General features: G+C 73.1%; 45 protein-coding genes and 1 riboswitch (2 of these 46 only partly in view). Of the genes, 24 read left to right on the top strand and 21 right to left on the bottom strand.

The window, feature by feature from the left end:
• Positions 1–604: the 3' portion of a hypothetical protein gene (locus IF651_RS18140; RefSeq protein ID WP_338403765.1), read on the top strand. Its footprint begins 200 nt before the window's first position; only the last 604 of its 804 coding nucleotides appear in the window; the start codon falls outside the window, past its left edge; the stop codon is at positions 602–604.
• Positions 605–739: 135 nt separating this feature from the next.
• Here IF651_RS18140 and IF651_RS04420 read toward each other — a convergent pair whose 3' ends face one another.
• On the bottom strand, positions 740–1,090 hold the full coding sequence (locus tag IF651_RS04420; protein WP_191827851.1) for a hypothetical protein: 351 nt from the start codon (positions 1,088–1,090) through the stop codon (positions 740–742).
• On the bottom strand, positions 1,090–2,538 hold the full coding sequence (locus IF651_RS04415; RefSeq protein WP_191827850.1) for a PspC domain-containing protein: 1,449 nt from the start codon (positions 2,536–2,538) through the stop codon (positions 1,090–1,092). The genes IF651_RS04420 and IF651_RS04415 overlap by 1 nt, the downstream gene beginning before the upstream one ends.
• A 135-nt stretch (positions 2,539–2,673) precedes the next feature.
• Here IF651_RS04415 and IF651_RS04410 point away from each other — a divergent pair, with 135 nt between their 5' ends.
• On the top strand, positions 2,674–4,173 hold the full coding sequence (locus tag IF651_RS04410; RefSeq protein WP_422110445.1) for a PspC domain-containing protein: 1,500 nt from the start codon (positions 2,674–2,676) through the stop codon (positions 4,171–4,173).
• Positions 4,174–4,256: 83 nt separating this feature from the next.
• The gene (locus IF651_RS04405) at positions 4,257–4,874 is read left to right on the top strand and encodes a LuxR C-terminal-related transcriptional regulator (RefSeq protein ID WP_191827928.1); all 618 of its coding nucleotides are present in this window, start codon (positions 4,257–4,259) and stop codon (positions 4,872–4,874) included.
• A 51-nt stretch (positions 4,875–4,925) separates the two neighbouring features.
• Here the strand turns inward: IF651_RS04405 and IF651_RS17380 are convergent, their stop codons facing one another.
• From IF651_RS17380 to IF651_RS04375, 7 genes are all read right to left on the bottom strand, one after another.
• Entirely contained in the window at positions 4,926–5,240 is a 315-nt protein-coding gene (locus IF651_RS17380) for a type II toxin-antitoxin system PemK/MazF family toxin (protein WP_206715132.1), read from the bottom strand.
• 47 nt (positions 5,241–5,287) lie between these two features.
• Positions 5,288–5,530 (bottom strand): ribbon-helix-helix protein, CopG family, encoded by a 243-nt coding sequence (locus IF651_RS17375; protein ID WP_206715130.1) that lies wholly within the window; start codon positions 5,528–5,530, stop codon positions 5,288–5,290.
• A 29-nt stretch (positions 5,531–5,559) separates the two neighbouring features.
• Positions 5,560–6,981, bottom strand: coding sequence for a uroporphyrinogen-III C-methyltransferase (gene cobA, locus IF651_RS04395; RefSeq protein WP_191827848.1), 1,422 nt, complete (start codon positions 6,979–6,981; stop codon positions 5,560–5,562).
• 7 nt (positions 6,982–6,988) lie between these two features.
• Positions 6,989–8,395, bottom strand: a complete 1,407-nt coding sequence (locus IF651_RS04390; protein ID WP_191827847.1) for a sulfate adenylyltransferase subunit 1 — start codon at positions 8,393–8,395, stop codon at positions 6,989–6,991.
• Positions 8,395–9,411: a sulfate adenylyltransferase subunit CysD gene (gene cysD / locus IF651_RS04385; RefSeq protein ID WP_191827846.1), complete on the bottom strand. Its 1,017-nt coding sequence runs from the start codon at positions 9,409–9,411 to the stop codon at positions 8,395–8,397. The genes IF651_RS04390 and cysD overlap by 1 nt, the downstream gene beginning before the upstream one ends.
• An 8-nt stretch (positions 9,412–9,419) precedes the next feature.
• Positions 9,420–10,127 carry a phosphoadenylyl-sulfate reductase gene (locus IF651_RS04380; RefSeq protein ID WP_338403772.1) on the bottom strand — a complete coding sequence of 236 codons (708 nt, stop codon included), beginning with the start codon at positions 10,125–10,127 and terminating at the stop codon, positions 9,420–9,422.
• Between the two features lie 164 nt (positions 10,128–10,291).
• Positions 10,292–12,052 carry a nitrite/sulfite reductase gene (locus tag IF651_RS04375; RefSeq protein WP_191827845.1) on the bottom strand — a complete coding sequence of 587 codons (1,761 nt, stop codon included), beginning with the start codon at positions 12,050–12,052 and terminating at the stop codon, positions 10,292–10,294.
• A gap of 384 nt (positions 12,053–12,436) precedes the next feature.
• On the opposite strand from IF651_RS04375, the gene IF651_RS04370 reads away from it, so the two are divergent.
• The 4 genes from IF651_RS04370 to IF651_RS04355 all read left to right on the top strand — a co-directional run bounded on the left by IF651_RS04370 (position 12,437) and on the right by IF651_RS04355 (position 18,083).
• Positions 12,437–12,802, top strand: coding sequence for a hypothetical protein (locus tag IF651_RS04370; protein WP_191827844.1), 366 nt, complete (start codon positions 12,437–12,439; stop codon positions 12,800–12,802).
• A 53-nt stretch (positions 12,803–12,855) separates the two neighbouring features.
• Complete coding sequence (locus IF651_RS04365) at positions 12,856–13,338, top strand: DUF456 family protein (protein WP_191827843.1); 483 nt, start codon at positions 12,856–12,858, stop codon at positions 13,336–13,338.
• Between the two features lie 38 nt (positions 13,339–13,376).
• A complete protein-coding gene (pcrA, locus tag IF651_RS04360) occupies positions 13,377–16,010 on the top strand; it encodes a DNA helicase PcrA (RefSeq protein ID WP_191827842.1) in 2,634 nt (877 codons plus the stop codon).
• Positions 16,011–16,151: 141 nt separating this feature from the next.
• Positions 16,152–18,083, top strand: a complete 1,932-nt coding sequence (locus IF651_RS04355; RefSeq protein ID WP_191827841.1) for an acyltransferase family protein — start codon at positions 16,152–16,154, stop codon at positions 18,081–18,083.
• Positions 18,084–18,126: 43 nt separating this feature from the next.
• Here IF651_RS04355 and IF651_RS04350 read toward each other — a convergent pair whose 3' ends face one another.
• Together IF651_RS04350 and IF651_RS04345 are read right to left on the bottom strand one after the other, a co-directional pair.
• Positions 18,127–18,687: a Clp protease N-terminal domain-containing protein gene (locus tag IF651_RS04350; protein ID WP_191827840.1), complete on the bottom strand. Its 561-nt coding sequence runs from the start codon at positions 18,685–18,687 to the stop codon at positions 18,127–18,129.
• Complete coding sequence (locus tag IF651_RS04345; protein ID WP_191827839.1) at positions 18,684–18,905, bottom strand: helix-turn-helix domain-containing protein; 222 nt, start codon at positions 18,903–18,905, stop codon at positions 18,684–18,686. The genes IF651_RS04350 and IF651_RS04345 overlap by 4 nt, the downstream gene beginning before the upstream one ends.
• Before the next feature lie 149 nt (positions 18,906–19,054).
• Here IF651_RS04345 and IF651_RS04340 point away from each other — a divergent pair, with 149 nt between their 5' ends.
• The 3 genes from IF651_RS04340 to sucD all read left to right on the top strand — a co-directional run bounded on the left by IF651_RS04340 (position 19,055) and on the right by sucD (position 22,950).
• Positions 19,055–20,641: an OmpA family protein gene (locus IF651_RS04340; RefSeq protein ID WP_191827838.1), complete on the top strand. Its 1,587-nt coding sequence runs from the start codon at positions 19,055–19,057 to the stop codon at positions 20,639–20,641.
• Positions 20,642–20,826: 185 nt separating this feature from the next.
• Positions 20,827–22,020, top strand: a complete 1,194-nt coding sequence (sucC, locus tag IF651_RS04335; RefSeq protein WP_191827837.1) for an ADP-forming succinate--CoA ligase subunit beta — start codon at positions 20,827–20,829, stop codon at positions 22,018–22,020.
• Positions 22,021–22,056: 36 nt separating this feature from the next.
• Positions 22,057–22,950 (top strand): succinate--CoA ligase subunit alpha, encoded by an 894-nt coding sequence (gene sucD / locus IF651_RS04330; protein ID WP_191827836.1) that lies wholly within the window; start codon positions 22,057–22,059, stop codon positions 22,948–22,950.
• Here sucD and IF651_RS04325 read toward each other — a convergent pair whose 3' ends face one another.
• The gene (locus IF651_RS04325) at positions 22,951–24,051 is read right to left on the bottom strand and encodes a 1-acyl-sn-glycerol-3-phosphate acyltransferase (RefSeq protein ID WP_191827835.1); all 1,101 of its coding nucleotides are present in this window, start codon (positions 24,049–24,051) and stop codon (positions 22,951–22,953) included. It lies immediately after the preceding gene.
• Complete coding sequence (locus IF651_RS04320) at positions 24,048–24,902, bottom strand: patatin-like phospholipase family protein (protein WP_191827834.1); 855 nt, start codon at positions 24,900–24,902, stop codon at positions 24,048–24,050. The genes IF651_RS04325 and IF651_RS04320 overlap by 4 nt, the downstream gene beginning before the upstream one ends.
• A 108-nt stretch (positions 24,903–25,010) precedes the next feature.
• Between IF651_RS04320 and IF651_RS04315 the strand changes: the two genes are divergently transcribed.
• The gene (locus IF651_RS04315; protein ID WP_191827833.1) at positions 25,011–26,300 is read left to right on the top strand and encodes a cell division protein PerM; all 1,290 of its coding nucleotides are present in this window, start codon (positions 25,011–25,013) and stop codon (positions 26,298–26,300) included.
• 41 nt (positions 26,301–26,341) lie between these two features.
• Here the strand turns inward: IF651_RS04315 and IF651_RS04310 are convergent, their stop codons facing one another.
• Positions 26,342–26,779, bottom strand: a complete 438-nt coding sequence (locus tag IF651_RS04310; protein ID WP_191827832.1) for a hypothetical protein — start codon at positions 26,777–26,779, stop codon at positions 26,342–26,344.
• Positions 26,780–26,974: 195 nt separating this feature from the next.
• Between IF651_RS04310 and purN the strand changes: the two genes are divergently transcribed.
• The gene (purN, locus tag IF651_RS04305; protein ID WP_191827831.1) at positions 26,975–27,622 is read left to right on the top strand and encodes a phosphoribosylglycinamide formyltransferase; all 648 of its coding nucleotides are present in this window, start codon (positions 26,975–26,977) and stop codon (positions 27,620–27,622) included.
• A 43-nt stretch (positions 27,623–27,665) separates the two neighbouring features.
• On the opposite strand, the gene IF651_RS04300 is transcribed toward purN, so the two are convergent.
• Positions 27,666–28,103, bottom strand: a complete 438-nt coding sequence (locus IF651_RS04300; protein WP_191827830.1) for a glutaredoxin domain-containing protein — start codon at positions 28,101–28,103, stop codon at positions 27,666–27,668.
• A 54-nt stretch (positions 28,104–28,157) separates the two neighbouring features.
• Positions 28,158–28,246, top strand: a riboswitch (ZMP/ZTP riboswitch).
• Positions 28,247–28,307: 61 nt separating this feature from the next.
• On the opposite strand from IF651_RS04300, the gene purH reads away from it, so the two are divergent.
• The gene (gene purH, locus IF651_RS04295) at positions 28,308–29,963 is read left to right on the top strand and encodes a bifunctional phosphoribosylaminoimidazolecarboxamide formyltransferase/IMP cyclohydrolase (protein ID WP_191827829.1); all 1,656 of its coding nucleotides are present in this window, start codon (positions 28,308–28,310) and stop codon (positions 29,961–29,963) included.
• Here purH and IF651_RS17370 read toward each other — a convergent pair.
• A complete protein-coding gene (locus tag IF651_RS17370; protein WP_206715127.1) occupies positions 29,935–30,549 on the bottom strand; it encodes a TetR/AcrR family transcriptional regulator in 615 nt (204 codons plus the stop codon). The genes purH and IF651_RS17370 overlap by 29 nt on opposite strands.
• 108 nt (positions 30,550–30,657) lie before the next feature.
• Between IF651_RS17370 and IF651_RS04285 the strand changes: the two genes are divergently transcribed.
• Both IF651_RS04285 and IF651_RS04280 read left to right on the top strand, forming a co-directional pair.
• The gene (locus IF651_RS04285; protein WP_191827828.1) at positions 30,658–31,575 is read left to right on the top strand and encodes an ABC transporter ATP-binding protein; all 918 of its coding nucleotides are present in this window, start codon (positions 30,658–30,660) and stop codon (positions 31,573–31,575) included.
• A 32-nt stretch (positions 31,576–31,607) separates the two neighbouring features.
• The gene (locus IF651_RS04280) at positions 31,608–33,182 is read left to right on the top strand and encodes an ABC transporter permease (protein ID WP_191827827.1); all 1,575 of its coding nucleotides are present in this window, start codon (positions 31,608–31,610) and stop codon (positions 33,180–33,182) included.
• 7 nt (positions 33,183–33,189) lie between these two features.
• Here IF651_RS04280 and IF651_RS04275 read toward each other — a convergent pair whose 3' ends face one another.
• Entirely contained in the window at positions 33,190–34,509 is a 1,320-nt protein-coding gene (locus IF651_RS04275; RefSeq protein ID WP_191827826.1) for an FAD-dependent oxidoreductase, read from the bottom strand.
• 72 nt (positions 34,510–34,581) lie between these two features.
• On the opposite strand from IF651_RS04275, the gene IF651_RS04270 reads away from it, so the two are divergent.
• Complete coding sequence (locus IF651_RS04270) at positions 34,582–35,004, top strand: DUF3017 domain-containing protein (RefSeq protein WP_191827825.1); 423 nt, start codon at positions 34,582–34,584, stop codon at positions 35,002–35,004.
• 111 nt (positions 35,005–35,115) lie between these two features.
• Here IF651_RS04270 and IF651_RS04265 read toward each other — a convergent pair whose 3' ends face one another.
• Complete coding sequence (locus IF651_RS04265) at positions 35,116–36,168, bottom strand: MIP/aquaporin family protein (protein ID WP_241744083.1); 1,053 nt, start codon at positions 36,166–36,168, stop codon at positions 35,116–35,118.
• Positions 36,169–36,418: 250 nt separating this feature from the next.
• Between IF651_RS04265 and IF651_RS04260 the strand changes: the two genes are divergently transcribed.
• Positions 36,419–37,636 carry an NADP-dependent isocitrate dehydrogenase gene (locus IF651_RS04260; RefSeq protein WP_191827824.1) on the top strand — a complete coding sequence of 406 codons (1,218 nt, stop codon included), beginning with the start codon at positions 36,419–36,421 and terminating at the stop codon, positions 37,634–37,636.
• Between the two features lie 86 nt (positions 37,637–37,722).
• Positions 37,723–38,709, top strand: coding sequence for a malate dehydrogenase (locus tag IF651_RS04255; RefSeq protein WP_191827823.1), 987 nt, complete (start codon positions 37,723–37,725; stop codon positions 38,707–38,709).
• 8 nt (positions 38,710–38,717) lie between these two features.
• Here the strand turns inward: IF651_RS04255 and IF651_RS04250 are convergent, their stop codons facing one another.
• Both IF651_RS04250 and IF651_RS04245 read right to left on the bottom strand, forming a co-directional pair.
• Entirely contained in the window at positions 38,718–40,022 is a 1,305-nt protein-coding gene (locus IF651_RS04250) for a DUF2254 family protein (RefSeq protein WP_191827822.1), read from the bottom strand.
• Entirely contained in the window at positions 40,019–40,744 is a 726-nt protein-coding gene (locus IF651_RS04245) for a DUF4396 domain-containing protein (RefSeq protein WP_191827821.1), read from the bottom strand. The genes IF651_RS04250 and IF651_RS04245 overlap by 4 nt, the downstream gene beginning before the upstream one ends.
• A gap of 141 nt (positions 40,745–40,885) precedes the next feature.
• Between IF651_RS04245 and IF651_RS04240 the strand changes: the two genes are divergently transcribed.
• The 6 genes from IF651_RS04240 to IF651_RS04215 all read left to right on the top strand — a co-directional run bounded on the left by IF651_RS04240 (position 40,886) and on the right by IF651_RS04215 (position 56,818).
• Positions 40,886–44,413 (top strand): ATP-binding cassette domain-containing protein, encoded by a 3,528-nt coding sequence (locus IF651_RS04240; RefSeq protein WP_191827820.1) that lies wholly within the window; start codon positions 40,886–40,888, stop codon positions 44,411–44,413.
• Positions 44,414–44,569: 156 nt separating this feature from the next.
• Positions 44,570–46,006 (top strand): glycoside hydrolase family 76 protein, encoded by a 1,437-nt coding sequence (locus IF651_RS04235; RefSeq protein ID WP_191827819.1) that lies wholly within the window; start codon positions 44,570–44,572, stop codon positions 46,004–46,006.
• Between the two features lie 271 nt (positions 46,007–46,277).
• On the top strand, positions 46,278–52,457 hold the full coding sequence (gene pulA, locus IF651_RS04230; RefSeq protein ID WP_422110444.1) for a pullulanase-type alpha-1,6-glucosidase: 6,180 nt from the start codon (positions 46,278–46,280) through the stop codon (positions 52,455–52,457).
• Between the two features lie 297 nt (positions 52,458–52,754).
• Positions 52,755–54,290: a multiple monosaccharide ABC transporter ATP-binding protein gene (mmsA, locus tag IF651_RS04225; RefSeq protein ID WP_191827818.1), complete on the top strand. Its 1,536-nt coding sequence runs from the start codon at positions 52,755–52,757 to the stop codon at positions 54,288–54,290.
• Positions 54,291–54,337: 47 nt separating this feature from the next.
• On the top strand, positions 54,338–55,627 hold the full coding sequence (gene mmsB / locus IF651_RS04220; protein WP_191827817.1) for a multiple monosaccharide ABC transporter permease: 1,290 nt from the start codon (positions 54,338–54,340) through the stop codon (positions 55,625–55,627).
• A gap of 78 nt (positions 55,628–55,705) precedes the next feature.
• Complete coding sequence (locus IF651_RS04215; protein ID WP_191827816.1) at positions 55,706–56,818, top strand: substrate-binding domain-containing protein; 1,113 nt, start codon at positions 55,706–55,708, stop codon at positions 56,816–56,818.
• 91 nt (positions 56,819–56,909) lie between these two features.
• On the opposite strand, the gene purU is transcribed toward IF651_RS04215, so the two are convergent.
• Positions 56,910–57,671, bottom strand: the 3' portion of a protein-coding gene (purU, locus tag IF651_RS04210; protein ID WP_191827815.1) for a formyltetrahydrofolate deformylase. The gene runs 132 nt beyond the window's last position; only the last 762 of its 894 coding nucleotides appear in the window; its start codon lies beyond the right edge, outside the window; its stop codon occupies positions 56,910–56,912.

The raw sequence follows: 57,671 nt of genomic DNA, 5'->3' as shown, positions 1-57,671 counted from the left end.
GTACGCACAGGCCGAGGTCATCAACACGCACGCGCTCGAGGCGTCCGGCGGTGACACCTACGCCGAGCTCGACCAGGACGATCCGACCCGCCAGACCGTGATGACGGCGTCGTTCCTGCGGGCCTCGCTGTTCACGTCGGTCGTCGCGTTCGGGGTCGCCGCGCTCGTCGTCGGGCTGGGCGTCATGTTCCTGCTCGTCGGCGGAGCGCTCCGCCGGCTCGCGGGCGGGCCGAGCGTCTCGGTCGCGACCCCCGAAGCGTACTCGTCGTCGGGCGAGCTGTCGGACGTCGGGCGCCACGCGTCGCCGCCGGCCGAGACGCCGCAGGCGCCGGCGAGGCCCACGGCACCCCCGGTCCGCCCCGCACCGAACGACCCGCCTGCTCGTACCTCTGCCCTGTCCACCCCCGCCGCCGAAGCACGCGCCGCGGCCGCGGGCACGCCGGCGAACGAACCTGCTGCGCCCGGGGCCGAACCCGGGACGGCCGGCACGACGCCGGAGACCGTGCCGCCGACCAGCTCGCCCTCGGCCCCGCCCGCCGCCGGCACACCGGAGACCCGTGGCGAGGCGACGCCGCCCGAGCGGGGTACGGGCCCGACCACCTGAGCCGTCCGTCCGGACGCCGGGGACCCGCTCCCGCCGGGTTCGCAGCCGGGGAGAGTGCGCGGACCGCGCGTCGCTCGGACGAGCGCAGGGGCCGTGACGAGCAGTCGTCACGGCCCCTTCGTGCGTCGTCGGTCGTCAGTCGTGCGTACGGCGCCTCGCACCGGACACGACGGACCCGAGGACGAGCGTGACGCCGGCGACGGCGAGGACGACGATCGCCGCGAGCCCCATGTCGACATCGGCGCCGAGAGCCGAGGCCACCACGGCTCCGCCCAGCGCGACGACGACGAAGCCCCACACGATCGTCCCCACGCGCGGGCCACGAGAGCGACCTGACGTGGCTGCCGGGGCAGGACGTCCTGGTTCCGTCGCGGGCGGCTGCGGTCCCTGCGTACCTGTGCCCGGGAGGTCGTCCGAGGCACCCGAGGCCGCGCCGAGGTCGAGCGTCTCGTCGCCACCGCGTCCGGGGCGGTCGTCGTGGTTCATCAGTTCTCCTCGATCAGTGCTTGCCCGGCGCCGACGTCGACCGTGAGGAGCAGCAGGGGCTCCTCGCCGGCGTCGACCTCCTCGTTGGTGAAGGTCAGGGGTCGTGAGCTGATGCCGCCCGTCTCCTGACGGCTGCCGTCCACGGTCCACAGCACGCTGCCCGCGTACACCTGGACGTCCGCACGGACCGGCACGCCGTCCGGGACGACGATCGTCACGTCTCCCGCGCCGAGCTGGACCGGGACCTCGACGGGGTCGGCCGCGGTCGCGTCCGACAGGTCGAGGCCGGACAGGTCGATCGTCGGGTCTCCCCAGCGGACCCCGAAGCCGTCCTTCGCGATCTCCGCGTCGCTCACGCGGTGGGTCCCGTCGGACACGGTGCGGGTCGAGTCGTCGAGCAGCATCCCTGCCGGGTCGTCCTGCCACGCCGCGGTGGGGACCGCGACGACCAGGGCGAGCACGGCGAGCCAGCCCAGCCCGCCGCTCGTCCGGCCGCGCAGCCCGCTGACCACGATCGCCAGCCCGGTGATCACGACGGACGTGCCCGCCCAGGTCAGGAAGACCGGCCAGGGCAGGTCGCCCGCCCGGTCCACGACGAGGAGGAAGGCACCGACGAGCAGGCTCAGCCCGACCACGATCCCCGTCGTCGCGGCGCCCGGGCCCCGCGTGCGCGGGGGCTTGGGCGGCTTCGGCGGGTGGACGGATGCCGGTGGCATCGGAGCGCCCGGCACGGTCGGGCCGTCGGCGGGGCTCCATGGCGCGTCCTGCGTCCCACCCGGGACCGGCGCCTGGTTCGTGGCCGAGCCCCAGGGCGCGTCCTGCACGGGCGCCTCCTGCCAGGTGGCCTCCGCGCCGGACGGCGTCCGACCCTGCGCGTCCCGCTGGTCGCACGCCCCGCGGCGGTTGACCACCGACACACCGACGACAGCGGCGGTCACGATCGCGGCGATCCAGAACAGCCCGTTCAGCCACCCCAGGTGCACCGCGTCCCACCAGGAACCCCAGCCGCCGCCCCAGCTGACGCCGACGACGACCGCGGCGATCGCCCCGAGCATCGCGACGTCGAAGTTGCCGCGGAACATCTCCTGCGCGTGGATGCGGCCGTCGCGTCGCTCCGGGAGCAGCGCCCACGCCGCCCCGTACAGGACCAGCCCGGCCCCCGAGAGGAAGAACGTCACGAACAGGATCCCGCGCACGACGAGGGGGTCGATGCGGAATCGTTCGGCGACGCCGGCCGCGACGCCACCGACCCAGCGGTCGTCCGAACGCGCGATGCCTGCACGGCGCAGCGCGTCGAAGAACCCGTCGGCGCCCGTACCCGGCTGCGTCCCGGGGTCGTGCCCGGGACCGTCGCCGGGTCCGGCCGACCGTCGTGGCTCGCCCGGAGCGGTGTCGTCGGTGCTCGCCGGTCCCGCGGGGGACTCGGGAGGAGGGTGCGGTGTGCTCATGTCCTCATCCTGGCGCCGGCGCGGGCGCCGGGGTATCGGGTGTCTCCCTGAGCCGACCCTGAAGTGTCGGTGCCACGACCCTGGTTCCTCGCCCAGGAGCCCCTCGGGGAGTGCCGGACGTGTGACGATCGGGGGGTGACATCGCTCGACGGCACGGCGGACGGACCCGACGCGGACGGGGCGTCGACGCGTGCGCACCTGCCGGGACCCGGGCAGGCGCCGGCAGGACACCGCCCGGCCGGACGAAGCACCGCCGGTCGTCGCCCTGCCGGACGTCGCGCTGCCGGTCTGCCGCTGCGACGACCGGAGCGGGGCCGGTGGATCGGTGGGGTGTGCGCAGGCCTCGCCGTGCACCTCGGCGTCCCGCTCGGTGCGGTGCGCCTGTTCATGGGTCTCCTCGCCCTGGCCGGCGGGGCGGGGATCGCGCTGTACGTGTTCTGGTGGGTCACCGTGCCTCCCGGCGACCCCGCGGCGGCACGCGAGGCCGAGCGACCGGCGTCGTTGTCGCGGCTCGCGCCACGACTGCAGGGCCGGGTGACGCGACTGCCCGTGCGCCACGTCGCGCTCGGGGTGGTTCTCCTCAGCGGCGCTGCGCTGCTCGTCGCCCTGCGCACGGGTGTCGACGTCCAGGTCTCGTGGGTCATCCCCGTGCTCATCGCCCTGGCAGGGACGGCGCTCGCGTGGAGCCAGCTCGACGCCGCGGAGCGCGGTCGCTGGCTCAGCCGCGCCGGCGGCCGCACGCGCGTGGGCGTGCTGCGGATCGCCGGCGGCATCGTCCTCGTGCTCGTGGGGGTCGTGCTGCTCGTGGGCCAGGATGCCCCGACGTCGGCCATGGTCCAGGCGACGGTCGCGTCGCTCGCGGTGCTGGCGGGCGCCGCGATCGTGCTCGCGCCGTGGTGGCTGCGCCTCGTCCGCGAGCTCGGCGACGAGCGGGCAGCCCGGGCGCGCGAGGCCGAGCGCGCGGACATCGCGGCGCACCTGCACGACTCGGTGCTCCAGACGCTCGCCCTGATCCGTGCCCGCGCCGCGGACGCCGACACCGTCGCCCGCCTGGCCCGCGCCCAGGAGCGCGAGCTGCGGGAGTGGTTGTACGACGACCGTCCGTCGCCGGGGACGTCGCTCGCGGCGGAGCTGCGCGCGGTCGTCGCCGAGGTGGAGGACGGTCGGGTCGGTCGCCGCCCGCAGGCGATCGGTGCCCCGGAGGGTGCGGAACCCGGCCCCGTGGTGATCGACGTCGTCGTCGTGGGGGACTGCGTGCCGACCGAGGCGACCGGCGCGCTGCTGCAGGCGACGCGTGAGGCGCTCGTGAATGCCGTCGCGCACGGCGCGCCGCCGTACTCGGTCTATCTCGAGGTGAGCACGGACGCGGTCGAGGTGTTCGTGCGGGACCGCGGCGACGGGTTCGCCATGGACGACGTCGCACCCGACCGGTTCGGGGTGCGCGAGTCGATCCTGGGCCGCGTCCAGCGCCGGGGCGGGACCGCCGAGATCGCGAGTCGACCGGGCTGGGGCACCGAAGTACGGTTGCGCGTGCAGCAGGAGCCGGCGGCGGCGACCGGTCCGGCCGCCGGGACGACCCGTGCGGCGACGTCCGCGGAGAGCTCCGCGGACGAGAGCATGGAGGAGACGACGTGACGACGATCCCGACGCCGGGTACGAGCGGGGCCGCGAAGCCATCGGGCGCGCCGGTCCCCGTGGTGCTCGTCGACGACCACCACATGTTCCGTGCGGGCGTCCGCGCGAGCCTCGACCCGGCCCTCGTCCAGATCGTCGGCGAGGCGGACACCGTGGACTCCGCGGTCGAGCGCGTGCACGCGCTGCGCCCGCCCGTCGTCCTGCTCGACGTGCACCTGCCCGGTGGCAACGGCGGGGGCGGCGCGGAGGTGCTCCAGCGCTGCGCGGACCTCACGGGCGACGTGCGGTTCCTCGCGCTGTCCGTGTCCGACGCCGCCGAGGACGTCGTCGCCGTCATCCGCGCAGGTGCGCGGGGCTACGTGACGAAGGCGATCTCCGGCCCCGACCTCTCGGCGGCGGTCGTGCAGGTCTCCGGCGGGGACGCGGTGTTCTCGCCGCGGCTCGCGGGGTTCGTGCTCGACGCGTTCGGGACGGGCGCGGCCGACGTCGCGGTGCACGACGACGAGCTCGACCGGCTCTCCGCCCGCGAGCAGGAGGTCATGCGACTCATCGCGAGAGGCTTCACGTACCGCGAGGTCGCGTCCGAGCTCTTCATCTCGATCAAGACGGTCGAGACCCACGTGTCCGCGGTGCTGCGCAAGCTGCAGCTCTCGTCCCGGCACGAGCTGACGCGGTGGGCGGCGCAGCGGCGCCTGCTCTGAGCATCGACCACCTGACGGCGCCGGGCGCGGTCCGAGCCGCTGGTGCGTCGGTCAGAGGGCGAGCAGGGCGCGCAGCCACTCGTCGACCTCCGCGAGGGACTCGGCGTCGACCCGACCGACAGAGGCCGCGAGGCGTTCCCGCGCGATAGTCCGGACCTGCTCGGTCATCGCCCACGAGGCGCGGTCGAGCCCGTGCTCTCCGCGCAGCCGTACGTGGTTCGACCATCCGCGATCCACGCTGGTGACCGGGAGGATCACGACGAGGGTCGTCACGGCGTGCAGGTAGCCACGGCTCGCCACGACGAGAGCGGGGCGCCGGCCGGTCTGCTCTCGCCCCCGGGTCGGCGAGAGGTCCGCCCACGCCACGTCTCCTCGGTCGAGCGCCGGCCGGCCTAGCGGGCCCTCGCCGGCGGTCACCGGGCGGAGAGCCCGTCGCCGGCCAGTGCGTCCCAGGCCGCGTCCTCGGCCTCCGCGGCGGCGGAGGCCTCGCGCGTCGTCGCCGCGACCTCGGACCGCAGCCGGTCGAACCGTTGCTCTCGGAGCCATGCCTCGAGTGCTTCCTCCACGAACGACCCGACCGGCACGCCGCGCTCCCGTGCCCTCGCGTTGAGGCGGTCCCGCAGCGCGGCGTCGACCTTGATCGTCGTCATCGTCATGCGGCGAGTATACGCCCGGTATACCGGGTCTAGCGGTGCGGGTCCGAGTCGCCGGGCCACGCGGGGGAGAGGCGCACGACGTCGCCCACGACGGTCACGGCCGGGGGCCGCACGCCCGCGTCGCGTGCGCGGTCGGCGATCGTCGCGAGCGTCCCGACGGTCGTGCGCTGGCGCGGTCCGTACCCGTCCTCGACGACCGCGACCGGAGTCTGGGGGGAGCGGCCCTGGGCCACGAGCGCCGCCGCTGTCTCGGTCAGCCGCGAGACGCCCATGAGCAGGACGAGCGTGTGGTCCGTCGCCGCGGGCACCGTGCCGACGTCCTCGTGCCCGGTGAGGACGGTGAATCCGCGCGAGACGCCCCGGTGGGTCACCGGGATGCCCGCGGCGGCCGGGACGGCGACGGCGCTCGTCACGCCGGGCACGACCTCGACGGCGATGCCGTGCTCGCGGCACGCCGCGAGCTCCTCGCCCCCGCGGCCGAACACGTACGGGTCACCACCCTTGAGGCGCACCACCCGACGCCCGACGAGCGCGTGGTGCACCAGGATCGCGTTGATCTCCGACTGCGGTACCGGGTGGTTGCCGGGAGTCTTGCCGACGTCGACGACGACCACGTCCTGGGCGAGCTCGGCGAGGAGCGCGCGGGGCGCGAGCCGGTCCACGACCACGACGTCCGCCTCTGCGAGCAGCCGCCGCCCGCGCACGGAGATGAGCCCGACGTCGCCCGGCCCGCCCCCGACCAGCGCGACCGACCCGACCGGGCGCACGAGCGGCGTCGTCACGGGGCCGGCACTGGTCAGGAGCGCCTCGTCGGCCGCCGATGCCCGGTCGGCGGGGACTGCGGCACCGCGTCCGCGGACCCCGCGCACGGGCAGCTCGCCAGCGTCGAGCCGGGCGGCGACGGCGTCGCGCACCCGCTGGGCGCGCCGAGGGTCGCGGCCCCCGTGCACGGCGATGCTCACCTCGTCGGCGGGCAGCACCGCACCGTCCCCGACGGCCGCGCCGCCCACGCGGGTCCGCGCGACCGCCGGGACCCACGCGGTACCCAGGTCGGCGTCTCCCGCGGTGACGCAGAAGACCCGGTCGGCCTCGGCGTCGGCGGCGACGAGCGCGTCGACCTCGCGGTCCCCGGTGGCCGTGTGCACGAGCCAGGCCCCGTCCAGGTCCCCGGCGAGGTAGTCGCGCCGGGTCCAGGTGAGGGCGAGGGTGCCGTCCCGCGGCCCCGCGAGAGCCAGCAGGTCCGTGAGGTCCTCGCACACGTCCGGCGCGACGACCAGCACGTGCGCACCCGCGTCGAGCAGACCGCGCACCCGGCGAGCGGCGACGGGCCCCCCGCCGACGACCACGACCGCCCGGCCTGCGACCCGCAGCCCGAGCGGGTACGACTCGTGCTGCTCCCTGCCGGGGAGGGGCCGGGCGCCGGTGCGGTCGGAGGCAGCGGTCGCGGTCATGTCATCCTCAGATCGTGTAGGCGCCGGGACGCTCGACCGGGTGGCGCACCGCGGCGAGCGCGTCGCCGACCATGCCGGCCGCGAGCGTCCCGCCGTCCTGGCCGTCGATCAGCAGGAACGCGCCCGTGCGGCGCGCCACGACGTACTCCTCGGCCGCGATCGGCGACGCGAGCCGCAGCGTCACGCGCCCGATGTCGTTGAGCTCGAGCCGCTCGGCGGGCTGGAGCTCGGCCGAGTCGAGGTCGAGCCGCCCGACGACGTCGCGCACCACGGCCTGCACGGTGCGGGTCGTGTGCTTGAGCAGCACACGAGACCCCGGCAGGAGCGGACGGTCGCCGAGCCACGCGACCGTGCCCTCGACGTCCTGCGTCACCTCGGGTGCCTCGTGCGCGGCGGCGATCAGGTCGCCGCGCGCGATGTCGACCTCGTGCGCGAGGCGCAGCGTGACCGACTGCGGTGCGAACGCCTCGGTGAGCTCGTCGCCGGTCGCGAGCGAGTCCGCCGTGTCGATCCCGGCGACCGTCGTCCGCGTGCCCGAGGGCAGCACGACGACCTCGTCACCGACGCGCACGACGCCGGACGCGACCTGGCCCGCGTAGCCGCGGTAGTCGCGGTAGCGGTCCGCGTCCTGGTGCCTCGAGCCCGCGGCCGACTGCGGCCGGATGACCACCTGCACGGGGAAGCGGAACGACTCGGCGTCCGGGTCGTCGCCCGTCGGCAGCTCCTCGAGCAGCTCGAGCAGGCTCGGGCCGTCGTACCAGGGCGTGCGGGGGCTGCCGCGGTCGACGACGTTGTCGCCGACGAGCGCGGACACCGGGAGGGTGTGCACGTCCGCGACGCCGAGCGACGCGGCGACGCCCCGGATGTCCGCCGCCAGCTCGTCGCACCGCTCCTGCGAGTAGTCGACCAGGTCGATCTTGTTCACCGCGACGATCACGTGCGGCACGCGCAGCAGGCTCGTGACGGCGAGGTGGCGCCGGGTCTGCTCGAGCAGGCCCTTGCGGGCGTCGATGAGCAGCACCACGACGTCGGCCGTCGAGGCACCCGTGACCGTGTTGCGCGTGTACTGCACGTGGCCCGGGCAGTCGGCGAGGATGAACGATCGGCGCGCGGTCGCGAAGTACCGGTACGCGACGTCGATCGTGATGCCCTGCTCGCGCTCGGCACGCAGCCCGTCGGTGAGCAGCGCGAGGTCGGCCGTCTCGAGCCCGCGGTCGCGCGAGACCCGCTCGACGGCGTCGAGCTGGTCCGCCAGGACGGACTTGGAGTCGAACAGCAGGCGGCCCACGAGGGTGGACTTCCCGTCGTCGACGGAACCGGCGGTCGCGAGCCGCAGGAGCGTGCCGCGGCGGGCGTCGTCGAGCGGGACCTGGGTCTCGGTCGTCGGGCCGGTGGTCGTGGTGGGCGTGCCCATCAGAAGTACCCCTCCTTCTTGCGGTCCTCCATGGCAGCCTCGGAGAGGCGGTCGTCGGCGCGGGTCGCGCCACGCTCGGTGATGCGCGTGATGCCGACCTCGGCGATGACGTCCTCGACGCCGGTCGCGTCGGAGCTCACGGCGCCGGTGCACGACATGTCGCCCACCGTGCGGTAGCGCACGGTCTCGGTGCGCACGGACTCGGCCTCCGCGTCGGTGCGCGGCTGCGAGTACGGCCCGACCGCGAGCAGCATCCCGTCACGGTCGAACACCTCGCGCTCGTGCGCGTAGTAGAGGCCGGGGAGCTCGATGCGCTCGCGGGCGATGTAGCGCCACACGTCGAGCTCGGTCCAGTTCGACAGGGGGAACACGCGCACGTGCTCGCCCGGACGGTGCCGGCCGTTGTACAGGTTCCACAGCTCGGGGCGCTGGTTGCGCGGGTCCCACTGGCCGAACTCGTCGCGCAGCGAGAAGACGCGCTCCTTGGCCCGCGCCTTCTCCTCGTCGCGGCGACCGCCGCCGAACACCGCGTCGAACCGGTGGCCCGTGATCGCGTCGAGCAGCGGCTGGGTCTGCAGCGGGTTGCGCGTGCCGTCGGCCCGCTCGCGCAGGCGACCGTCGTCGAGGTAGTCCTGCACGCTCGCGACCTCGAGCCGCAGGCGCAGGCGCTCGGCGGTCGCGTCGCGGAACGCGAGCACCTCGGGGAAGTTGTGCCCGGTGTCCACGTGCAGCACGGGGAACGGCACCGGGCCGGGTGCGAACGCCTTGATCGCGAGGTGCAGCATCACGACGGAGTCCTTGCCGCCGCTGAACAGCAGCACGGGGCGCTCGAACTCGGCCACCACCTCACGGATGATGTGGATGCCCTCGCTCTCGAGCGCCTCGAGCTGGGAGAGCCGGTGCTCCCCTGGCAGGGCGGCGTCGGGCAGCAAGGAGTCGGCTGTGCCAGCCGTGCCGGCTGTGCCGGCCGCTGCCGCGTCGCCCGTGGTCGTGTCGGTCAGGTCGATGGTCGTCATGCCCGTCCTCATACGTGGAGTCCGCACTCTGTCTTGTCGAGCCCGGCCCAGCGGCCGGCCCTCGGGTCCTCGCCCGGCGCGACGCGCCGGGTGCACGGCAGGCAGCCGATCGAGGGGTACCCGTCGTTCAGCAGGGGGTTGAGGATCACCTGGTGCCTCGCGGCGTAGGCGAGCAGGTCGTCGAACGACCAGGCCGCGAGCGGGTTGATCTTCACGAGCCCGTTCTTCTCGTCGAACGTGACGAGGGGGGTGGTCGTGCGGGTCGGTGCCTCGTCGCGGCGCACCCCCGTCACCCAGACCTCGTAGCCGGCGAGCGTGCGGTGCAGCGGCTCGACCTTGCGCATCTGGCAGCACAGCACCGGGTCGCGCCCGAACAGGTCCTTGCCGTGCGCGGCGTCCTGCTCGGCCACCGTGAGCTCGGGCTTCACGTCCACGATCGTCACGTCCATCTGCTGCTCGACGGCGTCACGCGTGCCCACGGTCTCGGCGAAGTGGTATCCGGTGTCGAGGAACAGCACGTCGACCCAGGGGATCTGCTGCGCCACGACGTGCGGCAGCACGGCGTCGGCCATCGAGCACGCGACGGCGACGGACGTGCCGAACTCGCGCGCCGCCCAGGCGACGACCTGCTCGGCCGTCGCCTCGGGCCGGTCGTCGTCGCCGTCGTGGCCGGGCGTCCCCGCACCGTGCAGCTCTTCGGCGCCACGGCGCGCGATCTCGCGCAGCTCGTCGAGCGCGCGCTTCTCGCGGCCGTGCCCTTCCGGCCCCGCCTGTCGCGCCCGCTCGGCGTGGTGCGCGGCCTTGGCGGCCTCGCGCTGCTCGGCCTTCGCGCGCGCCGCGGCACGCAGCGCGGCCAACGGGTCCTGCGTCGTCTGCTCGCTCACCTCAGCGCCTCCTCGTCGGACCGGTGCGCCCACTCGGCGAAGGTCTCGGTGCCGTCCTTGTCGGTCTCGTACCGGCGCACGAGCCGCTCGACGTAGTCGGGCAGGTCCGTCGCGGTGACCTTGAGCCCGCGCACGGTGCGGCCCATCCCGGCCTCCTCGCGGTCGTCCGAGGCCAGCCCGCCGCCCAGGTGCACCTGGAAGCCGGGCACCTGCTCGCCGGCGTCGTCCATGACGAGCTGGCCCTTGAGCCCGATGTCCGCGGTCTGGATGCGCGCGCACGAGTTGGGGCAGCCGTTGACGTGCAACGACAGCGGCTTCATGCCGGACAGGTCGCCGAGGCGCTTCTCGAGCTCGTCGATCGTCGCGGTCGCGGTGTCCTTGGTGTCGACGATCGCGAGCTTGCAGTACTCGATGCCGGTGCACGCGATGGTGCTGCGGCGGAACGGGCTGGGGTTCGCGTCGAGGCCGTTGGCCTCGAGGGTCGACACGACGTGCTCGACGTCCGCGTCCGGGACGTCGAGGACCAGGAGCTTCTGGTGCGGGGTGAGCCGCACGCGCCGCGAGCCGACGGACTCGGCCAGGTCGGCGACGTGTCCGAGGATCTGGCCGGACACGCGCCCGACGTACGGCGCCGCGCCGATGTAGTTGCGCCCGTCCTTCTGCTTGTGCACGCCGATGTGGTCGCCGGGCACGGATGGCTTGGGCGCGGGCGGACCGTCCGCGAGGCGGTAGCCGAGGTACTCGGTCTCGAGGACCTCACGGAATCTCTCCGGACCCCAGTCCGCGAGCAGGAACTTCAGGCGCGCCTTGTTGCGCAGTCGCCGGTACCCGTAGTCGCGGAAGATCTGGACGACCCCGTGCCAGACGTCGGGGACCTGCTCCTCGGTGCAGAACGCGCCCAGGCGCTCGCCGAGGCGCGGGTTGGCCGAGAGCCCGCCGCCGACCCACACGTCGAACCCGATCCCGAGCTCGGGGTGATCGTGCGCGACGAAGGCCACGTCGTTGATCTCGTGGACCACGTCCTGGCTCGGGTGCCCGGTCAGCGCGGTCTTGAACTTGCGCGGCAGGTTCGCGAGCTCGGGGACGCCGATGTACTTCTCGGTGATACCGGCGACGGCGGGCCCGATGTCGATGAGCTCGTCGGCGGCGATGCCGGCGACGGGGCTGCCGAGCACGACGCGCGGGACGTCGCCGCACGCCTCGGTGGTCTGCAGCCCGACGGACTCCAACCGGCGCCAGATCTCCGGGACGTTCTCGACCTCGATCCAGTGGAGCTGGATGTTCTGGCGGTCGGTGATGTCGGCGGAGTCGCGGCCGAAGTCCTTGGAGATGTCCGCGATCACGCGCAGCTGCTCGGTCGTGAGCGCACCGCCGTCGATGCGGACCCGGAGCATGAAGTACCGGTCCTCGAGCTCGTGCGGCTCGAGCGTCGCGGTCTTGCCGCCGTCGATCCCGGGCTTGCGCTGCGTGTACAACCCCCACCAGCGGAAGCGCCCGTGCAGGTCGTCGTCGGTGATCGAGTCGAAGCCCTCGCGGGCGTAGGTCGTCTCGATGCGCTCGCGGACGGACAGCCCGCCGTCCTCCTGCTTCCACTTCTCGTTGCCGTTGAGCGGCTCGGTGCCGTCGACCTTCCACTGCCCGTTCGGGCGGGGGGCCCGAGCGGGCCGGGCGGGACGCTCTCCGGCGCCCCGGGCAGGGGCTTCGGGCCGGGCCGTGGCGCTCGTGGCGCCGTCGGCCGCAGACGTGACCTGCGTCATCGGTGTTCCTCGTGTCCTCGTTCGGTGGCGGGGACGCGCGACGACGAGCGCTCAGCGGCGGTATGAGGAGCTGAGGGCCGACGGCGCGCGCCGGTTCTCAGGGGAGGCGAGCCGTGGGCTCGGGCTGAGTCGGGCGCGGTTCAGCGACAACAGCTGAGACACGTGTGCACACGCGCCGGCATCTCGTGACGCGGGGTCACGAGGGCGGGGCGGGCTGCCGTGGTCATGCCCAGAACGGTACACGCGGTTCCCGCGGCTCGGAAGGACGCGTCCGCATGCCGGACGAGCGTCTCGACGTGCGTCCGGGTGTCGGCCCACGTCGGCGGGCGAAGATCTCAGCGTCGCGGTTTACTGACGCGGACGTCAGCAAATACCATGGCGCCCATGGAATTCCTCTACAACGTCTTCGTCGCGCTGCACTTCATCGGCTGGGCCATCGTGCTCGGCGGCTATATCGCCTCGATCAAGGCCCCCGGTCTCTCCAAGGGCGTGTTCCATGGCGCGCTCACCGCGCTCGTCGCGGGCATCGTCATGGTGGGGATCGGCGAGGCGTCCCTCTGGGGCGACGGGGGACCGGACATGGCCAAGATCGGGGTCAAGCTCGTGATCGCCCTGATCATCGCCGTGCTCGCCCTCGTCGCGAAGCGCCAGGGCGACAAGGCGTCCGACGGCGCCGTCGCCCCGGGCGTCAAGCACGCCATCGGTGGGCTCACCGTCGTCAACATCCTGGTCGCGGTGTTCTGGGGCTGACCCCTCGGCCCACCGGCCTCGCGCTCCGCCGCTGACGTGCGAAGGTTGCGCTCGTGAGCGTGGGTGGAGAGGTCCTCGTCGGGCTGGCGATCCTGGTGGGGCTGGTCGGGATCGTCGTGCAGGTGCTGCCGGGGAACGTCCTGGTGCTCGGCGCGGTCCTCGTCTGGGCGATCGTCACGGGCGGCCCGACGGCGTGGGTGGCGTTCTCCGTCGCCGCACTGTTCGTCGTGGCCGCAGAGGTCGCGCAGTACGTCCTCGCCGGCCGGCACATGCGGCGCGCGGAGGTCCCCTGGTCGACGCTCGTGTGGGGCGGGATCGCGGGGGTCGTCGGTTTCTTCGTGATCCCCGTGATCGGGCTGTTCATCGGGTTCGTGCTCGCGGTCTTCGTCGCCGAGCTGGTCCGCCGCCGCGACCGCCGTGCCGCGTGGCGCGCGACCGTCGCGGCGATGCAGGCGACCGGGATCACGATCCTCGTCCAGCTCCTCGGGGGTCTTCTCGCGGCCGCGGCGTGGGGCCTCGGGCTCGCGCTGACCTGACGACCAGTGTCGGTCGCGAACCGTAGGCTGGGACGGTTATGGCATCGCTCTTCGAGAACCTCCCGCTCCCCGGCCTCGACACGCTGTTCGACGGCCCGCGCGTCGACCACGGCGGCGAGGCGCGCCTGCCCACGACGGCACCGCGCTGGACCGACGACCCTGCGGCGCCGTCGTCGGGCACGTCGGCCGCCCCTGCTGGTGAGCAGCGCCGCGGACGGTACGCGCACATCGACCCCGACGCGCTGCTCGACGGGCTCAACCCGCAGCAGCGCGAGGCGGTCGTGCACGCGGGCGGACCGCTGCTGATCGTCGCGGGCGCGGGGTCGGGCAAGACGCGCGTGCTCACGCACCGGATCGCGCACCTGCTCGCGACCGGCCGGGCGCGGTCCGGGCAGGTCCTCGCGATCACGTTCACCAACAAGGCCGCCGCGGAGATGCGCGAGCGCGTCGTCCAGCTCGTCGGCCCGGCCGGCCAGAGCATGTGGGTCTCGACCTTCCACTCGGCGTGCACCCGGATCCTGCGGCGCGAGGCCACGACGCTCGGGCTGCGGTCGAGCTTCTCCATCTACGACGCCGCGGACTCGCAGCGGCTGGTCACGCTCGTCACGCGCGAGCTCGACCTGGACCCCAAGAAGTACCCGGCGCGCTCGCTCGCGAACAAGATCTCCGACCTCAAGAACGAGCTGGTCGACCCCGAGACGTACGCGCGCGAGTCCGGTGCGCGCGCGACGGACGAGGGACTCGTGGCACGGGGGGCGACGGTCCCCGAGTTCGACCAGGTCCTCGCCGACGTCTACACGCGCTACCAGTCGCGGCTGGTCGCGGCGAGCGCGCTCGACTTCGACGACATCATCATGACGACGGTCAACCTGCTCCAGGCGTTCCCCGCCGTGGCCGAGCACTACCGCCGCCGGTTCCGCCACGTGCTCGTCGACGAGTACCAGGACACCAACCACGCGCAGTACGTGCTGGTGCGCGAGCTCGCCGGCGTCGGCACGGGCTCGGCGGCGACGCACGCCGAGACGAGCGGCACGGGCCAGGCGCAGGTCCCGGCGCTCGACCCCGCCGAGCTCACCGTCGTCGGCGACGCCGACCAGTCGATCTACGCGTTCCGCGGCGCCACGATCCGCAACATCCTCGAGTTCGAGGCCGACTACCCCGACGCGCGCACGATCATGCTCGAGCAGAACTACCGCTCGACCCAGAACATCCTCTCCGCCGCCAACGCCGTGATCTCGCGCAACCCCGAGCGCAAGCCGAAGCGGCTGTGGACCGACTCGGGCGAGGGCGCGAAGATCATCGGCTACGTCGCCGACAACGAGCACGAGGAGGCGCGGTTCGTCGCGCAGGAGATCGACCGCCTCGGCGACACCGCCGCCGTGCGCCCCGGCGACGTCGCGGTCTTCTACCGCACCAACGCCCAGTCCCGCGCGCTCGAGGAGGTGCTGATCCGCGTCGGCCTGCCCTACAAGGTCGTCGGGGGCACGCGCTTCTACGAGCGCCGCGAGGTCAAGGACGCCGTCGCGTACCTGCGCGCCCTCGACAACCTGGACGACGACGTCAACCTCCGCCGGGTCCTCAACGTGCCCAAGCGGGGGCTGGGGGACCGGGCCGAGGGCTCCGTCGCGGCGCTCGCCGACCGCGAACGGATCTCGTTCGGCGCCGCGCTCGACCGGATCGACGAGATCCCCGGGCTGACGAACCGGACGCTCAACCCGCTGCGCGCGTTCGCCGGCCTCATGGCCGGTCTGCGCGAGCTCGCGGCGTCGGGCGCGTCGCCGGGCGAGGTTCTCGGGGCCGTGCTGGACCGCACCGGGTACCTGGCCGAGCTGCGCGCGAGCGACGACCCGCAGGACGCGACGCGCGTCGAGAACCTGGCCGAGCTGCACGCGGTCGCGACCGAGTTCACCGAGCTCGAGCCCGAGGGCACGCTGTCCGACTTCCTCGAGCGCGTCTCGCTCGTCGCCGACGCGGACCAGATCCCCGCGTCGGACACCGTCGACGGCGCCGAGGACGACCCGGACGACGAGCCGCGCGAGGACCCCGGCGTCGTCACCCTCATGACGCTGCACACCGCGAAGGGCCTGGAGTTCCCCGTGGTCTTCCTGACCGGCATGGAAGACGGCACGTTCCCGCACATGCGGTCCCTGCACGACGACGCCGAGCTCTCGGAGGAGCGACGCCTCGCGTACGTGGGCATCACCCGGGCTCGCGAGCGCCTCTACGTCTCACGCTCGGCCGTCCGGTCCGCGTGGGGGATGGCGAACGAGTTCCCGCCGAGCCGGTTCCTCGACGAGATCCCCGAAGAGCTGTGGGACTGGCGGCGGCGCGAGTCGAGCATGCAGACGCTGCGGGCCGGGGGCCGCGTCTGGGGTCGGGAGCCGCGTGCCGGTGGCTCCCGCCAGGCCCGCCACGACCCGTCGCCGTCCCCTCGACCTCGCTCCGCCTCCGGCGCCGGTCCGACCGGAGCGACGTTCGGGTCGGCGACGCCGCGCAAGGACGCCGACGTGCCGAGTCTCGCGGTCGGCGACAAGGTCACGCACGACGCGTACGGGCTCGGGACGGTCGTGATGCTCGAGGGCGCAGGGCCGAACGCGGTCGCGAAGATCGACTTCGGTGCCGACGGGACCAAGCGGCTGCTGCTGCGGTACTCGCCCGTGACGAAGCTCTAGGCCCGATCGCGCACCGCGCCGTCCGGCGCGCCTCCACCGGCCGGGCGGGGGCGTGACCGTAGCGTGGTCGGGTCGGCACGGAGGGCCGCGCACCCGCGACCGTCGGACGCCCGCGAGCTCGCGCGCCGACCGGGAGGTCACGTGCTCCTCGAGGACCGGGCACCGGTCGCGCCCGACCGTGCCCGTGCCGCGCGCCGACCGCCGGCCCGGCCGGCGACGCACCGCCAACGCACGGGGGACCCTCGGGACAACGCCCGGATCGCCGGCCTCGACGGGCTGCGCTCCCTCGCCGTGCTCGCGGTCGTGGTCCACCACGCCTGGCCGGGGGTGCTGCCGGGTGGGTTCCTCGGCGTCGACGTGTTCTTCGTCGTCAGCGGCTTCCTCATCACGACGCTCCTGCTGCGCGAGATGGGCCGCGACCGGCGTATCAGGTTGCCCGAGTTCTGGCGCCGTCGCGCTCGGCGGCTGCTCCCCGCGCTCGCCGTCGTGGTCGTGGTCTCGGTCGTCGCGGCGCGGTTCGTCGAGCCCGACCTCCTGGTGGGCGCCGGGTGGCAGGTGCTCGGTGCGTCGACGTTCTCCTACAACTGGCTCGCCGTCGCGGGCGGGTCGAGCTACTTCGACCAGACCGCGCCGCATCTCCTCACGCCGTTCTGGTCCCTCGCGATCGAGGAGCAGTTCTACCTCGCGTGGCCGGTGCTGCTGGTCGCGCTCGTCGTGCTCGTCCCGACGTGGCGGGCGCGGCTCCTCGTGGTGCTCGGGGCCGCCGTCACGTCCGCCGTCGCCATGGCGGTGCGGTACCAGCCCGGCGAGGACCCGACGCGCGTCTACTACGGCACGGACACGCACGTCGTCGGGCTGCTGCTCGGGGTCGCCGGCGCGTTCTGGTGGTTCGGCCGACGCACGGGCGAGCCGCTGCCGCGGGCCCTGCGCTCGGGGACCGCGCCCGTGGCAGCGCTCGCGGCCCTCGCCGTCCTCATGCTGGTGCTGCAGCCCGACGACCCCGTGGTCTACCGGGGAGGGATCGTGCTCGGCAGCGCGCTCGCCCTGGTGGCCGTGCTCGGCTGCACGGTGGGCCGCGACAGCGGCTGCGTGCGGATGCTCGACACCCGCCCGGCACGGTGGGTCGGTGCACGCTCCTACGGCATCTACCTGTGGCACTGGCCGGTGCTGCTGGTCGTCGCGGCCGGGCTCGCACCGGGCAGCGGTCGCGCGGCGGGGTGGGCGGTCCCGCTCGTGGCGGTCGCGGCGACCGTGGCGCTCGCGGCGGCGTCCTACCGCTGGGTCGAGACCCCCGTCCGCCGGGACGGCCTGCGCGCGACCGCGCGGCGCGCGAGAGACGCGGTGCGGGGTTCCCGGCCGACGGCGGCGCGCGCGGTCGTGGGGGCGGGGTGCCTCGCGGTCGTGCTCGCGCTCGTCTCGGTCGTCGGCGCACCGCGGGTCTCGCAGGCGCAGCTCTCGGTCGAGCAAGGGCTCGCCGCCGTCCACGCGCAGGAACGGCCGGCGGGCGAGGCCGCGGCCACCGCGGCGCGTGATCCCGGCACGACGGAGGGCGAGGCGTCGACGGCGACGGCCGCTCCTCGATCAGGGGACGAGATCAGCGCGTACGGGGACTCGGTGCTCTCCGGCGCGGCCCCGGCGGTGCTCGACCGGTTCGAGGGGATCGCCATCGACGCGAAGCCGATCCGCAAGTGGCTCGACGCGCCGGCCATCGTGCGCTCGGACGAGCGCGCCGGAGCGCTGCGGCCCGTCGTGGTGCTGAACTTCGGTACCAACGGCGGGTTCCAGTTCGACGGCTCCGAGGACGCGCTGCGCGAGACGCTGGACGTCATCGGCCCGGACCGGCGCGTCGTCCTCGTCGACACGGTCGGCGTGAGCCGGTGGGTGCCGGCGGCGAACGAACGGCTCGGCGAGATCGCGGCCGAGCGCCCGAACGTGGTGGTCGCGCACTGGCACGCGGCCGTCGAGGGCCACCCGGACCTGCTGCACCCGGACCTCACCCATCCCACCGTCGAGGGCACCGGGGTGTACGCAGACGTGCTCGAGGACGCGCTCGCCGCGCTGCCGCCGGGCTGAACCTCTGGCGGGCGGGGCGGGTCCGGCCCTCGCCGGCCCGCGGTCAGGACGCGGTGCGCCGAGGATCGTGCAGCGCGTCCCGCAGCGCACCGGCGTCGGTGCCGGCGTCGCGGAGCGCAGAGTCGAGCACGCGGCGCGCGCTCGTGCCGTCCGCGCGCAGCAGTGCGAGGAGGACGTGGCCGGAGTCGATGGAGCGCGATCCCTCGTGGATCGCCTCGCGCAGCGCCAGCTCGAGCGTCCTCTTGGCGTCGTGGGTGAACGGCACGTGCCCCCGGCGCGGCCTGTCCGCGACGCGGTCGAGCGCGCCGTCGCCGAAGGCTGCGTCGGTGCGAGCCCGCACCGTGGCGAGGTCGATGCCGATCGCGGCGAGCGCCTGGTCGTCCAGCACGTCGCCGCCGGCTGACGGCTCGGCCAGCCGCTCGACCGCCGAGGGCGCGATGCCGAGGTCCGTCAGCGCACGCACGGCGCGGGTGCCCGGCTGCTCAGCGAGCGCGAGCAGCAGGTGCACGGTGTCGATCGACGGGGCTCCGCGGCGGCGGGCCGCCGTCTGGGCGTCGACGACGACGGCACGGGCGTCGGCGGAGAAGCGCTCGAACATGGTCATGACCTCCTGGTGCTGCGGGACGATCCGTACTTCTTGTGCGCCGCCTGGCGCGTGACCCCGAGGCGCTCGGCGATCTCCTGCCACGACCACCCCTGCTCCCGCGCGCTCGCGACCTGGAGCGCCTCGAGCCGTTCCGCGAGCACGCGCAGGGAGCGGACGGCGCGCAGCCCTGCGTCGGGGTCGGCGCCGCTCGCGGCGTCCAGGTCGAGAAGATCCATGGCGTCAATGTACGTTGACAGCGTGCATCCGTCAACTGTGGTTGACGGACGTGCTCGTGCGTGGAGAGGGCTCGGGCGTCTCCGGTACGCTCTGCCGGGCCCGAGGCCCTCGCCTCCGTCATGCCCCGCGGGCCGAGCAGGGAGATTCGATGTCACGCCACCGTTCACTGAGGACGCCCGTCGCGCTCGGCGGCGCGCTGGTGCTCGTCGCGACGCTCGGCGCGTGCGGCATCGAGGTCCCGCGCCCCACGCCCCCGACGGTCGCACCCGCGGCCCCGTCGCAGACGGTCGACCCGGCCCCCGTCGAGCTCCAGGCAGACGTCCTCGGCGTCCCGGTCGACCTGAGCATCGGTCCGCTCGCGATCGACGGCGACCTCGGGGTCCTGCGGGTCGGGGCCCACACGACGGGCGAGGGCAACGTCCGGGTGCGGGAGGCCTTCACCAACGTCTCGGTGAGCGACGAGTCGGCGTTCGACGGTCTGCGGCTCGTCGACCTCGAGGGTGGCACCGTCCGGGAGGCCGCGTACACCGCCGAGGGCGAGGTCGTCGGCAGCGTCGGCGACAACGACATCATCGAGAACGGTCGCGAGCCCGTGCTGGGGTACGTCGCGTTCGACGCTCCGGACACCCCGACGACCGACGTCCTGGTCCCGCACGTCGGCCTGGTGGAGGACGTGCCGGTCGTCGATGCTGCGAAGGTCCCGGACCTGACCGTTCCCGTCGCCGACCTGACGGCTGAGGCGCCGGGCGACCTGCGCGTGCCGACGGCGTTCATCGAGACCTACATCGCCCAGGACGAGGGATCGGTGCGCACCCGGCGCTCGGCGGAGACGGTCACGCTCGACATCAGCTCCGACGTCCTGTTCGACGTCGACTCCGCCGAGCTCTCCGACGAGGCGGACGAGGCGTTCTGGGACGTGGACTTCCAGCTGATCAACGCGTCGAGCGGGGAGCTGCGCGTGATCGGGCACACCGACGACGTCGGCTCCGAGGAGGACAACCAGGAGCTGTCCGAGGCGCGCGCGCAGGCGGTCGCCGACCGGATGGACGTGCTGATCGACGACCTCGACCGGTTCGACGTGGTGGTCGAGGGCCGGGGAGAGTCGGACCCGCTGACCACCGAGGAGACCGACGAGGCCCGCGCGCTCAACCGTCGTGTGACCATCGAGCTCACCGGCCAGGGCACCGACGTCGTCCAGGAGTCGGTCACGCAGGAGACGGGCGAGGACGGCCTGCCCGTCGCCGAGGGACCGGTCGTCGAGGGCCTGGGCGGCGAGACGGTCGAGCACCTCGACGACCTCGGCCAGAAGCAGACCCTGGGTGTCGCGCTCCTCCGGGTCCACCGCGTGGGGAGCTACCTCGTCGGCGACCTGGAGGTCACCAACGAGGGCGAGAAGCCCGTGTACTCCACCGAGGTCCTGTCCTCGATCCAGGACGCCCGCGGCAACACGAGCGGGGACTGGCGGGGTGCGAACAACGTGACCCTGCTCGACGGCTCGCTGCGCACCTATCCCGTGGACTACCTCGGCGAGCCGGGTCTGTACACCTTCGACGGACGCAACGCCCTGGTCGACCAGTCCGTCGGGTCGCTCGAGCCCGGGCAGTCGTCGCGCCAGAGCGTGGTGTGGCCGGACACCGGGACGGACACGGTGACCGTCGACGTGCCCTACGGCTCGACCGAGTACGTGACCGGGAGCTCACCGGTCCGGTGGGTCGACGTCCCCGTCGAGGACTGACGCCAGGACAGGCGCTGCGAGCGTCCCGGGGTGCAGGCGTGACCAACGGAACACGCGCCGCCGGGCCCCGGCGCCCGTCCGGAGGTGTTCGCGGACGCCCGTGAGGCTACGCTGTACGGGGATGTCTTGACGTCGAGACATCGGCCATGCCGCACACGGCGCATCCAACGGAAGGACGCAGCAGGGTGGACCTGTTCGAATACCAGGCGCGCGACATCTTCGAGAAGCACGGCGTGCCCGTGCTGGGCGGGGTCGTCGCGACGACACCCGACGAAGCGCGCGCAGGCGCGGAGGAACTGATCGGCGGCGGACCGGACGGTGTGGTCGTCGTCAAGGCTCAGGTGAAGACCGGTGGTCGTGGCAAGGCCGGCGGCGTGAAGCTCGCCCACTCCCCGGCCGAGGCGCAGGAGAAGGCGGCCGAGATCCTCGGCATGGACATCAAGGGCCACACGGTCCACCGCGTGATGATCGCGCAGGGTGCCAAGATCGCGGAGGAGTTCTACTTCTCCGTCCTGCTGGACCGGTCGAACCGCAACTACCTCGCCATGTGCTCCGTCGAGGGCGGCGTGGAGATCGAGCAGCTCGCGGTCGAGCGCCCCGACGCGCTCGCCAAGGTCGCCGTCGACCCCATCGTCGGCATCGACGAGGCGAAGGCGTTCGAGATCGTCGAGACGGCCGGCTTCGCCGAGGACCTCAAGGCCCCGGTCGCGTCGGTCATCCGCTCGCTGTGGACCGTGTTCACCGAGGAGGACGCGACGCTCGTCGAGGTGAACCCGCTGGTCCGCACCGAGGACGGGCAGATCGTCGCGCTCGACGGCAAGGTCACGCTCGACGAGAACGCGTCCGAGGTGCGTCACCCGGAGCACGCGGAGCTCGAGGACAAGGAGGCGGCCGACCCGCTCGAGGCCAAGGCCAAGGCGAACGGCCTCAACTACGTGAAGCTCGACGGCGAGGTCGGCATCATCGGCAACGGCGCGGGACTCGTCATGAGCACCCTCGACGTCGTCGCCTATGCCGGCGAGGCGCACGGCGGCGTCAAGCCCGCCAACTTCCTCGACATCGGCGGCGGCGCGAACGCGAAGGTCATGGCCAACGGGCTCGACGTCATCCTGAACGACCCGCAGGTGAAGGCGGTGTTCGTGAACGTGTTCGGCGGCATCACCGCGTGCGACGAGGTCGCGAACGGCATCGTCGGCGCGCTGGAGATCCTCGGCGCCGAGGCCACCAAGCCCCTGGTCGTGCGCCTCGACGGCAACAACGTCGCGCTCGGCCGTCAGATCCTGGCCGACGCGGCACACCCGCTCGTGACCCTGGCCGAGACGATGGACGGCGGCGCCGACAAGGCGGCCGAGCTGGCCCACGCCGCCGCGACCGCCTGATCGCCCGAGACGTCGAAAGCTGAGACAGAGAACACCATGTCGATCTACCTGAACTCCGACTCGAAGATCATCGTCCAGGGCATCACCGGCGGGATGGGTGCCAAGCACACCGCCCTGATGCTCGACTCCGGCGCGCAGATCGTGGGTGGCGTCAACGCCCGCAAGGCCGGCACGACGGTCACGCACAAGAACCACGAGGGCGACGACGTCACGCTGCCGGTCTTCGGCACCGTCAAGGAGGCCATGGCCGAGACCGGGGCGAACGTCTCCGTGCTCTTCGTGCCCCCGGCCTTCACCAAGGACGCGGCGATCGAGGCCGTGGACGCCGAGATGCCGCTCATCGTGGTCATCACCGAGGGCGTGCCCGTCCAGGACTCCGCCGAGGTCTGGGCCTACCTGCAGGGCAGGAGCACCCGCATGATCGGCCCGAACTGCCCCGGCATCATCACGCCGGGCGAGTCGTTGGCCGGCATCACGCCGCACACCATCACGGGCAAGGGCCCCATCGGCCTCGTGTCGAAGTCGGGCACGCTGACCTACCAGATGATGTACGAGCTGAAGGACCTCGGGTTCTCCACCGCCATCGGCATCGGCGGCGACCCGATCGTCGGCACCACGCACATCGACGCGCTCGAGGCGTTCGAGAACGACCCCGAGACCCGGGCCATCGTGATGATCGGTGAGATCGGCGGCGACGCCGAGGAGCGTGCCGCGGCGTACATCGCCGAGCACGTCACCAAGCCGGTCGTCGGGTACGTCGCGGGCTTCACGGCCCCCGAGGGCAAGACGATGGGCCACGCCGGCGCGATCGTGTCCGGCTCCGCCGGTACCGCGCAGGCGAAGAAGGAGGCCCTCGAGGCCGTCGGCGTCAAGGTCGGCAAGACGCCGTCCGAGACCGCCGCGCTCATGCGCGAGATCCTCTCGGCCTGATCAGCCGCCCGACGGCGCCCGTCCCTCGCCGGGGCGGGCGCCGTCGTCGTGCGCGGTGCGGTCGGCGGAGCGAGCCGTGGGGGCACCCTCGGTGGCCAGCCAGGCATCGAGTCGTGCCCACTGGGCGTACAGCCACGCCGCGCGCTCGTCGTCGCCCGCCGGGAGGTCCACCCGGGGCGTGGACCACACCTTCATGGTGATCTTCTTGTCCATCGGCAGCTCGCGCCAGATGTCGCGCGGGGTGACGAGATCCTCGAGACCGGTGTGCGCGACGACGGCGACCCCGGTCGTCGGCGTCCCGTCCAGCGCCGCGAGGAACCCGCCGACGTGCGGCGCCATGACGTGCGGCATCTGCTCCGCGCGGTCCGCCAGGTGGTCCTCGCCGACGGCCCGCAGCGCGGCGATGCGCGCGTCGCGGCGTCGCGGCGTGACGTTGCCACCCTCGGGGAACAGCAGCAGTGCGGCGTCGGGCGCCATGCGCGCCGCGAGGTGCGCCACGGCGTCGGTGCCGGACGCCGCGCCCGCTCGTCGGCGCGAGCGCGGCACGACGAAGTACGCCGGGATCCGGTGCAGCAGCGCGTCGATGGCGGGGTCCCACTGCAGCGTGTCCTTGAGCACGACGCGCGGCTCGCGTCGGAACCGGTTGAGGATCCGGTCCATGATGATGAACGAGTCGCCCGGTCCCGCGTGGCGGCTGACGACCAGGACGGGTTCGTCGTCCAGCCCCGCGGCGTCGGACAGGTCCACCTCGATGCGCAGTCGCAGGGTCCACCGGACCTGCCAGAACAGCACCGAGAGCATCGCGCCCGCGAGCCGCACGTGCGCGCGCCGGAACGGTGCGCGCCGGACGGCCCACCCGAACCCGGACGCGACCCACAGCGCGAACAGTGCGACGACCGCGGCGGCGTCCCACAGGACGTAGAAGCACGCGATCCACACGGCGCGCACCACGCGCAGCCGTCCGGGCAGCGCCCAGCTCACCACGGCGGCGACGAAGACGACGAACAAGAAGCTCGTCGGGAGCAGCGCCACGGCGAGCAGCACGACCAGGGGCGCCACGACCAGGCGGCGCACCCACCTCGGCGGCGGCGCGACGTTCATCTGCTGCCGCCCGTCGAGTCCAGGGCGTCCAGGTACCTCGTCGACGCCGCGTACGAGGACGCCGCGCGGGCCCGGGTCGCGTCGAGGCGGCGCGACGAGCTGATCCTCTCGTCGCCCGCCAGGGGCCCGCCGCTCGGCAGCACGTGCACCGTGACGTCGTCGGGCACCTCGGCCAGCTCGCGCGCGAACCGGTGCCGACGCGAGATCTCGAACGTGACCTTCGCGACCTCGACGGCGTTGCGCGGCGGCCGCAGCTGCTCCTCGATCCGCCCGACCTGGAGCACCCAGATCGTGTCCGCGCCGCGCCGCACGGCCTCGCCCAGCGGGATGGAGGACACCACCCCGCCGTCCACGTAGTGCTCGCCGTCGATCCGCGTCGGCGGCAGCGCACCCGGGACGGACGCGGACGCGACGACCGCGTCCACGAGCGGGCCCGTGCTGAACCAGCGCTCTGCGGCGCGCTCGATCGAGGCCGCCGCCACGACGAGAGGCACCTCGAGGTCCGCGAAGGTCTCGCGCCGCCCGAGCACCTGGCGAAGCAGCGCGCGCAACGGCTCGGGGCTCGCGAGGTGCGTGCGGGTCCGCGCCAGCCGTCCCACCTGCCGGTACCACGCCTCGCCGTAGATCTGCGCCGCCACCGGCGAGGACCACGCCGACACGAGGCGGGGAACCACGGCCGGGGTGGGGTCGGCGGCGAGCGCAGCACCGTTGATGGCGCCGATCGACGTGCCGACGACGAGGTCGGGGGTGATGTCCCGTTCCAGGAGCGCACGCAGCATCCCGATCTCGACCGCGCCCCGTACGCCCCCACCTCCCAGCACGAACGCGGTGGTGCCGGGCCGGGTGGTCATGGCCCGATCGTACGGGCGCGCGTGCGCGTGGTCGCGGGCACACGCGGTCGACGGGCGCGCCGGGCCACCTCACCCGCACGCGGGACGCCATCGGGGACGATGTCACCCATGAGCACCACCAGCGCGACCCGCGCGGCACGCACGCGGACCGTCGAGGGCGTGCCGCCGGTCCCGCCGCCCCCGCCCGCGCGCCACCGCACGTCCGGAACCGTCGCGGCGTCGCAGGCGGCCGCGCTCTCGCTCGCCGTCGTCGTGCTGCCCGCCGTCGTCGCGTTCCTCGCGTCCTCGACGCAGTCCACCTCCGACGTCGGGTGGGGGCGGGCGGTCACCGTCGGCGCCGGGCTGTGGCTGCTCGGCCACGGCGTGCCGCTCGCGGCGACCGGGACGACGATCACCTTCGTCCCGCTCGGCCTGACGGCGCTCGCGCTGTTCTGCTGCTTCGCCTGCGCCCGGCGGTCCGCGCACACGTCCTGGCGCGCGTGGGGCGCCGGGGCCGTCACCTACGCGCTCCTCACCGCGGGCGTCGCGTTCCTCACCGGAGCGACTCCGAGCTGGGGCCTGGTCGCCGCGGCGCTCGGCGGGCTCGTCGTCGGCGGGGTCGGGTTGGGCGCCGGCCTCCTGGCGAGGCCGGACGCTCCGACGGTCGCCGCGCTCGCGTCGCGGACGGACCGGTGGCTGCCCCCGGCGTTCCGGCTCGGCCTGCGCGGGGGAGCGGTCGCGGTGGGTCTGCTCGTGGTCGCCTGCGCGCTGCTCACGGGAGCGTGGATCGTCGCCGGGCGCGCGACCTCGGGCGACGTCGTCACCGGGCTCGCCCCGGGCGTGATCGGTGGCGTCGTGCTCGCGGTCGCGCAGCTCGCCGTCCTGCCCGACCTGATGGCCTGGGCCGGTGCGTGGATCGTGGGGCCCGGGTTCACCGTCGGTACGGGAAGCAGCTTCACGACCGCGGGCTCGCAGTCGGGCGCGCTCCCGGCGGTCCCGTTGCTCGGTGCGCTGCCGGGCGACGACTGGGCCAACGCTCTGACACCGTGGGCACCCGCGCTCGTCGTCGTCCTGGGCGTGGTCGCCGGCGCGTTCGTCTGGCGGCGCGCGTCCGACGTCGCGCGCGGTCGCGCCCAGGTGCCGTGGTCCGCTCTCGCGCTCGCGTGGCTCGGGGTGGTGCTCGCGACGGGGGTGCTCGTCGGGTTGGCGGTGTGGGCGGCGAGCGGCGCCGTGGGGCCGGGTCGGCTCGCCTACGTCGGGGCCGACGCGTTGCTCGTCGGGCTGTTCGCGGCCGCCGAGGTGGGCGGCGGCGCGCTGCTCGCGCTCGGGGCGGGTCGGTTCGCGGTGCTCGGCCTCCCGGCCCGCTGGCGGGACCGTCGCGTCCGCACCGACGACCAGGACGTCTCAGCCGCGGGCTGAGCGGCCGCCGACCGGACCTCTCCCGGTCCCGCCGGCGGTGCTCACGGCGTGACGGTCCCGCCCCCGAGGCGCGTGGTCCAGTCCTCGATCCCCTGCGTACGTTCCGCGTCGCAGCGTGCGGTCGCGTCGACGGTGATCGCGCCGTCGAGGCACTCCTGGTACGCGGCCTCGACGTCCCACAGCAGCAGCGACGTGATCGACTGCAGCACGATCGTCGCGGACAGCGCGAGCCCCAGCGAGAGCGCGACGACGAGGAGGGGGCGCGTGCGCGCGCGTCGTGCCGCGACGATCGCCCGCACGCCCGCGACGATCGCCGCGACGGCGGCCAGCAGCGCGACGTCGCGCCACGGGAACGGCATCGTGCCCACGACCACCACCACGAGCAGGAGGAGGCCGAAGTGCAGGACGCGGCGCACCGCGACACGCGACGTCTCCGGGTCGGGCGGCCCGGGGGGAGCCGGCCGACCCGCAGGGGTCACGGGCTCCTGCTGGGGGCTCACCTGCGCCGGCGGGACGGGTGCGGGGGGACGCGGTGGCGCGTCCGGGTCTGGAGGGGAGTACGGGTTCCCCACGGCGTCTCCTCGGTCGGGGGGCGTGGTCGCGGTACATTCTCCCATCGGGGGACGGTGCTTCTTGCCGCCCCGCGACCACGACCACCGACCGCCAGGAGAACCGTGCAGACCCCGTCCGGCCACCTCGTCGACTCCACGCCCTCCGCACGGGTCGTCGTCCTCGTGTCGGGGGCGGGCAGCAACCTCGCGGCGCTCCTGGCCGCGCACGACGACGCGGCCTACGGCGCCCGGGTGGTCGGCGTCGTGTCCGACCGGGCCGACGCCGGCGGGCTGGACCTCGCGCGCGAGGCCGGGGTCGCGGCCGTCGCCGTGCGACCGGGCGACTTCGAGGACCGCGCCGCGTGGGACGCGGCCGTCGCGCAGGCCGTCGACGTCTTCCGGCCCGACGTCGTGGTGCTCGCCGGCTTCATGCGCATCCTCGGCCCGGCGTTCGTGGGCCGGTTCGCCGGACGGACGATCAACACGCACCCGGCGCTGCTGCCGTCCTTCCCCGGCGCGCACGGGGTGCGCGACGCGCTCGCCCACGGCGTGAAGGTCGCCGGCTGCACCGTGCACGTCGTGGACGACGGCGTGGACACCGGCCCGATCATCGCTCAGGTGGCCGTGCCCGTCGAGGACGCGGACGACGAGTCGAGCCTGCACGAGCGCATCAAGATCGCCGAGCGCGCGCTGCTCGTCGAGACCGTCGGTCGCGTCGCGCGCGAAGGCCTGCGCGTCGAGGGGCGTCGCGTCGTCCTCGGCCCCCGCTAGCGTCCCGTCCGCGCGGCGGGCGCCAGGTCGCGCGCGGCCTGCGTCATGCCGCTCGCAGTCGGGCGCGCAGCCGACGCGGATCGGGGTTCACCTCGGGTGGGGCCTGCGGGAACGTCACCGTGGGGACGGTCTCGTCCCCACCGGTGACGTCGCGGACCGCGGCCGCGCCCTCGGGATCGCGCCAGATGTTCACCCAGTGGACCCGCCCGGCGTCGCGCCACAGGACGAGGCGCAGCCGTAGGCAGAACCGGCACCCTGGTCGCCAGTGCACGACAGGCCGCCCGTCGCGGCGGCTGTCCCCACGGGCGCCCCGTTCCGTCGACGACGGCGGGAAGGGCAGCGGCGACAGCGCGGCGCCGAGAAGGAGGAAGAACGCGAGCTCGACGAGCGCGGTCACCCGGTCACCGGCGGTCAGCAGCGCGATCGTCACCGCGCCGCCCACCGTCCAGACGAGCAAGGGCGACCTCCAGCTGCGAGACATCTGCCGACCGTACCCGGTCGGGCTCGGTCGCCGGGACCGTCGGTGGCTAGACTGGGCGGCGGCCGCGACTGGCGAGGGTGGGAACGACCACCGGGGAGCGGCCGGACCAACCTGCTGGTGCGTCGACCGCCTGGGCGCCTGGGTTCTGCCACTCGGCACCGGACGGCTCCGGTGCACAGACCGCGACCCGGAGGAGCCCCTCGCATGTCCGCACCGCACGTCCCCACCCCACCCGACGTCCAGCTCTCCGACGACGCCCGGCACCCCGTGCGCCGCGCGCTCCTGAGCGTCTACGACAAGGCCGGCCTCGTCGAGCTGGCCACCGCCCTGCACGGAGCGGGCGTCGAGCTGGTCTCGACCGGTTCGACCGCGCAGCGCATCGCCGACGCGGGCGTCCCCGTGTCGCGCGTCGAGGACCTGACCGGGTTCCCCGAGTGCCTCGAGGGCCGCGTCAAGACGCTGCACCCGCGGGTGCACGCCGGGATCCTCGCGGACACGCGCAAGCAGGACCACCTCGACCAGCTCGCGCAGCTGGACATCGCTCCGTTCGAGCTCGTGGTCGTCAACCTCTACCCGTTCGCCGCGACCGTGGCCTCCGGTGCCGGGCCGGACGACGTCGTCGAGCAGATCGACATCGGCGGTCCGTCGATGGTGCGCGCCGCGGCGAAGAACCATCCGAGCGTCGCGGTCGTGGTCGACCCTGCGCGCTACGACGAGGCCGTGGCCGCGGTACGGGCGGGCGGCTTCACGTTCGCCGAGCGCAAGCGCCTGGCCGCGCAGGCGTTCGCGCACACCGCGCGGTACGACGTCGCGGTGGCCTCGTGGTTCGCGTCGTCCTACGTGCCCGACGACGCGGGCTTCCCCGCCTTCACCGGCGCCACGTGGGAGCGGGCGGACGTCCTGCGCTACGGCGAGAACCCGCACCAGCGGGCCGCGCTGTACACGGACGAGCGCGGGGGGCTCGCGACCGCGACGCAGCTCCAGGGCAAGGCGATGAGCTACAACAACTACGTGGACGCCGACGCCGCGCGCCGCGCCGCGTTCGACCACGCCGGCCCGGCGGTCGCCGTCGTCAAGCACAACAACCCGTGCGGCGTCGCGACGGGTGCTGACATCGCGTCCGCGTACGCCAAGGCCCACGCCACGGACCCCGTCTCGGCCTACGGCGGTGTCGTGGCGGCGAACCGCGTCGTGACGCAGGGGATGGCGCTCGCGCTCAAGCCCGTGTTCACCGAGGTCGTCGTCGCACCGGGGTACGAACCGGCCGCGCTCGAGGTCCTCGCGGCGAAGAAGAACCTGCGCGTGCTCGTCCTGCCGGACGGTGTGCAGGCCGGCGTACGACCCGACGAGGTCGAGCTCCGGCCGATCTCGGGCGGGCTCCTCGTGCAGACCGTCGACCGGATCGACGCGACCGTGACCGGCGAGGACGGCACGCCGTCGGGCGGGGACGACCCGCGCGACTGGACGCTCGTCGCGGGCGAGCCCGCTGACGACGCGACGGCCGCGGACCTCGCGTTCGCGTGGCGCGCGATCCGCGCGGCGAAGTCGAACGCGATCCTGCTCGCCGACGACGGAGCGGCCGTCGGCGTCGGCATGGGGCAGGTGAACCGCGTCGACTCGTGCCGGCTCGCGGTCGAGCGCGCCAACACGCTCGCGGACGGCGCCGAGCGCGCCCGCGGGGCCGTCGCGGCGTCGGACGCGTTCTTCCCCTTCGCGGACGGGCTGCAGATCCTGCTCGATGCCGGCGTGCGCGCCGTCGTCGCGCCGGGCGGGTCCATCCGCGACGCCGAGGTGGTCGAGGCGGCCTCGGCCGCCGGCGTCACGATGTACTTCACGGGGACGCGCCACTTCGCCCACTGACGGGCCCGTCCTCGCGCAGCGGCGCGAGCGCGTCGACCGCCTGGACGCAGAGCGTCCGCAGGTCGCGCGCTCCGTCGCTCTCGTACCAGACGTCGATGGCGACGCCCAGTGCGGCAGCGACGGCTCGTCCGCGCACGCGGGACGCGTAGGCGTCTGCACCGAGCCCGTCCGCCTCGGCGGCGCCCAGCGCGTCGCCGAGGCGGGTGGTCTCCTGGTCGAGCACGGCACGCAGGCCGGGCGTGCTCATGAGGAGACGCACCCGCCGGAGCCAGGTCCGCACGACCGGCGCGTCCGGCGACCACGCGTCTGCCGGTATGCCCGTCAGGACTGCGTGCGCGCCGCCCACGGCGCCCCTCGTGCGCGCCGCGGCGACGAGCGCCGACAGCAGCTCGGCGTCGGCCTCGTCCCGGACGACCAGCCCTTCCTTGGTGCCGAAGTGCCGGTACACCGTCCGCTCCGCGAGGTCGGCGGCGCGCGCCACCCGGGCGACCGAGACGGCGTCGAACCCGTGCTCCTCGAACAGGTCGAGCGCGACGTCCTGGGCACGCTGCATCGCGTCGGCACGTCGACGTTCGCGACGGTCCATGGCGCTCCTCGTGACGGGTCGGGTGGCGGATCGGGTGACGGATCGGATGATCCATCGTACAGTGGCTGCCATGTGGCAGTGGCTGCCATATGGTGACGAGGAGGCGTGATGGGTGATCTGGTCGTAGACGTCCGAGGACTCGAGAAGACGTTCGGGCGGTTCCGCGCGCTCGACGGTCTGGACCTCGCGCTCGAACCCGGCGAGGTGCGCGGCTTCCTCGGCCCGAACGGTGCGGGCAAGTCGACGACGATCCGCATCCTGCTGGGCATGGTCCGGCGCAGCGGGGGGCACGTGTCGCTGTTCGGCCAGGACCCGTGGCAGCGGGCCGTCGCACTGCACCGCCGCCTCACCTACGTCCCGGGCGACGTCGCCCTGTGGACCGGCCTGACGGGCGGTCAGTGCATCGACGTCCTCGGCTCCAGCGGGCCCCCGCTCGACCCGGCGCGCCGGGCCGAGATGATCGAGCGGTTCGACCTCGACCCGACCAAGCGCGTGCGCGACTACTCGAAGGGCAACCGGCAGAAGGTCGCGCTCGTCGCGGCGTTCGCCGCGCGGGCGGACCTGCTCGTGCTCGACGAGCCGACGTCGGGACTGGACCCCCTCATGGAGGAGGTCTTCCGCACGTGCGTCGCCGAGCGGGCGGCCGACGGCGCGACCGTGCTGCTCTCGAGCCACATCCTCAGCGAGGTCGAGGCGCTGTGCCGGACGGTCACGATCATCCGGCACGGTCGCACCGTCCGGTCCGGCGCGGTCGTCGAGCTGCGCGGTCTCGCGCGCACCACCGTGCACGCCGTCACGCGCGGCCGCGCCCCCGACCTGGCGGGACCGCACGTCGCCGACCTGGAGGTCGTGCCCGGAGGGACCGGTGACGGCGTCGGCCACGACCACCTGGACTTCACCGTCGACCCCGCGCACATCGACACCGTGCTGCGACCGCTCGTCGAGCAGGGCCTCGTCTCGCTGACCGTGCGCCCGCCCAGTCTCGACGAGCTGTTCCTCAGCGAGTACGACGGGACGAGCGCGTGACGCGGGGACGAGCACGTGCGGCGGGGCGAGACATGACCAGGAGCGGGCTGGGAGCGGTCCTGCGCCTGCAGCTGCGTACCGGCTGGGTCGCGGTCGTCGCCTGGGTCGCCGGGCTGCTGGCCACGTACGTCGGGACCGTCGCGGCGATCGGCACGACCTACGGCACGCCGGAGCAGCTCGCGACGTACGGGGCGACCGTCGGGTCGGACCCGACCATGGCCGCGATCAACGGCACCCCGTACGGGGCGGACACGCTCGGTGGTGTCGTCGCGAACGAGTTCGGGTTCGTCGCCGCGATCGCCGTCCCGCTCATGGGCCTCCTGCTCGTCGCGAGATCCACGCGCAAGGCCGAGGAGCTGGGTCTGCTCGAGCTCGTCCGCTCGCGCGCGGTCGGTGCGCGCGCGCCCTGGACGGCGGCGCTCCTGGTCTCGGGCGGCGGGCTCGTCCTGGTCGGCGCGGGTGCGGCCGTGACTCTGGTCGTCCACGACGTCCCGGTGCCGGACGCCGCGCTGTACGGCGCGTCGCTCACCGCTCTCGGCCTCGTGTTCGCCGGCGTGGCGACGCTCGCCGGGCAGCTCCTGCGGCGGTCCGCGGGCGTCGTCGGTGCCGGGGTCGTCGTCCTGGGGGCCGCGTACGTCGTGCGGGCCGTCGGGGACGTGAAGGGCAACGGGTGGAAGTGGCTGTCCCCGCTGGCCTGGGAGCAGGAGACGCGACCCTTCGCGGACTCACGGGCCTGGCCGCTCCTGCTGGCGCTGGGCGTCTTCGTCGCCCTCGCGGCGACCGGGCTCGTGCTGGTGGGTCGCCGCGACCTGGGGAGTGCCGCCGTCGCGAGCCGGCCCGGCCCCGCGCGCGCCGGACGGTTCGGCGGGAGCCAGGCCGGGCTCGCGCTGCGCCTGCACGGCCCGGTCCTGCTCGCCTGGGCGGTCGGTGCTGCGGCGCTCGGCGCGGTCTTCGGGGCCTTCACCGACGACATCGACGACGTGATAGCGGGCAACCCCGACCTCCAGGCGGTCTTCTCCGGCGGTGCCGGGACCGACCCGACCTCCTGGTACGTCTCCTTCTGCCTCGTCCTGGTGCTGCTCATGGCGATGGGTGCGGGAGCGCAGGTCGTCGGTCGGGTGCGCACCGAGGAGACCGGTGGGCGGCTCGAGCCCGTCCTGGCTCGGTCCACGTCGAGGACGTCCTGGATCGCCACCCACGCCACGGTCGCGCTCGTCGGCAGCGCCGTCGTCGCTCTCGGGGGCGGCATCGGTCTCGCGGCGGCCGTCGCCGGGACGTCCGGCGACGTCGCCGGGACGATCGGCGCCTCGGTCGCCTACCTGCCCGCGGTGCTGACCCTGCCGGCGCTGGGGGTCGCGCTGGTGGGTCTCCTGCCGCGGTGCACCGTGGCGATGTGGGCCGCGCTCGCCTACGTCGCGCTCGTCGAGCTGCTGGGCGAGATGCTCCGGCTACCGGACTGGGCGCTGCAGGTCTCGCCGGTCCACGCCACGGGCAGGCTCCCCACGGACGAGGCGTCCGGTGTGGCCGTCGTGATCGTCGCCGTGGTCGTCGTCGCCCTGGTCGTCGCGGGCGCCACGGGGTTCCGGCACCGGGACGTCCCGCGCTGAGAGCGGCTCAGCGCGAGGCGGTCACGTCGCGCCAGCGGACCGTCGGGTCCGCGACGAGGTCGAGCACGACGTCGGGTCGCGGTGCGCGCGTGACGACGCGACGGACCGCGCCCACGTCGCGCGGCGAGTCGACGAGGAGCACGGCGTGGGCTCGCCGGACCGCGCGACCGGCGTCGTCGGTCCGGCCATGGTCGGTGGGGTCCAGGTAGACGACCGACCACGGGTCGCGGCCGGACGCGCCCCCGCTCGGGTCGCCGCGCAGCACCGCGTCGTCCCCGGCCTCGCGGACCCCGAGCAGCGCGACGTCGTGCCCGAGCTGCTGCGAGAAGACGTACGGGGCGTGCGGGGGCGCGTCGTGAGGATCCAGCCCGACGACGGCCCGCGCCGTCGCGTCCGGGTCGTGGAGCGCGGCGGACCAGTGCCCGCCGGGCACCGCGCCGATCTCCGGGTGCACGCGCGTCGCGCAGTCGCCCACGGCCCACAGCCGGGTCCGACCCAGGACGGCGCCCGCGGCATCGACCGTGATGGCACCCGTCGCGTCGCGCGGCACCACACCGTCGAGCCACGCCGTCGACGGGCGGGCACCGACCGCGACGAGCACGACGTCGGCCGGGACGCGGCCACCGCCGGCGAGCCCCACGCCGTCGGGCCGCACGTCGACGACCGCGGCGTCCGTGACCAGTCGTGCCCCCGCCTCGGCGTACCACCGGGCGAGGTGGGCCCCGACGTCGTTCCCGAGCTGGCGGCCCAGGGGAGCGGGCCCGGCCTCGACGACGGTCACGTCCGCGCCGGCCCCCGCGGCGATCCCCGCGACCTCCGCACCGATCCAGCCGGCGCCGACGACCACGAGCCGCTGGCCCGGGTGCACGACGGCCCGCAGGGTCGCGGCCTCGGCCGCGGTGTGCAGCACCAGGGCGGACTCCCACGCCGCCGGGCGCACCGGTGCGGACCCCACCGCGAGCACGACGGCGTCCGCGCGCAACCGTTCGCCCGACCGTGTGACCACGACGTGCTGCTCGGTCGGTCCCGTCGCCGTCACCAGCCGTGCGGCCGGGTCGGCGAGGCGGACGTCGTCCGCGAGGGCCGTGACGTCCACCCCGAGCTCGCCGGCGAGCCAGGCGGGCTCGGCCCGGCTCAACAGCTCCTTGGACAACGGTGGTCTGTCGTACGGCGGGACGCCCTCGGCGCCCAGGACGGTGATCGCCCCCGTGAACCCGTGGGTACGCAGCGCGGCGACGGTCTGCGCGCCGGCCAGGCCCGCGCCGACGACGACCACGGACGACGGCGGGTCGGCGGTGGGAGCGGGTCCACGGTCCGGAGGTGCCATGATCGTCACGGTAGGCCACGGCGCTACGATCGTGCGTGTGCGGGGACGGCGACGAGACGGGCGAGGACGCGGATGAGCGGCACGGGCGACACCGGCCGTACCCGTGAGGCCGAGGGCGGGAGCGCGGGGTCCGCACCCGCTGCTCCTCCCGGTCGGCGACCGGTCCCCGTCCCCGTGTGGCACCACGTGACCGACGACGCGGGACCCGGCCCCGGTTCGTCGCGGTCGGCGTCGCGTCGGCCCGCGATGTGGATCGTGCTCGCGGGCGTCCTCCTCGCCACCGTGGTCGCCGTGCTCGTGGACGCGCGCGCAGGGTGCCTCGTCCTTGCCGGGGTGCTCGTCGCCGCGGGTCTCGCGCGGGCCTTCCTGCCCGGACCGGGCCCCGTCGGCATCTCGGTGCGGTCCCGGGGGCTGGACACCTTCTTCTTCCTCGCCCCCGCCGTCGCCATCGCGTTCCTGGCCCTCACGACCCCGGGCGTCGTCCCTCAGGGCTGACGGCTCGGCCCGCCGACGACGCAGCCCGCGGACGAGGCCCCACCGGCGACGTGACGAGGGCCCGGTCCGTCGCGGACCGGGCCCTCGTGGGCGCGTGCGTGGTCAGACCGGTCAGACGCCGGGTCGCTGCGTGCCCGTGTCCGTGCCTGTCGACGTGTCCGTGTCGGTCTCCGTGCCTGTCTCCGTGACCGTGCCCGAGGTCGGGGACGCGTCGGGGTCCGGTCCGGCAGCGGGGGTCGAGAGGCTCGTGTCCGCCTCCTCGTACGCGCCGTCGGCGGGCGTGACGTCGGGCTCCTCGACCACCAGGGTCTCCTCGCCGAGCAGGTCGTCCTGCGCGGGGGCGAAGGCGAACGCGCGGTAGAACAGCCCCGCGAGGGCCGCGCCGACGAGCGGCCCGACGACGAAGAGCCAGATCTGGGACATGGCCCACGAGTCGGAGAAGATCGCCGCGGCGAACGAGCGCGCCGGGTTCAGGGAGGCGTTCGTCACGGGGGCCGCGATGAGGATGCCGGCGGCGAGCGTGAGCCCGATCGCGACGGGTGCGAGCTTCGAGGCGGCGCGACGGTCCGTGACGCCGAGGATCACGCCGGCGAACACCGCGGTCACGATCACCTCGACCAGCAGCGCGGAGCCCCACTCGAAAGCGAACGCCCCGTTCGTCGCGCCGGCGAACGGCGAGTGCTCGCCGAACCCGTTGGCGGTGGAGGAGAAGAACGACTGCTTCGTGGCCTCCGCCATGATGCCGCCCTGCTGGAGCGTCTCGAGGCCGGCGGACGGGAGCGTCGCGAACAGCACGAGTCCGGCGATCGCTCCTCCCACGAGCTGCGCGAGCCAGTAGGGCGCGAGGTCGCGCCACGCCGTCCGGCCGCCGATCGCGGCGGCGAGGGTCACGGCGGGGTTGAAGTGCCCGCCCGACACGTGCCCGACGGCGGCGATGGCGCCGAGGACCGCGATACCGCCACCGAGGGCGACGGGGAGCACGAGCCCGCCACCGGTGAAGCGGTTGTACAGCGCGATGCCCACGATGGCGAGCACGAGGACGAAGGTACCGAAGACCTCGGCCCCCAGTCGCGCGAGGAGCCCGGGCTGGACCACCTCGACGGACTCGGTCCGTACGACGTCGGCGGCGCGGCCGCTCTCGGTGGCGGTGGTGTCCTGAGACATGATCATCCTGTCCTGGTCGATGGGGCCGATTCCGGCATCTGGGGGCATCCTGCCACCGAAACCTGGCCGATGCAGGGACATCGGCTGTGCCCGGCCGGAGAAAAGTATCTTGATGTCGAGAAGTCGAGTACCCTGGACGGCGGTCAGCAACGTCCTCGCGCGACGACCGGCCGACGACCGGAACTGGTCGCCGCAGCCGCCGTCGGACGCCGGGGACGCCCACTCCCCGACACGTTGGAGCGATCTGCGCATGGGCAAGATCAAGGTCGTCAACCCGGTCGTCGAGCTCGACGGCGACGAGATGACGCGCATCATCTGGCAGTTCATCAAGGACCGCCTCATCCACCCGTACCTGGACGTCGACCTCAAGTACTACGACCTGTCGATCCAGCACCGCGACGCGACCGACGACCAGGTGACCGTCGACGCCGCCAACGCCATCAAGCAGTACAACGTCGGCGTCAAGTGCGCGACGATCACGCCCGACGAGGCGCGCGTCGAGGAGTTCGGCCTGAAGAAGATGTGGGTGTCCCCGAACGGGACCATCCGCAACATCCTCGGTGGCGTCGTCTTCCGCGAGCCCATCATCATCTCGAACATCCCGCGCCTGGTCCCGGGCTGGAACAAGCCGATCATCATCGGCCGGCACGCCCACGGCGACCAGTACAAGTCGACGAACTTCAAGGTCCCCGGCGCCGGCAAGATCACGATGACGTTCGAGCCCGCCGACGGCTCCGAGCCGCAGAAGTTCGACGTCGTGACCATGCCCGAGGAGGGTGGGGTCGCGATGGGCATGTACAACTTCAACGAGTCCATCAAGGACTTCGCCCGCGCCTCGTTCGCGTACGGCCTGCAGCGGAACTACCCGGTGTACCTGTCGACCAAGAACACGATCCTCAAGGCCTACGACGGCCAGTTCAAGGACCTGTTCGCCGAGGTCTTCGAGGCGGAGTTCGCCGAGCAGTTCGCAGCCGCCGGCCTCACGTACGAGCACCGCCTCATCGACGACATGGTCGCCTCGGCCATGAAGTGGGAGGGCGGCTACGTCTGGGCCTGCAAGAACTACGACGGCGACGTCCAGTCCGACACCGTCGCGCAGGGCTTCGGCTCGCTCGGCCTCATGACGTCGGTCCTCATGACCCCCGACGGCCAGACCGTCGAGGCCGAGGCCGCGCACGGGACCGTGACCCGGCACTACCGCCAGCACCAGCAGGGCAAGCCGACGTCGACCAACCCGATCGCGTCGATCTTCGCCTGGACCCGGGGCCTCATGCACCGCGGCAAGCTGGACGGCACGCCCGAGGTCACGCAGTTCGCCGAGGCGCTGGAGGACGTCGTCGTCAAGACCGTCGAGTCCGGCAAGATGACCAAGGACCTCGCGCTCCTCGTCGGCCCGGACCAGACGTGGCTCACGACCGAGGAGTTCCTCGCCGCGATCGACGAGAACCTGGCCGCCCGCCTCGGCTGAGGCCCGTCCCGGCTCGTTCCCGACGCCGGTACCCCACCCCTCCCGGGTGCGGGTGCCGGCGTCGCGCGTTGTGGGAGAGTGTGCCCATGACTTCTCCCGTGAACGTGACGGTGACCGGCGCGGCCGGTCAGATCGGCTACGCGCTGCTGTTCCGGATCGCGTCCGGGCAGATGCTCGGCCCCGAGACCCCCGTGCGGCTGCGCCTCCTGGAGATCCCGCAGGGCGTCAAGGCCGCCGAGGGCACCGCGATGGAGCTCGACGACTGCGCCTTTCCCCTGGTCGCGGGGATCGACATCGTCGACGACCCGACCGTCGGCTTCGACGGGGCGAACGTCGCCCTGCTGGTCGGCGCTCGTCCGCGCGGCCCGGGGATGGAGCGCGGGGACCTGCTCGAGGCCAACGGCGGGATCTTCAAGCCGCAGGGGCAGGCGATCAACGCCGGCGCGGCCGACGACGTGCGCGTGCTCGTGGTGGGCAACCCTGCGAACACGAACGCGCTCATCGCGGCCTCGAACGCGCCGGACGTGCCGACGGACCGGTTCACCGCGATGACGCGGCTCGACCACAACCGGGCGCTGACGCAGGTCGCGAAGAAGGCCGGCGTGCCGGTCTCGGAGGTCCGCAGGCTCACGATCTGGGGGAACCACTCCGCGACCCAGTACCCGGACCTCTTCCACGCGGAGGTCGGGGGACGCCCGGGCACCGAGCTCACGGACGACCGCGCGTGGCTCGAGCAGGACTTCATCCCGACGGTCGCCAAGCGCGGCGCCGCGATCATCGACGCTCGTGGTGCGTCGTCGGCGGCGTCGGCGGCGAACGCGGCGATCGACCACGTGCACGACTGGGTCCTCGGGACGCCCGAGGGCGACTGGACGAGCGCGGGCGTGGTGTCCGACGGCTCGTACGGTGTTCCCGAAGGTCTGATCTCGTCGTTCCCCGTCGTCTCGCAGAACGGTGCGTGGGAGATCGTGCAGGGCCTGGAGATCTCGGACTTCTCCCGCGGCCGGATCGATGCCTCCGTCGGGGAGCTGGACGACGAGCGGGCCGCCGTGCGCCAGCTCGGCCTCGTCTGACCGCGAGATCAGGCGAGCGTCGTGAGGACCTCGTCGACCCGCCGCTCGATGCCGAGCCGGTCACGCTCCTGGAGCGAGGAGCGGGCGACGGCCTCGTGCAGCGCGCGCACCTCGTCGCGCACGAGGCTGCGGGTGGTGGGGCCTTCCGCCACGCGGGCGATCCGCTCCACGAGCCGCAGTGCCGCGCCGAGCGCGACGGGCGCGTCGACCGCGTAGCAGCGCACGGCTACCAGGACCTGGGCGATGAGCTCCTCGGCCTGTGGCCACGGGACGACGACACGCAGCGTGCCGCCCGCGTCCGCCCGTCCCGGTGGGACGGGCGGACGTCCGGCGAGCCGGGCGAGGCCGTCGCCGAGCGCGTCGAACGCGCTCGCGGCGGTGTACGGGTCGTTGGTGCCCGGGGACAGGGCACGCACCGCCATGTCGGTGAGCTGCTGGACGGCGTACTCGAGGTCCTGGTGCGGGGTGCGCTCGTCACCGAGCGTGACGGCGGCGCGCACGCCACGGGCACCGTCGTCCGCGAAGGTGCCGTGTGCACGGAGGCGGACGACCGGCTCGCCCACGGCCACATGGTCGCCGGACCTCACGACGCACTCGACCAGGCCGTCCGACGCCTCGGCGAGCCGCAGGAGCCGGTCGACGTCGACCCGCTGGACGTAGCCGGACCTGTCGGCGGCGACCACGTCGCGCACGGGCGGCAGGTCCTGCGGTCCTGTGTGCTGCGGTCCGACGTCGGCGGGGCCTGCCTGCGCGGGCGCGAGCAGCTCGACGACGGCGCCGAGGTCGTCCCGTAGACGGCGCTGCAGGGTCGAGACCTGCACGGAGTCGGCGATGTGGTGGATGAAGTAGACGAGCACGGCGACGCTGAGGACGGCGAGGAGCATCGCGCCGTTCACCGCCAGCGTCGGGACGAACGCATCGCCGTCGTCCGTCTCGCTGCGCACGGCGCGCAGCACGACGAGCGAGTACAGGAACGAGGCGGTGAAGACGCCGAGCACGAGCTGGTTCCCACGGTCGCTCATGAAGTTGCGCACCAGCCGCGGCCCGTACGACGACGTGGTGGTCGCGAGCACCGAGATCGTGATGGAGAACGTCGTCCCGGTCACGGTGAGCACGGACGTGGCGATGGCGCTGAGCAGCGCCCGGCTGCCGCCGGCGCTCAACGAGGACAACAGGGTCACGTCCTCGAAGGAGTCCTCGGCGAGGGCACGGTCGACGCCGATGAGGACCTCGGCGACGACGACCGCCACCGTCGACAGGACGGCCGGGTAGAACCAGAACGAGTCGAGGGCGCGACGCCAGGCGATCCTCACATCGCCTCCTTGACGCCGCGCCGCACCAGCCAGACGTTCGCCGGGTAGCTGGTGGCGAAACCGGTGAGCATCGCCAGCTGCATGATCCACCAGAACTCGACGCTGAGCACGGGCGCCGGTCCGCCGAACGCAGCGGGGAGGACGACGAGCTGGGCGAGCGCCATCGCCGCGTACATCCCGAGCTGCCAGGACAGGATGGAGACGGTGTCCGCCGTGACCGCCTCGGCCAGCCCACGGCGCAACGAGAGCCCCCGCATCGGCGCGATCGCGAGGTACTGCAGCACGATGCCGAAGCCGAACGCGAGCACGAGGTCCACGACCCACCGCGCGTACATCTCGTCGGCGAAGAGCCAGCCGTACCCGGCGACGGTCGCGAGCCCGGGTACCGCCAGGACGAGCCCCTCGCCGACCACGTCGCCGAGCGTGCACCCCGCGCCGCAGTGGCTGGTGCTGGTCACGACGGAGACCCAGTGGGGGCGGTCTGCGTCGTCGTCCGCTCGGCCCGTCCGCGCCCAGCGGAGGTAGAACCACAACCAGACGACGCTGCCGAACAGCATCGTGAGCGGCCAGACGACCGCCATGACCCGCATACGGGGCGGGCGCCGGACGACGTCGACGGCGACCCAGAGCGCGCAGAGCCCCGCCACGACGAGCGAGACGGTCGCGAGCGCCGACAGCGCGCCGGGGAACGCCGGTGCCGGTGCCGCCGCCTGCTCCGTCATGTGCTCCGTCCTCGTCGTGCGCTGCTGGCCCGCTCCACGGTCACACCGGGCGGGTGCGCCGGCATCTCGAGGCGGACCTCGTCGTGCGGCACGGAAATTGCCTGCGTGGGTGTCGGGCACGGGACATAGGGTCGACTCGCCATGATCGACGCACCCGCACCGACCTCCCACCCGTCCGGCCCGGACGGCCCGGGCGCGACCGCCCCCGCCACCGTGGACCCCTCCCGGCGGCTGGACTGGCGGCGCCTGCGGCGGCCGCAGGCCCTCGTCGCGCTGGTCGGCCTCACCGTCGGCGCGGTCGGGGCCGCTCTGGGCACCGTCGTCGCCGGGTGGATCGCCGACGACCCGACCACCGCGAGCCTCCGGCTGCTCGCGGTCTGCATCGTGGGCGCTGCGCTGTTCGACACGGCCGGGCAGATCGTGTGGGCAGGCGTGGTCGACCGTGCCGAAGGAAGGCTGCGGGGAGACCTGCTCACGGCTGCCCTGCACCAGCCGCTGGCCACCCTGACGGAGCAGGCGGTCGGCGAGGTGCTGGACCGGGTCGACGACGACACGCACGCCGTCGGCACGCTCGTGCGGCGCCAGCTCTGGGGCGCGGGGCGCACGCTCGTCGGCGTGGTCCCCATGTGGGTCGTGGCCGGGCTGACGTGGTGGCCGGCCTGGTTCCTCTTCCCGGTCCTCGGCCTGGTCGCGTGGCTGCTCGTCCGGCCGATGCTGGGCGAGATCTCGCGCCGCAAGGTCGTCGAGGAGGCGGCCTGGACGGACCACGCCGCCGGTTTCGAGGAGGCGGTCGCGGCGCGCGACGACCTGCGCACCAGCCTCGGGCAGTCGTTCGCGATCCGTCGGCTCGCCGTCCTCTCGGCGCGGGTGCACGCCCGGTTCGAGGCGGTGCTGTCGGTCGAGTCGCGCATGGTCCGTCGTGCGGGTCTGGTGCTGGCGGCGTTGCTCGCGGGGACGGCCGTGGCGGGCGCAGCGCTCGCCACGGACGGCGACCTGCCGGTCGACCGGCTGGTCACCCTGTTCCTCGTCACGGCCATGTTCGTGGGGCAGACGGACAGCCTCGTCCACCACCTTCCCGACATCCAGGAAGGTCTGGGCGCGCTCACGCGGATCCGGCAGATGCTGTCCGTGGCGCCCGAGCCGACAGGCGGCCGCGCGGTGCCCGAGGGCCCGGTCGGGATCGAGCTGCGCGACCTGCGCTTCGCCTACGCCGAGGGCACCTTCGCCCTGGACGGCGTGAGCCTGCGGGTTCCCGCCGGCGCGACCGTCGCCCTCGTCGGGCGGACCGGCTCGGGCAAGTCGACGCTGGCGTCGCTGCTCTCCCGGGCCGTCGAGCCGCCGACCGGCTCGGTGCTCGTCGGGGGAGCGGACGTCCGCGAGCTCGACCTGCACGCGCTGCGAGCTGCCGTCGGCGTCGTGACGCAGCGCACGGAGATCCTCGCGGGCACGCTCGCGGAGAACGTCGCGCTCTTCGCGGACGTGTCGCGTGCGGACGTCGAGGCGGCGGTCCGAGAGCTCCGGCTCGACGACTGGGTCCTCGGCCTGCCCGACGGGCTCGACACGCTGCTGGGACCGGGCGGGACGTCGCTGTCCGCGGGCGAGGAGCAGCTCGTCGCGTTCGCGCGCCTGCTGGTGCGCGACGTGCAGGTGGTCGTGCTCGACGAGGCGACGGCCCGGATGGACCCGCTGACCGAGGCGCGCGTGGTCGCCGCGTCGGAGCGGCTGCTCACCGGGCGCACCGGCGTCCTCGTCGCGCACCGGCTCTCGACCATCGAGCGCGCCGGCCTCGTTGCCGTGCTCGACCACGGGCGCATCGTGCAGCAGGGTCCGCGGGCGGAGCTCGCAGCCGCCGACGGCCCGTACCGGGCTCTGCTGGAGGCGAGCGTCGCCGAGCACGCGTCCTCGGACGCGAGCCGGCCCGAGGACGCAGCCGGGGCCGTCGGGGGGCGCCGACGTCGCGGCGCCCGGCCGGAGCTGACCGATCCCGGGGACGGGCCGAGCCTGGCCCGCGGGATCCTGCACGCGCTGCGCGTGCGGCCGGCGTGGGGAGCGTTCGCCGCGGTGCTGTTCCTGGTGGCGAGCCTGTTCTCGGCACAGGGCGCGATCACCGGCTACCTGTGGGGCCACGCCGTCCAGAGTCTGGACGAGGGCTTCCCGGTCGTGCTGCTCGGGCTGTTCACGGTGCTGCTCGTCGCCGCACCGGTGTGTCTCGCGCGCGCCGTGTACCTGTATCCGCGCTGGTGGATCGAGGTGCTGCTGCGGGTGCGCATGGCCGTCATGGCCGGGCAGACACGTCAGCACCGGCTCCCGGCGTCGCCGCCGGGCGAGGTCGTGGCTCGTGCCATGGACGCCGACCGGTTCGCCCGGTACGCGGACCGCTGGGTCGACTTCGTCAACGGACTGGCGATCGCGGGTGTCACGGCCCTGATCAGCGGCTCGTGGCTCGCCGGGGCGGTCCTGCTGGCCGTGATGGTGGTCTCCGCGGGTGCGTCGGCGATCGGGCGCCCGATCGCCGGCCGGTCGGCGACACGGTCGTCGGCGGCGCGGGCGCGGTTCGGCCGGGCTCTCGTCTCCGCCCTCGACTCCGCGCGCACGGTCAAGCTCGCCGCCCGTACGACGCAGGTGCACTCCCACCTGCGTGAGGTCGACCGGGGCCGCGTGCGGGCCGCGGTCTTCGAGCACCGGGTCCAGGCGGCGCTCGACGGCGTGCCGCTGGTCATGATCCAGCTCGGCGTGGTCGCCGCGTGGGCAGGTCTCCTCATGGGGACGTGGGATCTGGCCACGGCGCTGCTGGTCGCCAACGCGGTGAACGGCTTCGGCTGGTTCGGCGTCGTCGCGGGCGCCGTCGTGACCGAGGCGCCGGGGACGCGCTCGTGGCAGCAGGCGACCAGCCGGTTCGCCGCGGGCGCCGACCTCATGGACGTCCCCGCCGGGGTCGACCTGGTCACGGGAGCCGCGCCGACGCCCGTCCCGGTCCCGCGGCGGGCGTTGGAACGGCTCGACCTGGCCGACCTGACGGCGCTGCACGACGACGGCACGATCGGCGTCCACGGTGTGGACCTGTCGGTGCGGCGCGGTGAGCTGGTGCTCCTGCTCGGTCAGGTCGGGGCGGGCAAGTCGAGCCTGCTCTCGGCGCTCGCGGGTCTCATGGAGCACACCGGTGCGATCCGGTGGAACGGCACGGACGTCGTCGACGCCCAGACGTTCTTGCGACCCGGCCAGGTCGCGCACGTCGCGCAGGTGCCGCGTGTGCTCTCGGGCACGTTCGCCGACAACGTGCGGCTCGGTCACGAGCGCGAGGTGCACGGCCCGGTCGCCTCCGCCCGCCTGGAGCAGGACGTCGTCGAGGCCGGCGGGCACGAGGCTCTCGTGGGGCACCGCGGTGTCCGGCTGTCGGGCGGGCAGGTGCAGCGGCTCGCGCTCGCGCGGGCGCTCGCGACCGACACCGAGCTCCTCCTGGCGGACGACGTCTCGAGCGCTCTGGACGCCGCGACCGAGATCGAGCTGTGGTCGTCCCTGCGCGAGCGCGGTACCACCGTCATCGGGGCGACGTCGAAGCGGGCGGCGCTCGCCCGTGCCGACCGGGTCGTGGTGCTCGACGACGGGCGGGTCGCCGACGTCGGACCGTGGCGTGATCTCGCGCCGCGGTGGGGACACCTCGCGGGCTGAGCTCCCCCTGGTCGCGCCGGGGCGCGGGCGGCTCGGAGTCTGCGGCCACCGGATACGGTGTGTCCGGACCGACCGTCCGAGCGGAGGACGACGATGGTGCGCCGGGGCACGAGTCTGCTGCGCATGGGCGTCTTCGGCCGAGTGAAGGAGAGAACGATGAAGTCTTCCACGAGCGCCGGTGCGGTCGCCGCGCTGGCCTGCGTGCTCGGCGCCGCCGTGCCCGCAGCCGCTGCCCCTGCCGCGGACAGCACTCAGCTGGAGCGCGCGGTCGCCAGCTACGAGGCGATGCAGGACTACCTGTACGTCGACGACGGTTCCTCGCTCTACCTGGAGCAGTACCCGCGCACGGCGCAGGACCGGCCCTACTCCTACGAGTGGCCGTTCTCGCAGGCCCACGTCGCGACTCTCGACCTCGCCGTGCTGCCCGAGCCCGTCGGCAGCACCTTTGCGGACGACCTGGCCGACCGTGGACGGGGCCAGGAGCACTTCTGGAACGCGGACGGCGGTGCGACGGGGCTGCCCGGTTACGACTCCTACCCGCGGTCGCCGTACGGTGACGGCGGCGACATCTTCTACGACGACAACGAGTGGGTGGCGCTCGCGAAGGTGCAGCAGTACCTCGAGCGCGGCGACGACGACGCGCTCGAGCGGGCGGAGGAGATCTTCGACCTGGTCGTCACCGGCTGGGACACCGATCCCACCCATCCCGCACCGGGGGGCGTCTTCTGGACCCAGGCGACCTGGAGCACCGACCGCAACACCGTCTCGACGATGCCTGCCGCCCAGCTCGCGACCCGGCTCTACATGGTCACGGGGGAGGACGAGTACCTGGACTGGGCCGAGCGGATGACGGCGTGGACGGACCGGTACCTGCTGGCGCCGAACGGGCTGTACTGGGACAACGTCGCGCTGGACGGCTCGATCGACCGGGCGCAGTGGTCGTACAACCAGGGCGTGCCCGTGGGCACCTACACGCTGCTCTATCAGGCCACGGGCGACGAGCAGTACCTGCACAAGGCGAAGGCGATCGCGAGCGACTCGTACCGCTTCTACGTCACCGAGGGCCGGCTGCAGCACCAGCCCATGTTCTTCAACTCCATCTGGTTCAAGAACCTCCTGCTGCTGGAGTCCGTGACGGGCGGCGAGACCTACCGCGACGCGATGGCGGACTACGCGGACGCGCAGTGGCGCGACGTGCGCGACCCCGAGACCGGCCTGTTCCCCGTCGACGGCGAGACAACGGAGCTCCTCGGGCAGGCGGCGATGGTGCAGATCTACGCCGCGCTGGCCCGGCCGAGCGGTACCAGGGACATGCCGGTCTCCGTCCAGACCGTGTCTCGGTGCCTGGCGGGCGACGCCTACGTCGCGGTCCGCGCGACGAACGACGGCACCGAGCCCGTCGACGTGACGCTCTCGACCCCGTTCGGGAAGAGAGCGTTCGCCGAGGTCGCCGGGGGGAGGAGCGCCTACCAGTCGTTCGCCTCCCGGGGGACGAGCATCGAGGCCGGCGACGCCGTGGTCACCGCCACTGCGGTGGCCGATGGCGAGGAAGTCACCTTCACCGTGACCTACGACGAGCTCTCCTGCTCCTGACGTCGTGCTCGGCCGACCGGGGCAGGACGGCCGGGTCGCCGACGTCGGGCCGTGGCGTGATCTCGCGCCGCGCTCGGGGCACCTCGCGGGCCGACCGCGAACCGACGTCCGTACAGACTCTTGCTGCAAGTTGCTGCAAAGCGCTACAGTCGGCTCAGCCGTACGCTGCGAAGCGCCTGGCCCGGCCGACGTCGTCCGCTGCTGGTCCGTCGTCCGACCCCGCTGCTCCTCGCGTGGCATCCGCACACCTCTTCGGACGAGGGAGTCCCCCATGACCTCCATGCCGCGTCGACGCCGGTCGTCGCCGATCGCGCCCGGCCAGCCATCCCCACCGCGCGCTTCGCGCGCGGCCGCGTCGGTCGCGGCGCTCGCGCTCGCGAGCTCGACGCTCGCCGGGCTCACGGTCGCCGCGATGGCAGCCCCGGCGGCGGGGGCCGACGAGCGCTCCGCCGCGCTCGTGGGCGACCTGCAGTCCGAGCTCGGCTGCGCCGCGGACTGGGATCCCGCCTGTGCTGCCACGGACCTCGCGCCGTCGGACGTCCCGGGGGTCTGGTCGGCCGAGTTCGAGGTCCCCGCCGGGAGCTGGGAGTACAAGGTCGCGATGGACGACGCGTGGGACGAGGCGTACGGCCGGGACGGGCGGGACGAGAACGTCCCCCTCGTCCTCGGCGGAGACACGCGCGTGCGCGTCACGTTCGACGAGTCGACCGGGCGCATCGCGCTCACCCCGCTCGACCTGGCGGGGGAGGACGAGGCCGCCGACGCCGCGCTCGTCGCCCCGCCCGTGCGGCAACCCGGATCGGACGAGCGCTTCTACTTCGTCATGACCGACCGGTTCGCCAACGGCGACACGTCGAACGACACGGCGGGGCTCGGCGACGACCGGCTCGAGTCCGGGTTCGACCCGACGGACAAGGGGTTCTACCAGGGCGGCGACATCGCGGGCCTGCGCGAGAACCTCGACTACGTCGAAGGGCTCGGCACGACGGCGATCTGGCTCACGCCCTCGTTCACGAACCAGCCCGTGCAGGGGAGCGGCGCCGACGTGTCGGCCGGCTACCACGGGTACTGGATCACCGACTTCACGCAGATCGACCCGCACCTCGGGGCGAACGCGGAGCTCGAGGGCCTCGTCGACGAGGCCCACGCGAAGGGCATCAAGGTCTACTTCGACATCATCACGAACCATACGGCGGACGTCGTCGACTACGAGGAGGACGAGTACTCCTACGTCGACCAGGCCACGTCGCCCTACCGAGACGCGGCGGGCGACGTCTTCGACCCCGCAGCAGTCGCGGGCACGGGCGACTTCCCGCAGCTCGACGCCGCGACGTCGTTCCCGTACACGCCCTTCGTCCCGCCGGGCAAGGAGGACCTCAAGGTCCCGTCGTGGCTCAACGACCCGACGGTCTACCACAACCGCGGCAACTCGACCTGGACGGGCGAGTCGGTCACGTACGGCGACTTCGACGGCCTCGACGACCTCATGACCGAGGACCCGAGGGTCGTCGACGGGTTCGTCGACGTCTACGAGGACTGGATCGACCTCGGGATCGACGGCTTCCGCATCGACACGGTCAAGCACGTGAACGTCGAGTTCTGGGAGACGTGGACCACCGAGGTCCTCGACTACGCGCACGCCCAGGGCAAGGACGACTTCTTCATGTTCGGCGAGGTCTACGACGCCGACGCCGCGAAGCTGTCCCCCTACGTGCGCCGCACCGACATGAGCTCGACGCTCGACTTCACGTTCCAGTCCGCCGCCACCAGCTTCGCGAGCGGCAACAGCGCCAAGGGGCTCGCGTCGCTCTTCGCGAGCGACGACATGTACACGACGCCGGACACCTCGGCGAGCGCGCTGCCCACGTTCCTCGGCAACCACGACATGGGCCGTGTCGGCTACCTGCTCGCGTCGACCGACGACCCGCTCGCGCGCGACGAGCTCGCGCACGACCTCATGTACCTCACGCGCGGCCAGCCCGTCGTCTACTACGGCGACGAGCAGGGCTTCGCGGGCAGGGGCGGTGACAAGGACGCGCGCCAGACGCTCTTCGCGACCCAGGTCGACGAGTACGCGGACCAGCCGCTCGTCACCGGTGAGCAGGCGGGGAGCGTCGACCGGTACGACACCGACGCGCCGCTGTACGAGCGCATCGCCGACCTCGCCGCGCTGCGCGCCGCGCACCCGGCGCTCGCGACGGGCGCACAGGTCGAGCGCTACGTCGAGAACGGTGCGGGGGTGTACGCCTTCAGCCGGGTGGACCGTACGGAGAGGGTCGAGCACCTGGTCGCGCTCAACAACGCGGCCGAGCCGCGCGAGGCCACGTTCACGACGCTCACGCCGGGCGCGCGCTACGACGTGCTGTACGGGGACGGCGAGCCCGCCACGGCCTCCGCGGACGGGTCGGTCACGCTCACCGTCCCCGCGACGTCTGCCGTCGTGCTGGTCGCGGACCGTGAGGTCGGTGCGGACTCGTCCGGCGAGATCGCCGTGACCGTCCCGGCCGCGGGTGCCGCGACGAGCGGGGTCGCCCCGGTCGGCGCGACCGTGGACGACGACGCGTGGTCCGAGACCTCGATCGCGTGGCGCGAGGTGGGTGCCTCCGGGTGGCACGCGCTCGGGACCGCCGAGGACACCACGCCGCGGGTCTTCCACGACGTCACCTCGCTGCCCGAGGGCACGCTCGTCGAGTACCGCGCGGTCACCACGGACGCGGACGGCGACCGCGCGGCCGCGTCGAGCTTCGCGAGCGTCGGGGTCGACGTGAGCGGCACGGTGGGCGAGGAGCCCGAGCCCGAGATCGACCTCGTGACCGTCGCCGGGAGCCACAACTCCGAGATGGGCTGCGCGGGCGACTGGGCACCGGGCTGCGAGGCGGCGAAGCTCACGAAGCGCGCCGACGGCGTCTACGCCGGCACGTTCGACCTGCCTGCCGGCACGTACGAGTACAAGGTCGCGCTCAACGGGTCGTGGACCGTGAACTACGGCGTCGGTGGCGTACAGGACGGTGACAACGCGACGTACACGACCGATGGCGGTCCGGTCACGTTCTACTGGGACCCGGTCGGCAAGGACTTCTCCAGCACGGCGCAGGGGCCGATCGTCACCGTCGCAGGCTCGTTCCAGGACCAGGTCGGCTGCCCGGGGACCTGGGCGCCGGACTGCCTCGCGTCGTGGCTCAAGGACCCGGACGGTGACGGCACGTACACCTGGTCCACGGACGCCCTGTCGGCCGGGGCGTACGAGGGCAAGGTCGCGCACGGGACGAGCTGGGCCGAGAACTACGGGGTCGGGGGCGCGCCGGACGGAGCCAACTACCAGTTCTCCGTCGGCGACGGCGAGACCGTGACGTTCACGTACGACATCGAGACGCACGTGCTCGAGATCGGCGTCGAGAACCCGCCGCTGCCCGGCGCCGGGCTGCAGGCGGCGCACTGGGTGCGCGACGGGCTGCTCGCCTGGCCGGGATCTCTCGGCGCAGGCGACACCTACACGCTGTGGACCGCCCCCGAGGGCGGGCTCTTCGCGGCCGACGGTGCCGTGGACGCGCCGGACGGTGCGCAGTCGTACCCGCTCGAGGTCGACCCGGGCGGTCTGCCCGACGACGTCGTGGCCGACTTCCCGGCGCTCGCGGAGCACACCGCGCTGCGCCCGGTGGGCGCGGACGGGCAGCCTCTCGCCCGCGCCGACGTCGAGGCCGCGCTCACCGGTCAGCTCCTCGTGACGCGGACCGACGGCACGACGCTCTCGGCCGCGACCGGGGTCCAGGTCCCGGGCGTCGTCGACGACCTGTTCGCGCAGGACGCCGCGGCGCGTGAGCTCGGTGTCACCTGGCACGGGCTGGACGACGAGGGCGATCAGCCGTCGTTCGCGCTCTGGGCACCGACCGCGCAGGACGTGGCGCTGCTGGCCTGGCCCGCGGGGACGCCCCTGGCGGACGACCCGACCCGGTTCGAGGCCACGCGTCAGTCCGACGGCACGTGGACGCTCGACGGCGCTGCGTCGGACGAGCCGTCGGCGGGGGAGCGCGCCGGGTGGGAGGGCACCCGGTATCTCTACGAGGTGACCGTGTACGTCCCGAGCACGGGGAAGGTCGAGACGAACGTCGTCACCGACCCCTACTCGGTCGGGCTCACGCTCGACTCGACGCACTCGGTCGCCGTCGACCTCGACGACCCCGCGTTCCGCCCGCCGCTGTGGGAGGACACCGCCGCACCCGTCGTCGAGCGCTCCGTCGACCAGACGATCTACGAGCTGCACGTGCGCGACTTCTCGATCGCGGACGAGACGGTCCCCGCCGCCGAGCGCGGGACCTACCTCGCGTTCGCGGAGGAGGGGTCGGACGGCATGACGCACCTGCGCGAGCTCGCCGACGCCGGGATGACGACCGTCCACCTGCTGCCGACGTTCGACATCGCGAGCATCCCGGAGGACCGGGCGGACCAGGCGACCACGGGTGACCTGAGCGGCTTCGCCCCGGACTCGACCGAGCAGCAGGCAGCGGTGGCGGGGATCCAGGCCGGCGACGGCTTCAACTGGGGCTACGACCCGTGGCACTTCAGCACACCGGAGGGCTCGTACGCGACCGACGCCGACGGCGGCGCGCGCGTCGCGGAGTTCCGCACCATGGTGGGCGCCCTGCACGACACGGGCCTGCAGGTCGTGCTCGACCAGGTGTTCAACCACACTGCCGCGAGCGGCCAGGACGAGAAGTCGGTGCTCGACAAGGTCGTGCCCGGCTACTACCACCGGCAGAACCCCACCACCGGCTCCGTCGAGACGAGCACGTGCTGCCAGAACGTGGCCACCGAGCACGCGATGGCGGGTCGGCTCATGGTCGACTCGGTCGTCACGTGGGCGAAGGACTACCACGTCGACGGGTTCCGGTTCGACCTCATGGGTCACCACTCGCGGCAGAACATGCTCGACGTGCGGGCCGCGCTGGACGAGCTGACGCTCGCCGAGGACGGGGTCGACGGGAAGAGCGTCTACCTCTACGGCGAGGGCTGGAACTTCGGCGAGGTCGCCGACGACACGCTGTTCGAGCAGGCCACCCAGGGCAACCTCGGCGGGACCGGCGTCGGGACGTTCTCCGACCGGCTCCGCGACGCGGTGCACGGCGGTTCTCCCGTCGACGGTGCGTCCACGTTCACCCAAGGTTTCGGCACCGGCCTCGGGACCGACCCGAACGGGCGCGAAGCAACGGCCGATGACCCCGGCAGCGTCAACGACGGGTCCGACGACGAGCTCGCCGACCTCGGTCACCAGACCGACCTCGTGCGGCTCGGTCTCGCGGGCAACCTGCGCGACTTCACGTTCGTCACGTCGACCGGCCAGGAGCAGCGGGGGGACGAGATCGACTACCGGGGCGCACCGGCGGGGTACGCGGACTCACCGGAGGAGGTCGTCACGTACGTCGACGCGCACGACAACGAGACACTGTTCGACCTGCTCGCGCTCAAGCTTCCGGCGGACACACCCATGGACGAGCGGGTGCGGATGAACACGGTGTCGCTCGCGACGACGGCGCTCTCGCAGTCCCCGTCGTTCTGGCACGCGGGCACGGACCTGCTGCGCTCGAAGTCGCTCGACCGCAACAGCTACGACTCGGGTGACTGGTTCAACGCGATCGACTGGAGCGGTCAGGACAACGGGTTCGGCAAGGGGCTGCCGATGGCGGCCGACAACGAGGACAGGTGGCCGCTCATGGCACCGCTCCTGGCCGATGCCGCGCTCGAGCCGGCACCCGCGGACATCGCGACAGCGTCGGCGCAGGCCGACGACCTCCTGCGGCTGCGACACTCGACCGAGCTGTTCCGTCTCGGCGACGCAGGAGCCATCCAGCAGAAGGTCACGTTCCCCGACGCGGGCGCCGACCAGGCGCCCAGCGTGATCGTCATGTCGGTCGACGACACGGCGGGCGCGGACGATGTCGATCCAGCGCTCGACGGGGTCCTCGCGGTGCTCAACGCGTCCCCGGACCCGGTCACGCAGACGATCGAGGCGCTCGCGGGCCGGGACTACGCACTCTCCCCGGTCCAGGCAGAGGGGAGCGACGACGTCGTCAAGGACACGACGTGGGACGCGGGGTCCGGGACCGTGACCGTTCCGGCACGGACCGTGGCGGTGCTCGTCGAGCCGCAGGCCGGTGCCGAGGCCCCCGTCACCGTCGAGGCCGTCTCGCGCTGCCTCGCAGGCAAGGCGTACGTCGCGGTCCGTGCCACGAACGACGGTCCTGTGCCGCTCGGCATCGCGCTCTCGACGCCGTTCGGGACGAGGTCGTTCGCGGACGTGGCGCCGGGGAAGAACGCCTATCAGTCGTTCGCGGTCCGTGCGGCGTCGGTCGAGGCGGGCGAGGCGACGGTGGCCGTCACGCAGGTCGATCCGCTGACCGGTGCGGACGTCACCACCACCGTGGCCGCCGCCTTCGAGCCGCGCAGCTGCTCGTGACGCACGGCTACCGGGCCGACGGCGTTTCGGGCGTTTCATGCTTGTCTGGCCAGGTTCGGATTGCGCTCTCACGCGTTCAGGTTGTGATCGCGTGGGAGCGTTCCCGCCGTGTTATCGCTCACATCGGTGGCGGTCGTGGCGGCCAACATCGCTGTTTGGTCACAGTTCCCCGATCCTTGGGTTCAGGAGTTGACGCCAAGGATCGGACGGGCCTAACGTCGCAGCGGCTCGGACAAGCACAGGACGTCCGGGCCCGCGGGGCGCAGGAGCGCCGCGACGACTGGCGGGAGGAGTCCGATGACGGACGGCGACGTGATCCTCGAGATGAGGTCCATCACCAAGGAGTTCCCGGGCGTCAAGGCGCTCGACGAGGTGACGCTCACCGTGCGTTCCGGCGAGATCCATGCGATCTGCGGCGAGAACGGCGCGGGGAAGTCGACGCTCATGAAGGTGCTGTCGGGCGTGTACCCGCACGGGACCTACAGCGGCGAGATCGTCTACCGCGGTGAGGAGGTCCGGTTCAAGGACATCCGTTCCAGCGAGAGCGACGGCATCGTCATCATCCACCAGGAGCTCGCGCTCATCCCCGAGCTGTCGATCACGGAGAACATCTTCCTCGGCAACGAGGTGCGGGGCAGGCTGGGTCTCGACTGGGGAGAGGCACGCCGCCGCTCGCAGGAGCTGCTCGCCCGCGTGGGACTGCGCGAGTCGCCCGACACCCTGATCAAGAACATCGGTGTGGGTCACCAGCAGCTCGTCGAGATCGCGCGAGCGCTCGCCAAGGACGTCCGCCTGCTCATCCTCGACGAGCCGACCTCGGCCCTCAACGAGGACGACTCCGAGCACCTGCTGGACCTGCTGCGCGGTCTGCGCGACCACGGGATCACCAGCATCATGATCTCCCACAAGCTCAACGAGATCGAGGAGATCGCGGACTCCATCACGATCATCCGTGACGGACGCTCGGTCGAGACGCTCGACGTCAAGGGCGACGGGGTCGACGAGAACCGCATCATCCGCGGCATGGTCGGGCGATCGCTGGACTCCCGCTTCCCCGAGCGCACCCCGAAGATCGGGGAGATCTTTTTCGAGGTCGAGGACTGGACCGTCGAGCACCCGGAGGTCCCGGGCCGGCTCGTGTGCAACCGCTCGAACTTCCACGTGCGCCGCGGTGAGATCGTCGGCTTCGCGGGGATCATGGGTGCCGGGCGCACCGAGCTGGCGCGCTCGATCTTCGGCCGTTCCTACGGCCGCTTCCTCTCGGGGTCGGTCCGTATCGACGGCGAGACCGTGTCGCTGCCCAGCGTCCTGGCGGCCGTGAAGCACGGCATCGCCTACGTCCCCGAGGACCGCAAGTCCCTGGGCCTGAACCTCCTCGACACGATCCAGGACACGGTGATCGCGGCCAACCTGCCACGCGTGACGCGCCGCGGGAGCATCAACGACGACGAGGCGTACCTGGCCGCCGAGAGCTACCGCAAGTCGCTGGGCGTGAAGGCCCCGACCGTCAAGGAGGGCGTCGTCAAGCTCTCGGGGGGGAACCAGCAGAAGGTCCTCCTCGCGAAGTGGATGTTCACCGAGCCCGAGCTCCTCATCCTCGACGAGCCGACGCGAGGGATCGACGTCGGCGCGAAGTACGAGATCTACGGCCTGATCCAGCAGCTCGCCGACCAGGGCAAGGGAGTCGTCGTGATCTCCTCCGAGCTCCCCGAGCTGCTCGGGATCTGCGACCGCATCTACACGGTCACCGAGGGCCGGGTGACCGGCGACGTACCGGGTGCGGACGCCACGCAGGAAGGCCTCATGCGCCTGATGACAGGAGCCGCAGCGTGACCACCACCACGACCAGACCGACGCAGACACAGAAGGAAGCACCGACGATGTCGTCATTCAAGCAGCTGGCGGGCGGCGGCCTACGGCAGTACAGCATGGTCATCGCGCTCGTCGTGCTGATCTTCTTCTTCCAGTGGCGGACGGGCGGGAACGTCCTGACCCCCACCAACGCGCAGAACGTCATCATCGGGAACTCGTACATCCTCGTGCTGGCGATCGGCATGGTCCTCGTGATCATCGCGGGGCACATCGACCTCTCCGTGGGGTCCGTCGCCGCCGTGACCGGGATCATCGTCGCGCTGGCGATGCGGGACGGGGGTCTGCCCTGGTGGGCCGGCATCCTGCTCGGCCTCGCGGTGGGCGCCGTCATCGGAGCCTGGCAGGGCTTCTGGGTCGCCTTCGTCGGCATCCCGGGGTTCATCACGACGCTCGCGGGCATGATGCTCTTCCGCGGTCTGAACCAGCTCATCGGTCACTCGAACTCGGTCCCGGTGCCCGAGCAGTTCCGGACGATGGGCGCGGGGTACCTGCCCGAGTGGGGTCCGAACACGGGCATGAACAACTGGACGCTGGTCCTCGGGATCCTCGCGATCGCGTCCGTCGTCTGGTCCGAGTACCGTCGTCGCGCGAGCGCCCGGCGCCTCGGGCTCGAGACCGTGTCCGTCCCCGTCGTCGTCATCCGCCTGGTCGTCGCCGTCGTGGTGATCGGTTACCTGACGTACCTCTTCGGCAGCGGTCGGTACGGGACGTCCTTCCCGGTCGCCGGTGTCATCCTCGCGGCGCTCGTCATCATCTACCACTTCGTGGCGGCACGGACCATCACCGGCCGGCACGTCTACGCGGTGGGCGGCAATCGTGCCGCAGCGGCGCTCTCCGGTGTCAACATCCGGCGGACGAACTTCTTCGTCATGATGAACATGTCGATCCTCGCGGCGGTCGCCGGCATGATCTTCATCGGTCGTGCGACGGCCTCCGGCCCGTCGGACGGCAACATGTGGGAGCTCGACGCGATCGCCGCCGTCTTCATCGGTGGGGCGGCGGTCTCCGGCGGCGTCGGGACGGTCGTCGGCTCCGTCATCGGTGGCCTCGTGATGGCGGTCCTGAACAACGGGCTGCAGCTCATGGGCGTCGGGTCCGACATGACGCAGATCATCAAGGGGCTCGTGCTGCTCGCCGCCGTCGCGTTCGACGTCTACAACAAGGTCCAGGGACGCCCGTCGATCATCGCGCTCATTTTCCCGGGCAGACGCGACAAGGGCACGGGCGCCGTCCCCGGTGCGGACGACCCGCGGCCGGAGGTCCCCGTGGCCGACGGCGCCACCGCAGCCAAGGGCTGAGCCCGACCCATTCCTTACTCCCCACAGCTCCACAACCCGAAGCACCCGACGACGGGTGCCCGACCAGAAAGTGGCAACATGAAGAAGCTCACCACAGCGCTCCTGGCGCTGAGCGCCGCGAGCGCGCTCGTCCTGTCCGGCTGCTCGTCCGACGACAACGGGCGCGGCGGCTCCGACGCGGAGACCGGCGGCTCCGAGGCGCCCGCAGGCTTCGAGGAGGGCTCGACGATCGGCGTCGCGCTCCCGCAGAAGACCTCCGAGAACTGGGTCCTCGCCGAGCAGCTGTTCAACGACGGTCTGACCGACGCCGGCTACGAGCCGATCGTGCAGTTCGCCAACGGCGGCGTCTCCGAGCAGCAGAACCAGATCCAGGCCATGGTCCAGCAGGGCGCCAAGGTCATCGTCGTCGGTGCGATCGACGGCTCGCAGCTGGGCAGCCAGCTCGAGGCCGCGGCGGACCAGGGCGTCAAGGTCATCGCGTACGACCGGCTCGTGAAGAACACCGAGGCCGTGGACCTGTACGTCGCGTTCGACAACTTCAAGGTCGGCGAGCTGCAGGGCCAGGCGCTCCTGGACGGTCTCGCCGAGCGCAAGGGTGAGGGCCCGTACAACATCGAGCTCATCTCCGGCTCGCCCGACGACGCGAACTCGAAGCCGTTCTTCGAGGGCGCCATGAGCGTGCTCCAGCCCAAGATCGACGACGGGACGCTCACGGTCGTCTCCGGCCAGGTCACGCAGCAGGAGACCTCCACCCAGGGCTGGGAGGCCGAGAACGCGCAGAACCGCATGGACACGATCCTCGCGGGCAACTACGAGGACGAGGAGCTGCACGGCATCCTGTCCCCGAACGACACCCTGGCGCGTGCCGCGCTCACGTCCGTCAAGCAGGCCGGCAAGGACACCCCGGTCATCACCGGCCAGGACTCCGAGGTCGAGTCCGTCAAGTCGATCGTCGCGGGCGAGCAGTACTCGACGATCTACAAGGACACGCGCGAGCTCGTCGCCGAGACCATCAACGAGATCAACCTCGCGCAGCAGGGCGAGGACTTCGAGGTCAACGACGAGGAGTCGTACGACAACGGCGTGAAGGTCGTCCCGGCCTTCCTGCTCGAGCCGAAGATCGTCACCCAGGAGAACGCCGCCGAGGTCTACGCGGACGACGACACGCTCGCCCCCCTCACCGAGCAGTGACGTCCGGGGCCTGATCCCCTGACCCACCGCGAGACCCCGCCACGTCCGACGTGGCGGGGTCTCGTCGTCGTGGGCCCGGGTGTGTGCCCTCTCAGCGGAAGACGACGGTCCGGTGGCCGTCGAGCAGCACACGGTGCTCGGCGTGCCACCGCACGGCTCGCGCGAGCGTCTGGCGCTCGACGTCCTCGCCGATCGCGACGAGGTCCTCGACGCGGCGCGAGTGGTCGACGCGCGCGACGTCCTGCTCGATGATCGGGCCCTCGTCGAGGTCGCCGGTCACGTAGTGCGACGTCGCGCCGATGAGCTTGACGCCGCGGTCGTGGGCCTGCGCGTACGGGCGCGCGCCCTTGAAGCTCGGCAGGAACGAGTGGTGGATGTTGATGATCTGCCCCGGCATCTCGCGGCACAGGTCGTCGGACAGGATCTGCATGTACCGCGCGAGGACCACGAGCTCGACGTCCAGCTCGGCGACCAGCTCGCGCAGCCGCGCCTCGGCGCCCGCCTTCGTCCCGCGGGTCACCGGGACGTGGTGGAACGGCTTGCCGTAGAACGTCGCGATGTCCTCGAGGTCGGGATGGTTCCCGACGACGCCCACGACGTCGATCGGCATCGCCTGCGACCGCTCGCGGTACAGCAGGTCGACGAGGCAGTGGGGCGCCTTGGACACCATCAGCAGGCTCCGCACACGACGCCCGACGACGTCGAGGACCCAGCTCATCGCGAAGTGCTCGGCGACGGGCTGCAGAGCAGCCTCCAGGTCCTCCCGCGACGTCGCGGCCTCCACCTGGACACGCATGAAGAACAGGCCCGACAGCGGGTCGCCGAACTGCTGCGACTCCGTGATGTTGCCGCC

Source organism: Cellulosimicrobium arenosum (genome assembly GCF_014837295.1).
Lineage (GTDB): Bacteria > Actinomycetota > Actinomycetes > Actinomycetales > Cellulomonadaceae > Cellulosimicrobium > Cellulosimicrobium arenosum.
The sequence above is the reverse complement of the archived record's forward strand: the minus strand, read 5'-3'. Positions and strand labels throughout refer to the sequence as shown.

Excerpts from the sequence above, each read along its gene's own strand:
- IF651_RS04345 (WP_191827839.1), bottom strand. The coding sequence starts at position 18,905 with ATGGATCTTCTCGACCTGGACGCCGCGAGCGGCGCCGACCCCGACGCA.
- pulA (WP_422110444.1), top strand. The coding sequence starts at position 46,278 with ATGACCTCCATGCCGCGTCGACGCCGGTCGTCGCCGATCGCGCCCGGC.
- IF651_RS04320 (WP_191827834.1), bottom strand. The coding sequence starts at position 24,902 with ATGACCACCCGGCCCGGCACCACCGCGTTCGTGCTGGGAGGTGGGGGC.
- pcrA (WP_191827842.1), top strand. The coding sequence starts at position 13,377 with ATGGCATCGCTCTTCGAGAACCTCCCGCTCCCCGGCCTCGACACGCTG.
- IF651_RS04245 (WP_191827821.1), bottom strand. The coding sequence starts at position 40,744 with ATGACGGAGCAGGCGGCGGCACCGGCACCGGCGTTCCCCGGCGCGCTG.
- IF651_RS04370 (WP_191827844.1), top strand. The coding sequence starts at position 12,437 with ATGGAATTCCTCTACAACGTCTTCGTCGCGCTGCACTTCATCGGCTGG.
- cysD (WP_191827846.1), bottom strand. The coding sequence starts at position 9,411 with ATGACGACCATCGACCTGACCGACACGACCACGGGCGACGCGGCAGCG.
- IF651_RS04415 (WP_191827850.1), bottom strand. The coding sequence starts at position 2,538 with ATGAGCACACCGCACCCTCCTCCCGAGTCCCCCGCGGGACCGGCGAGC.
- IF651_RS04375 (WP_191827845.1), bottom strand. The coding sequence starts at position 12,052 with ATGACGCAGGTCACGTCTGCGGCCGACGGCGCCACGAGCGCCACGGCC.
- IF651_RS04390 (WP_191827847.1), bottom strand. The coding sequence starts at position 8,395 with ATGGGCACGCCCACCACGACCACCGGCCCGACGACCGAGACCCAGGTC.
- IF651_RS04300 (WP_191827830.1), bottom strand. The coding sequence starts at position 28,103 with ATGTCTCGCAGCTGGAGGTCGCCCTTGCTCGTCTGGACGGTGGGCGGC.
- IF651_RS04405 (WP_191827928.1), top strand. The coding sequence starts at position 4,257 with ATGTTCCGTGCGGGCGTCCGCGCGAGCCTCGACCCGGCCCTCGTCCAG.
- IF651_RS04240 (WP_191827820.1), top strand. The coding sequence starts at position 40,886 with ATGATCGACGCACCCGCACCGACCTCCCACCCGTCCGGCCCGGACGGC.
- cobA (WP_191827848.1), bottom strand. The coding sequence starts at position 6,981 with ATGACCGCGACCGCTGCCTCCGACCGCACCGGCGCCCGGCCCCTCCCC.
- IF651_RS17375 (WP_206715130.1), bottom strand. The coding sequence starts at position 5,530 with ATGACGATGACGACGATCAAGGTCGACGCCGCGCTGCGGGACCGCCTC.
- mmsB (WP_191827817.1), top strand. The coding sequence starts at position 54,338 with ATGTCGTCATTCAAGCAGCTGGCGGGCGGCGGCCTACGGCAGTACAGC.
- mmsA (WP_191827818.1), top strand. The coding sequence starts at position 52,755 with ATGACGGACGGCGACGTGATCCTCGAGATGAGGTCCATCACCAAGGAG.
- IF651_RS04275 (WP_191827826.1), bottom strand. The coding sequence starts at position 34,509 with ATGGCACCTCCGGACCGTGGACCCGCTCCCACCGCCGACCCGCCGTCG.
- purH (WP_191827829.1), top strand. The coding sequence starts at position 28,308 with ATGTCCGCACCGCACGTCCCCACCCCACCCGACGTCCAGCTCTCCGAC.
- IF651_RS04280 (WP_191827827.1), top strand. The coding sequence starts at position 31,608 with ATGACCAGGAGCGGGCTGGGAGCGGTCCTGCGCCTGCAGCTGCGTACC.
- IF651_RS04340 (WP_191827838.1), top strand. The coding sequence starts at position 19,055 with ATGTCACGCCACCGTTCACTGAGGACGCCCGTCGCGCTCGGCGGCGCG.
- IF651_RS04265 (WP_241744083.1), bottom strand. The coding sequence starts at position 36,168 with ATGTCTCAGGACACCACCGCCACCGAGAGCGGCCGCGCCGCCGACGTC.
- IF651_RS04255 (WP_191827823.1), top strand. The coding sequence starts at position 37,723 with ATGACTTCTCCCGTGAACGTGACGGTGACCGGCGCGGCCGGTCAGATC.
- IF651_RS04270 (WP_191827825.1), top strand. The coding sequence starts at position 34,582 with ATGAGCGGCACGGGCGACACCGGCCGTACCCGTGAGGCCGAGGGCGGG.
- sucD (WP_191827836.1), top strand. The coding sequence starts at position 22,057 with ATGTCGATCTACCTGAACTCCGACTCGAAGATCATCGTCCAGGGCATC.
- IF651_RS04420 (WP_191827851.1), bottom strand. The coding sequence starts at position 1,090 with ATGAACCACGACGACCGCCCCGGACGCGGTGGCGACGAGACGCTCGAC.
- IF651_RS04325 (WP_191827835.1), bottom strand. The coding sequence starts at position 24,051 with ATGAACGTCGCGCCGCCGCCGAGGTGGGTGCGCCGCCTGGTCGTGGCG.
- IF651_RS04235 (WP_191827819.1), top strand. The coding sequence starts at position 44,570 with ATGAAGTCTTCCACGAGCGCCGGTGCGGTCGCCGCGCTGGCCTGCGTG.
- IF651_RS17370 (WP_206715127.1), bottom strand. The coding sequence starts at position 30,549 with ATGGACCGTCGCGAACGTCGACGTGCCGACGCGATGCAGCGTGCCCAG.
- IF651_RS04350 (WP_191827840.1), bottom strand. The coding sequence starts at position 18,687 with ATGACCATGTTCGAGCGCTTCTCCGCCGACGCCCGTGCCGTCGTCGTC.
- IF651_RS04285 (WP_191827828.1), top strand. The coding sequence starts at position 30,658 with ATGGGTGATCTGGTCGTAGACGTCCGAGGACTCGAGAAGACGTTCGGG.
- IF651_RS04260 (WP_191827824.1), top strand. The coding sequence starts at position 36,419 with ATGGGCAAGATCAAGGTCGTCAACCCGGTCGTCGAGCTCGACGGCGAC.
- IF651_RS04215 (WP_191827816.1), top strand. The coding sequence starts at position 55,706 with ATGAAGAAGCTCACCACAGCGCTCCTGGCGCTGAGCGCCGCGAGCGCG.
- IF651_RS04315 (WP_191827833.1), top strand. The coding sequence starts at position 25,011 with ATGAGCACCACCAGCGCGACCCGCGCGGCACGCACGCGGACCGTCGAG.